At 56.2% G+C, this 51,132-nt stretch carries 41 protein-coding genes and 1 riboswitch; of the genes, 12 read left to right on the forward strand and 29 right to left on the reverse strand.

Annotated features, from left to right (window positions below; all coding sequences use genetic code 11):
- Positions 1-453 precede the first annotated feature (453 nt).
- Positions 454-1,194, reverse strand: coding sequence for a nitroreductase family protein (locus AAH446_RS18625; RefSeq protein ID WP_342908171.1), 741 nt, complete (start codon positions 1,192-1,194; stop codon positions 454-456).
- Between the two features lie 389 nt (positions 1,195-1,583).
- On the opposite strand from AAH446_RS18625, the gene AAH446_RS18630 reads away from it, so the two are divergent.
- A complete protein-coding gene (locus AAH446_RS18630; protein ID WP_342908172.1) occupies positions 1,584-2,522 on the forward strand; it encodes a VirK/YbjX family protein in 939 nt (312 codons plus the stop codon).
- 106 nt (positions 2,523-2,628) lie between these two features.
- Here the strand turns inward: AAH446_RS18630 and AAH446_RS18635 are convergent, their stop codons facing one another.
- The gene (locus AAH446_RS18635; RefSeq protein WP_342908173.1) at positions 2,629-3,180 is read right to left on the reverse strand and encodes a single-stranded DNA-binding protein; all 552 of its coding nucleotides are present in this window, start codon (positions 3,178-3,180) and stop codon (positions 2,629-2,631) included.
- Positions 3,181-3,484: 304 nt separating this feature from the next.
- On the opposite strand from AAH446_RS18635, the gene uvrA reads away from it, so the two are divergent.
- Together uvrA and AAH446_RS18645 are read left to right on the forward strand one after the other, a co-directional pair.
- Complete coding sequence (gene uvrA / locus AAH446_RS18640; RefSeq protein WP_342908174.1) at positions 3,485-6,313, forward strand: excinuclease ABC subunit UvrA; 2,829 nt, start codon at positions 3,485-3,487, stop codon at positions 6,311-6,313.
- Positions 6,314-6,485: 172 nt separating this feature from the next.
- Positions 6,486-7,538 carry an NAD(P)-dependent alcohol dehydrogenase gene (locus AAH446_RS18645; RefSeq protein ID WP_342908175.1) on the forward strand — a complete coding sequence of 351 codons (1,053 nt, stop codon included), beginning with the start codon at positions 6,486-6,488 and terminating at the stop codon, positions 7,536-7,538.
- A 77-nt stretch (positions 7,539-7,615) separates the two neighbouring features.
- On the opposite strand, the gene AAH446_RS18650 is transcribed toward AAH446_RS18645, so the two are convergent.
- From AAH446_RS18650 to dnaB, 6 genes are all read right to left on the reverse strand, one after another.
- On the reverse strand, positions 7,616-7,948 hold the full coding sequence (locus tag AAH446_RS18650) for an MmcQ/YjbR family DNA-binding protein (RefSeq protein WP_342908176.1): 333 nt from the start codon (positions 7,946-7,948) through the stop codon (positions 7,616-7,618).
- Between the two features lie 96 nt (positions 7,949-8,044).
- Complete coding sequence (locus tag AAH446_RS18655) at positions 8,045-8,461, reverse strand: secondary thiamine-phosphate synthase enzyme YjbQ (RefSeq protein WP_342908177.1); 417 nt, start codon at positions 8,459-8,461, stop codon at positions 8,045-8,047.
- Between the two features lie 129 nt (positions 8,462-8,590).
- The gene (locus AAH446_RS18660; protein ID WP_342908178.1) at positions 8,591-9,784 is read right to left on the reverse strand and encodes an amino acid aminotransferase; all 1,194 of its coding nucleotides are present in this window, start codon (positions 9,782-9,784) and stop codon (positions 8,591-8,593) included.
- Positions 9,785-9,865: 81 nt separating this feature from the next.
- Positions 9,866-10,480: a YitT family protein gene (locus AAH446_RS18665; RefSeq protein WP_342908179.1), complete on the reverse strand. Its 615-nt coding sequence runs from the start codon at positions 10,478-10,480 to the stop codon at positions 9,866-9,868.
- A 239-nt stretch (positions 10,481-10,719) separates the two neighbouring features.
- Positions 10,720-11,187, reverse strand: a complete 468-nt coding sequence (locus tag AAH446_RS18670) for an Lrp/AsnC family transcriptional regulator (RefSeq protein ID WP_342908180.1) — start codon at positions 11,185-11,187, stop codon at positions 10,720-10,722.
- Between the two features lie 105 nt (positions 11,188-11,292).
- Entirely contained in the window at positions 11,293-12,708 is a 1,416-nt protein-coding gene (gene dnaB / locus AAH446_RS18675; RefSeq protein WP_342908181.1) for a replicative DNA helicase, read from the reverse strand.
- A gap of 99 nt (positions 12,709-12,807) precedes the next feature.
- Here dnaB and AAH446_RS18680 point away from each other — a divergent pair, with 99 nt between their 5' ends.
- Positions 12,808-13,788 carry a quinone oxidoreductase gene (locus AAH446_RS18680; RefSeq protein ID WP_342908182.1) on the forward strand — a complete coding sequence of 327 codons (981 nt, stop codon included), beginning with the start codon at positions 12,808-12,810 and terminating at the stop codon, positions 13,786-13,788.
- Positions 13,789-14,092: 304 nt separating this feature from the next.
- On the opposite strand, the gene pspG is transcribed toward AAH446_RS18680, so the two are convergent.
- From pspG to AAH446_RS18695, 3 genes are all read right to left on the reverse strand, one after another.
- A complete protein-coding gene (gene pspG, locus AAH446_RS18685; protein WP_342908183.1) occupies positions 14,093-14,323 on the reverse strand; it encodes an envelope stress response protein PspG in 231 nt (76 codons plus the stop codon).
- 283 nt (positions 14,324-14,606) lie between these two features.
- Positions 14,607-15,602: a tRNA dihydrouridine(20/20a) synthase DusA gene (dusA, locus tag AAH446_RS18690; protein WP_342908184.1), complete on the reverse strand. Its 996-nt coding sequence runs from the start codon at positions 15,600-15,602 to the stop codon at positions 14,607-14,609.
- Between the two features lie 123 nt (positions 15,603-15,725).
- Positions 15,726-16,967, reverse strand: a complete 1,242-nt coding sequence (locus AAH446_RS18695; protein ID WP_342908185.1) for a conjugal transfer protein TraF — start codon at positions 16,965-16,967, stop codon at positions 15,726-15,728.
- A gap of 470 nt (positions 16,968-17,437) precedes the next feature.
- Here AAH446_RS18695 and zur point away from each other — a divergent pair, with 470 nt between their 5' ends.
- Positions 17,438-17,980 carry a zinc uptake transcriptional repressor Zur gene (zur, locus tag AAH446_RS18700; protein WP_342908186.1) on the forward strand — a complete coding sequence of 181 codons (543 nt, stop codon included), beginning with the start codon at positions 17,438-17,440 and terminating at the stop codon, positions 17,978-17,980.
- A gap of 136 nt (positions 17,981-18,116) precedes the next feature.
- Here zur and AAH446_RS18705 read toward each other — a convergent pair whose 3' ends face one another.
- The 4 genes from AAH446_RS18705 to AAH446_RS18720 form a co-directional block, all read right to left on the reverse strand.
- Positions 18,117-18,326, reverse strand: a complete 210-nt coding sequence (locus AAH446_RS18705; RefSeq protein ID WP_342908187.1) for a CsbD family protein — start codon at positions 18,324-18,326, stop codon at positions 18,117-18,119.
- Positions 18,327-18,558: 232 nt separating this feature from the next.
- Positions 18,559-19,878, reverse strand: coding sequence for an MATE family efflux transporter DinF (dinF, locus tag AAH446_RS18710; RefSeq protein WP_342908188.1), 1,320 nt, complete (start codon positions 19,876-19,878; stop codon positions 18,559-18,561).
- Between the two features lie 102 nt (positions 19,879-19,980).
- Positions 19,981-20,589: a transcriptional repressor LexA gene (gene lexA / locus AAH446_RS18715; RefSeq protein ID WP_342908189.1), complete on the reverse strand. Its 609-nt coding sequence runs from the start codon at positions 20,587-20,589 to the stop codon at positions 19,981-19,983.
- Between the two features lie 107 nt (positions 20,590-20,696).
- Positions 20,697-21,065, reverse strand: a complete 369-nt coding sequence (locus tag AAH446_RS18720) for a diacylglycerol kinase (RefSeq protein ID WP_342908190.1) — start codon at positions 21,063-21,065, stop codon at positions 20,697-20,699.
- 128 nt (positions 21,066-21,193) lie between these two features.
- On the opposite strand from AAH446_RS18720, the gene plsB reads away from it, so the two are divergent.
- The gene (gene plsB / locus AAH446_RS18725) at positions 21,194-23,617 is read left to right on the forward strand and encodes a glycerol-3-phosphate 1-O-acyltransferase PlsB (protein WP_342908213.1); all 2,424 of its coding nucleotides are present in this window, start codon (positions 21,194-21,196) and stop codon (positions 23,615-23,617) included.
- Positions 23,618-23,680: 63 nt separating this feature from the next.
- On the opposite strand, the gene ubiA is transcribed toward plsB, so the two are convergent.
- The 7 genes from ubiA to yjbE form a co-directional block, all read right to left on the reverse strand.
- Positions 23,681-24,565, reverse strand: coding sequence for a 4-hydroxybenzoate octaprenyltransferase (gene ubiA / locus AAH446_RS18730; protein WP_342908191.1), 885 nt, complete (start codon positions 24,563-24,565; stop codon positions 23,681-23,683).
- A gap of 1 nt (position 24,566) precedes the next feature.
- Entirely contained in the window at positions 24,567-25,097 is a 531-nt protein-coding gene (gene ubiC / locus AAH446_RS18735; RefSeq protein ID WP_342908192.1) for a chorismate lyase, read from the reverse strand.
- 134 nt (positions 25,098-25,231) lie between these two features.
- On the reverse strand, positions 25,232-25,630 hold the full coding sequence (gene psiE / locus AAH446_RS18740) for a phosphate-starvation-inducible protein PsiE (RefSeq protein ID WP_342908193.1): 399 nt from the start codon (positions 25,628-25,630) through the stop codon (positions 25,232-25,234).
- A 166-nt stretch (positions 25,631-25,796) separates the two neighbouring features.
- Entirely contained in the window at positions 25,797-27,890 is a 2,094-nt protein-coding gene (locus AAH446_RS18745) for a YjbH domain-containing protein (protein WP_342908194.1), read from the reverse strand.
- Positions 27,890-28,645, reverse strand: a complete 756-nt coding sequence (locus AAH446_RS18750) for a capsule biosynthesis GfcC D2 domain-containing protein (RefSeq protein ID WP_342908195.1) — start codon at positions 28,643-28,645, stop codon at positions 27,890-27,892. The genes AAH446_RS18745 and AAH446_RS18750 overlap by 1 nt, the downstream gene beginning before the upstream one ends.
- Positions 28,642-29,289 (reverse strand): YjbF family lipoprotein, encoded by a 648-nt coding sequence (locus AAH446_RS18755; protein WP_342908196.1) that lies wholly within the window; start codon positions 29,287-29,289, stop codon positions 28,642-28,644. The genes AAH446_RS18750 and AAH446_RS18755 overlap by 4 nt, the downstream gene beginning before the upstream one ends.
- A gap of 78 nt (positions 29,290-29,367) precedes the next feature.
- Positions 29,368-29,616, reverse strand: a complete 249-nt coding sequence (gene yjbE / locus AAH446_RS18760; RefSeq protein ID WP_342908197.1) for an exopolysaccharide production protein YjbE — start codon at positions 29,614-29,616, stop codon at positions 29,368-29,370.
- Between the two features lie 544 nt (positions 29,617-30,160).
- Here yjbE and AAH446_RS18765 point away from each other — a divergent pair.
- Positions 30,161-30,358 (forward strand): hypothetical protein, encoded by a 198-nt coding sequence (locus AAH446_RS18765; protein ID WP_342908198.1) that lies wholly within the window; start codon positions 30,161-30,163, stop codon positions 30,356-30,358.
- Here the strand turns inward: AAH446_RS18765 and pgi are convergent.
- A complete protein-coding gene (gene pgi / locus AAH446_RS18770; protein ID WP_342908199.1) occupies positions 30,337-31,986 on the reverse strand; it encodes a glucose-6-phosphate isomerase in 1,650 nt (549 codons plus the stop codon). The two genes, AAH446_RS18765 and pgi, sit on opposite strands and share 22 nt — an antisense overlap.
- Positions 31,987-32,205: 219 nt before the next feature.
- On the opposite strand from pgi, the gene AAH446_RS18775 reads away from it, so the two are divergent.
- From AAH446_RS18775 to panS, 4 genes are all read left to right on the forward strand, one after another.
- The gene (locus AAH446_RS18775) at positions 32,206-34,011 is read left to right on the forward strand and encodes a cation:proton antiporter (protein ID WP_342908200.1); all 1,806 of its coding nucleotides are present in this window, start codon (positions 32,206-32,208) and stop codon (positions 34,009-34,011) included.
- A gap of 53 nt (positions 34,012-34,064) precedes the next feature.
- Positions 34,065-34,245, forward strand: a riboswitch (Lysine riboswitch).
- 226 nt (positions 34,246-34,471) lie between these two features.
- Positions 34,472-35,827 (forward strand): lysine-sensitive aspartokinase 3, encoded by a 1,356-nt coding sequence (gene lysC / locus AAH446_RS18780; RefSeq protein WP_342908201.1) that lies wholly within the window; start codon positions 34,472-34,474, stop codon positions 35,825-35,827.
- A gap of 224 nt (positions 35,828-36,051) precedes the next feature.
- Entirely contained in the window at positions 36,052-36,744 is a 693-nt protein-coding gene (gene aqpZ / locus AAH446_RS18785) for an aquaporin Z (RefSeq protein WP_342908202.1), read from the forward strand.
- A 265-nt stretch (positions 36,745-37,009) separates the two neighbouring features.
- On the forward strand, positions 37,010-37,927 hold the full coding sequence (gene panS / locus AAH446_RS18790) for a ketopantoate/pantoate/pantothenate transporter PanS (protein WP_342908203.1): 918 nt from the start codon (positions 37,010-37,012) through the stop codon (positions 37,925-37,927).
- Between the two features lie 60 nt (positions 37,928-37,987).
- On the opposite strand, the gene AAH446_RS18795 is transcribed toward panS, so the two are convergent.
- Complete coding sequence (locus AAH446_RS18795; protein ID WP_342908204.1) at positions 37,988-39,613, reverse strand: Na/Pi cotransporter family protein; 1,626 nt, start codon at positions 39,611-39,613, stop codon at positions 37,988-37,990.
- A 216-nt stretch (positions 39,614-39,829) separates the two neighbouring features.
- Positions 39,830-43,513 (reverse strand): methionine synthase, encoded by a 3,684-nt coding sequence (gene metH, locus AAH446_RS18800; protein WP_342908205.1) that lies wholly within the window; start codon positions 43,511-43,513, stop codon positions 39,830-39,832.
- Positions 43,514-43,708: 195 nt separating this feature from the next.
- Here metH and iclR point away from each other — a divergent pair, with 195 nt between their 5' ends.
- Positions 43,709-44,542: a glyoxylate bypass operon transcriptional repressor IclR gene (iclR, locus tag AAH446_RS18805; RefSeq protein WP_342908206.1), complete on the forward strand. Its 834-nt coding sequence runs from the start codon at positions 43,709-43,711 to the stop codon at positions 44,540-44,542.
- Positions 44,543-44,608: 66 nt separating this feature from the next.
- On the opposite strand, the gene aceK is transcribed toward iclR, so the two are convergent.
- From aceK to metA, 4 genes are all read right to left on the reverse strand, one after another.
- Positions 44,609-46,402 carry a bifunctional isocitrate dehydrogenase kinase/phosphatase gene (gene aceK, locus AAH446_RS18810; protein ID WP_342908207.1) on the reverse strand — a complete coding sequence of 598 codons (1,794 nt, stop codon included), beginning with the start codon at positions 46,400-46,402 and terminating at the stop codon, positions 44,609-44,611.
- 18 nt (positions 46,403-46,420) lie between these two features.
- Positions 46,421-47,725: an isocitrate lyase gene (aceA, locus tag AAH446_RS18815; RefSeq protein ID WP_342908208.1), complete on the reverse strand. Its 1,305-nt coding sequence runs from the start codon at positions 47,723-47,725 to the stop codon at positions 46,421-46,423.
- Positions 47,726-47,755: 30 nt separating this feature from the next.
- Positions 47,756-49,354: a malate synthase A gene (gene aceB / locus AAH446_RS18820; protein ID WP_342908209.1), complete on the reverse strand. Its 1,599-nt coding sequence runs from the start codon at positions 49,352-49,354 to the stop codon at positions 47,756-47,758.
- Positions 49,355-49,756: 402 nt separating this feature from the next.
- A complete protein-coding gene (metA, locus tag AAH446_RS18825; RefSeq protein WP_342908210.1) occupies positions 49,757-50,686 on the reverse strand; it encodes a homoserine O-acetyltransferase MetA in 930 nt (309 codons plus the stop codon).
- Positions 50,687-51,132: the final 446 nt, after the last annotated feature.

Consider the following 51,132-nt stretch of genomic DNA (forward strand, 5'->3'; position numbering starts at 1 on the left):
AAAATCAGGATTACATCACAAATTTGACATATAAAAAGCGACCTTTACGGCCAGCGCCGCGCGGGTAACAGAACAATAAAAAGGCGGAAATCCGTCTCTGAATAGCGACGGGATAGGGACATTTATCCTGGCAAGTTCAGGTTTACTACGGATTGCCAAGACCACATCAGTCATGAGAAAGGGGAGAGTAACGCTGCTGAGAAACGTGGGGCAGGGTTGACAGGCAAAAGTAAAGGGTCAGCCTGCCGGCACGTAACAACGCCATGCGGGCTAACCAGCAGATCGGGCCGACGCTGACTGGCTTTACAGTCCACCCCACCATAAGCAGCACAGGCCAATAGCCATCACCAGCGATGGTTGTTCACAACGGTGCGGCAGGGGGCGTCGGGCAGAACGTATAATAAGGAAGAACGCCATGCGTCTGTCTGAGCACAGCGTCTGCAAAACGGGTGTTTACTTGTCGAACTTGAATCCCTGCTTCAGTAAAGCCGGGCAGACAGCCGGATAATAGATGTTCTTGTAATAGGCGCCCATGCTTTCGCTCCAGTTAACGCCCTCACCCCGCCTGACCGATTGCCAGTGCTGCATCAGCCGATCGTTGTAATGCTGGATATGGGTTTCCAGCCCTTCCCGCTGATAGGCCTCTTCATGTCTGAAGGTCTGCATCGGCAGTCTTGGCTTACGTTCTGAAGGCTTATCGACGTAACCGATTACCACGCCCGCGACGGGGAACGTATGCTCAGGCAGATCCAGTAAATGCACGATCGCCCCGGGATCGCGCCTAATCCCACCGATTGGCACGATCCCGAGACCTTCCGAGCGGGCAGCGCTCATTATTGAGGCCAGCGCGATCCCAACATCGGTACTGCCGGAAATCAAACTTTCAACGCTGTTATGGGCAATCTGCTGTTCGCCGTTAAGCGCCATACCCTGCTGCGTTTTGTACATATCTAACACAAGCGTCAGAAATACGGGTGCCTGCGCGATCCAGGGCTGGCCACCCGCCAGCTCAGCGATTTTTTTGCGCGCCTCAGCCTCTCTGGAGACGATAACCGAAACCTGCTGAGAGTTTACCGAGGTCGGCGCCCGGTATGCCGTCTCGATAATACGATCCAGTACGTCATCCGGAATCGCTTTAGTGAGGAAGCTTCTTTCGCTGTAGTGTTCAACCAGGTTTTTAATAACGGGATTCATTATTTATCTCATTTTATTTAAAAGGACACGATATCTGACGGCAAAAAAAGGTTGTTAACCGTCTGTGCCTGACGCTGTGCATTTTCATTTTATTTTACATATAAAACAATAAGATAACCTACACCCTCAGTTTAACTACTCAGGTTAAGACATTATTGCTGCGCCAGGGGCGATGCTTCTGTGGCCACGCGGGATCGTAGAATAATGGGCGGGAAGGGGCTATCTGACCGGGTAAGGATGGAGGTATTCCTTAAGAAATTTAACTTAAGTCATCGAAGTGTTAAACACTTTATCAACAAGATTTAAAATAACCATAGCGGTCCTCCATGTTGAAGAAATGTTGAATTTACAGATGCTTCAATATTGCTCTTTACCTGGGAATGCTGCACATGGCTGATATTACGATCGAAACGCGTCAGGCGACTGGCCCCTCTTTTTTTCTGTCACTGGTAACCGGCAGGTTGAAACCCGGCAAGCTCTGGCTTGACCCTGAGTATCGGGTAAAATATCTGTTCCGCTCAATGGCATACCCTCTCACGACCTGCAAAATGGTGAATGCGCTCGCCACCGAGCCGGTGCTGCGCGAAATTCTGCCTCTCCAGCCTTCTCTGCCGAGCAAAATTCACCGCCCTTATCTCTATGGCGGCATGCCGGTCTCCGCACGGGCTCAGGCTATCCTTGACCACTACGACTTCGCGAAAAATCTTCCTGCTGCGGGCCTGCGTCGGGCGATGCTTACGCAACAGGGCGCTACGCTGGCTGAGTTTAAAGGGAAGAATGAGGAAGCGTTCAGCATCACGCTCGCCTGTAGCGGCCGCTGCGAAAGAGAGGGCGAAGTTAATCTCGCCGTGACCTGTAACGGCGTCCAGCTGGCGACGCTTACCTTTGCCGTAATACAGGAGAAAGGCGAGAAAATCGTGATGATAGGCGGAATTCAGGGCGCTCATCGCGATACGCCGCATGAGACGATCCGTGATGCCACCAAGGCCTGTTACGGTCTCTTTCCTAAGCGTTTGCTGATGGAAACGCTCTCCCTGTTCTGCCAGGCGACGGGCGTAGTACAGATACGTGCGGTCAGCGATACCGGCCATATTTTCCGCAGCCTGCGCTATCGCCTGAAGAAAAAGAGCCTGTTTCACGCCAGCTATGATCAATTCTGGGAAACGCTGAATGCCCGGCCGCTGTCGTCAAAGCTGTATGCGCTACCCGTTGCCTTCCCGCGCAAGCCGCTGGAAGAGATCGCCAGTAAAAAACGCTCGGAAGCCCGCAGGCGCTACGAATTGCTGGATAATATGGCCGCGTATTTTACCCAGCACTACGCCGGATAACCCGGCTTTTCCCGGCTCAGAAGACTGCCATACCTTCACCCGGACACAGAATAAAAAAAGCCCCGAATAATCGGGGCCTTCGCGTCAGGACGTTACTGAAAATGGCTCAGAACGGGATATCGTCATCGAAATCCATCGGTGGTTCGTTATTCGCCGGCGCGTTGTTCTGCTGCTGCGGCTGCTGCGGACGGGACTGCGACTGCTGGCCACCGCTGAACTGGTTGCCGCCCTGTGGCTGCTGTGGCTGGCCCCAGCCATTATTGTTATTGCTCTGGCCGCCGCCTGCCGGTGCGCCTGCGCCGCCGCCCTGACGGCCACCCAGCATCTGCATGGTGCCGCCAACGTTCACGACCACTTCAGTGGTGTATTTTTCCACACCGGCCTGATCGGTCCATTTACGCGTTTGCAGCGCACCTTCGATGTACACCTGGGAGCCTTTACGCAGGTATTCACCCGCCACTTCCGCCAGCTTGCCAAACAGCACCACGCGGTGCCATTCCGTTTTCTCTTTGGTTTCGCCGGTCTGCTTGTCACGCCAGCTTTCGGACGTGGCCAGGGTAATGTTGGCAACGGCGCCGCCATTCGGCATGTAGCGGACTTCCGGATCCTGACCCAGATTCCCTACCAGAATTACTTTGTTAACGCCTCTGCTGGCCATGTACGTCTCTCCGATAAATGTTCTGCTTTAAGTCTAAGCCGAAAATTCTAACATGGCATAACGCCAGATCCTATCTTTCGGATACGGATCGAAAAGGGTTTATCTCCCTTACATCGTTACATGGCGCTGCCTGCGTGGGATCGGGAATTTTATCGTCTCGCGGCGAACGTCAACGGGATCCCGCCGCTCGCCCTGTGACTGAACACTGTATATCCAATCAGGTTATTTTGTGCCATACTAACAGGCTTATTTCTGGCCATGCCGGACCGGCATGGTGAGGTCTGTGTTAATCCGGGAAGTGTGAATGGATAAGATCGAAGTACGGGGTGCACGCACCCATAATTTGAAAAATATCAACCTGATCATCCCGCGCGACAAACTGATCGTTGTCACCGGCCTGTCAGGTTCCGGTAAGTCCTCGCTGGCGTTTGATACGCTCTATGCCGAGGGGCAGCGCCGCTATGTAGAATCGCTTTCTGCCTATGCGCGTCAGTTTCTCTCCCTGATGGAGAAACCGGATGTCGACCATATTGAAGGGCTGTCGCCCGCCATTTCGATCGAGCAGAAATCAACCTCACATAACCCGCGATCCACCGTGGGCACCATCACTGAAATTCACGACTACCTTCGCCTGCTGTTTGCCCGCGTGGGCGAGCCGCGCTGCCCGGATCACGACGTGCCGCTGGCCGCGCAGACCGTCAGCCAGATGGTGGACAACGTGCTGGCGCAGCCTGAAGGCCGTCGTCTGATGCTGCTGGCCCCCATTGTTAAAGAGCGCAAAGGGGAGCACAGCAAAACGCTGGAGAACCTGGCCGCGCAGGGTTACATCCGCGCCCGTATTGATGGCGAAGTCTGCGATCTTTCCGATCCGCCAAAGCTGGAACTTCAGAAAAAGCACACCATTGAGGTAGTGATCGATCGCTTTAAGGTGCGTGAGGATCTTAAGCAGCGCCTGGCCGAATCTTTTGAAACGGCGCTGGAGCTCTCCGGCGGCGTTGCCGTAGTGGCGGATATGGATGATGAAAAGGCGGAAGAGCTGCTCTTCTCCGCTAACTTCGCCTGTCCGATTTGCGGCTACAGCATGAGCGAGCTGGAACCGCGTCTGTTTTCGTTTAACAACCCGGCCGGCGCCTGTCCAACCTGCGACGGGCTGGGCGTGCAGCAATACTTCGATCCCGAACGCGTGGTGCAGAATCCGGAGCTGTCGCTGGCGGGTGGCGCGATCCGCGGCTGGGACCGCCGCAACTTTTACTATTTCCAGATGCTGCGCTCGCTGGCTGAGCACCTGAACTTTGATATCGAGGCGCCGTTTGGCTCGCTGGACGAGAAGGCCCAGCAGGTGATCCTGTACGGCTCCGGCAAAGAGAACATTGAGTTCAAATATATCAACGATCGCGGCGACACCTCGGTGCGTCGTCATCCGTTTGAAGGCGTGCTGCATAATATGGAGCGCCGCTATAAAGAGACCGAATCTTCTGCGGTGCGCGAAGATCTGGCGAAGTTTATCAGCAACCGCTCCTGCGCCAGCTGTCACGGCACCCGACTGAAGCGCGAAGCGCGCCATGTCTATGTGGAGAACACCACGCTGCCGACGATTTCCGATATGAGCATCGGCCATGCGATGGAGTTTTTCCAGAACATGAAGCTGAGCGGGCAGCGCGCCCAGATCGCCGAGAAAGTGCTGAAAGAGATTGGCGATCGCCTGCGTTTTCTGGTTAACGTCGGCCTGAATTATCTTTCTATGTCGCGCTCTGCCGAGACGCTCTCCGGCGGCGAGGCGCAGCGTATCCGTCTGGCCAGCCAGATTGGTGCCGGGCTGGTTGGCGTGATGTATGTGCTTGATGAACCCTCCATTGGCCTCCACCAGCGTGATAACGAGCGCCTGCTGGAAACGCTGGTGCACCTGCGTAACCTGGGCAATACGGTCATCGTGGTGGAGCATGACGAAGATGCCATCCGCGCTGCCGATCACGTGATCGATATCGGCCCTGGCGCAGGCGTCCACGGCGGCCAGGTAGTGGCCGAAGGCACCGTTGATGACATCATGGCGGTGAAAGAGTCACTGACCGGCCAGTATCTTAGCGGTAAACGCGGGATCGCCATCCCCGAAGAGCGCGTCAAGGCCGATCCGGAGCGGGTACTGAAGCTCTCCGGCGCGAAGGGCAACAACCTGAAGGATGTCACGCTGACGCTGCCGGTTGGCCTGTTCAGCTGTATTACCGGCGTGTCCGGTTCAGGGAAATCGACGCTGATCAACGATACGCTGTTTCCGATTGCGCAGCGTCAGCTGAACGGCGCCACTATCGCCGAGGCTGCACCCTACCGCGAGATCAGCGGGATGGAACACTTCGATAAAGTGATCGATATCGACCAGAGCCCGATTGGCCGTACGCCGCGCTCCAATCCGGCCACCTATACCGGCATCTTTACGCCGGTGCGCGAGCTGTTTGCCGGCGTGCCGGAATCCCGCACGCGCGGCTACACGCCGGGTCGCTTCAGCTTTAACGTGCGCGGCGGCCGCTGTGAAGCCTGTCAGGGCGATGGCGTTATCAAGGTGGAAATGCACTTTCTGCCCGATATCTATGTCCCCTGCGATCAGTGCAAGGGCAAACGCTATAACCGCGAAACGCTGGAGATTAAGTACAAGGGCAAGAGCATCCATGAAGTACTGGAGATGACTATTGAAGAGGCCCGTGAGTTCTTCGATGCCGTTCCGGCGCTGGCGCGCAAGCTGCAAACGCTGATGGATGTGGGCCTTTCTTACATCCGTCTCGGCCAGTCGGCGACTACCCTCTCCGGCGGCGAGGCGCAGCGCGTTAAGCTGGCCCGTGAACTCTCCAAGCGCGGAACGGGCCAAACGCTCTATATCCTTGATGAGCCGACCACCGGTCTGCACTTCGCGGATATTGAACAGCTGTTACATGTGCTGCATAAACTGCGCGATCAGGGCAACACTATTGTGGTGATTGAGCATAACCTGGACGTGATTAAGACGGCGGACTGGATCGTCGATCTCGGTCCGGAAGGCGGCAGCGGCGGCGGTGAAATTCTGGTCTCCGGAACGCCGGAAACGGTAGCGAAGTGCAAAGCTTCGCATACGGCCCGCTTTCTTAAGCCATTACTGAAGAAGTAACCTGCACCGGGGCGAAGCCATTCGTCCCGGTTATTACCCACTTCCCGCTGTTCTTGCAGGATCAGGCAAGATTTAAACAGATTCTGGCCTACATAGTTGCCGCCGTCCCCCTTATTCTTAACGCTCCGTTTTTCTCGTGAGATTTACTTTCCTTTCAATAGCTGGAGATACCATGAATATTACGCACGCCTATGCCGCTCAGGATGCCAACGCAAAACTGGCGCCTTTTGAGTATCAGCCGCGCGAACTGCGTGACCACGATGTCCAGATTGAAGTTATGTACTGCGGCGTTTGCCATTCCGACCTTCACCAGGCCCGCAACGAGTGGAAAAACACCATTTTCCCGGTCGTACCCGGCCATGAAATCGTCGGCCGCGTCACTGCTGTCGGCGGTCATACGCAGAAATATAAAGTCGGTGATTTAGTCGGTGTGGGCTGTATGGTCGACTCCTGCCGTACCTGTGACAGCTGTAAGGAAGACCTGGAGCAGTATTGTGAAAACGGGTTTACCGGTACCTATAACGGTGAAGATCGCCTGACCGGCGACATCACCTACGGCGGCTATGCCACCCAAGTCGTGGTTAATGAAGATTTCGTCCTCCGTATTCCGGAGAATCTTGACCCGGCGGGTGCCGCGCCGCTGCTCTGCGCCGGTATCACCACCTATTCACCCCTGCACCACTGGAACGTCGGTCCCGGCAAAAAAGTGGGCATCGTAGGCCTGGGTGGCCTGGGGCATATGGGCGTTAAAATTGCTCATGCGATGGGCGCGCATGTGGTGCTGTTCACCACCTCGCCTTCCAAAGTGGAAGACGGCAAGCGTCTCGGCGCTGACGAAGTGGTGATTTCAAAAGATCCGGAGCAGATGGCCGCTCACGCTAACAGCTTCGATTTTATCCTCAATACCGTGGCGGCACAGCACGACCTGAATCCTTTTCTTACCCTGCTGCGCCGTGACGGCAACATGACGCTGGTCGGCGTACCGGAACATGACCATCCGTCACCGCAGGTGCTTAACCTGATCTTTAAACGCCGCTCGCTGGCAGGCTCCCTGATCGGCGGCATTAAAGAAACCCAGGATATGCTCGATTTCTGCGGCAAGCACAACATCACGTCCGATATTGAAATGATCAAAATGGATGAGATTAACGACGCTTACGAGCGCATGCTGAAGAGCGACGTGAAATACCGCTTTGTGATTGATATTGATACGCTGCGCGGCTAAGCGTTAGCGGCAATGAACAGACAGCGAAGGCGGAAGCGATTCTGCCTTTGCTGCCTTCCACTGCTCTCAGGCCTGAGTCAGTGTGCCGTTTTGGTATTCAGCGCCTGCTGCCAGGAGGCATCGACCAGATAGTAGATCTGGGAATCCTTTAGCGAACCATCAAGCAGCAGCGTGCTCCAGTGTGATTTATTGAGATGTTCGCTCGGCACCACGTCTTTATGCTCTTCGCGCAGGAGATCGGCCAGCGCCGGCGTGGTTTTTAAGGCGACGGCGGGCCGTCCATCCACGTAGTGCAACAGCGCAAACAGTACATCATCGATTTTGACCTGGGTGCCCTTCCAGTCGCTGTGCACGCTCTGTTCAGCGCCCGGTTTATTCATACAGTAAGAAAGAAGATCCGATACGTTCATTATTTACACCTTGTAGCCTGTAACAATGAGTGATTATAGGCGATATTCGCAGGCTCCTGCGGCGACCAGCCTGACGTAGCGGAAAATCCTGGCGGGTTACTCTCCCTGAAGCGTGGCGACAATCCGCCTGGCGCCGCCCTGTATGCGGTGTTCTCCCAGCCAGATCCCCTGCCATGTACCCAGCATCAGCTGCCCACGGTTTACCGGTAGCAGCAGCGATACCCCCAGTAGAGACGATTTAACGTGGGCCGGCATATCGTCCGCGCCTTCATAATCATGCTCCCAGGCGGCCTCCTCAGGCACCGTGCGCAGAAAATGTTTTTCCATATCGCTGCGCACCGTCGGATCGCAATTTTCGTTCAGCGTCAGTGAGGCGGATGTGTGTTGCAGCAGCAGGTGAAGCTGACCAACCTGGACATCGCTTAAGCGTCTCAGCTCCTCCAGAATCTCGTCGGTGACAAGATGAAATCCGCGCGGCTTCGCGCTTAATGTGATTGTCTGCTGATACCACATAGGCTGCTCCTTGATGAAATCGGTTATTGGCGGCGTTCTTGCTGAGCCTTTAAGTGTGCAGTATGGCGCGAAAAGGTAAACACTGGAGGGAAAAAAGATCTGGCCGGTGCGTTATCCGGCCAGTGATGCTCAGATTACCGCTGCGAAGGCGGTTGCCACTTGCTGAACATTATTGCTGTTCAGCCCGGCAACGCACATGCGGCCGCTGGCGATCAGGTAGATGCCAAATTCATTGCGCAGGCGATCGACCTGCGCTTCACTCAGTCCGGTATAGCTGAACATGCCGCGCTGCTTAAGCAGATAGTCAAAGTTCTTACCCGGTACGGCTGTGGTCAGTACCTCCACCAGCGCCTGGCGCATCTCCTGGATACGCAGACGCATCGCTTCCACTTCCGCCAGCCAGCTCGCTTTCAGATCGGCATCGTTCAGCACGCAGGAGACCAGCTGCGCACCGAAGCTCGGCGGGCTGGAGTAGTTGCGGCGTACGGTTGCCTTAAGCTGACCCAGCACGCGGGCGGCTTCATCAGCGTCGTCACACACCACGGAAAGACCGCCGATACGCTCGCCATAGAGAGAGAAGATCTTAGAGAATGAGTTGCTCACCAGGGCTGGCAGTCCCGCCGTCGTAATGGCGCGGATAGCGTAAGCATCCTCCTCCATACCGGCACCAAAGCCCTGATAGGCGATGTCGAGGAATGGAATAAGGCTACGCGCCTTCAGGACTTCAGTGACCGCGTCCCACTGCGCGTTGGTCAGATCGGCCCCGGTTGGGTTATGGCAGCAGGGATGCAACAGCACGATGCTTTGCGCCGGCAGCGTTTTCAGGCTGGCAATCAGCTCATCAAATTTTACGCCATTGGTTTTTTCATCATACCAGGGATAGGTATGCACGTTAAAACCCGCGCCCGAGAAGATAGCGACATGGTTGTCCCAGGTAGGATCGCTGACCCAGACCTCAGACTGTGGAAAATAGGTTTTCAGAAAGTCTGCGCCCACTTTCAGCGCGCCTGAGCCGCCCAGCGTCTGGATAGTGGCAATGCGTCCGGCTTTCAGCGCAGGGTGATCCTGGCCAAACAGCAGCGGCGCAATGGCGTTACGGTAAGGCGGCAGGCCCTCCATCGGCAGATACAGCGAAGCGCCGTGCGGCTGATTATTGAGGCGCGCCTCTGCTTCGGCCACCGCCTTCAGCTGAGGGATCGTACCCTGTGCGTCGTAATATAACCCGATGCTCAGATTCACCTTTTGCGGTCGCGTGTCCTGTTTGTACGTCTCCATCAGGGAGAGAATTGGATCGCCGGCGTAGGCATCAACGTTTTGAAACACGGTGCAGATCTCCATAAATTGAGTTAAGGCAGGCGGGCGTTGTCGTGATAACAGCGCTTTTCGTTACGGCTGACTAACGGTTCAGACTTCATACCGGCCGGGCCGGTGGTTCATGGCGATGATCAGATTAAGAATCAGCGCGCCGGCAACAGACGCCACCAACATTGGCAGCGGCACCACGAACAGTGAGGCAAGCACCACGCAGGTATCCACGCCCATTTGCAGCTTCCCGGCACGAATACCGTACCGATCCTGTAGCCATAACGCCAGAATATTCACGCCTCCCAAACTCGCCTTATGGCGAAACAGGACAATAAACCCGATGCCCATGATCACATTGCCAAACAGGGTGGCGTAAAAAGGATCGAGAGCGGAGAAATGAATAAAAAGCGTGTGCATCTGGGAAAAGAGCGATACCAGCCCCACCGCAGCAAAGGTTTTCAGGGTAAAAGCCCACCCCATGCGTTTTACGGCCAGCCAGTAGAAAGGAATATTGATCGCGAAGAAAGCGATACCGAACGAGGTATGACTCAGATAGCTGATAAGAAAGGCGATGCCAGCGGTGCTGCCGGTTAAAGCGCCCGCCGTTTTCAGCAGGGTAACGCCAAAGGAGACCAGCAGCGTACCAAACAGGAGGGCGAGCAGATCCTCAAGCAGCGTATGGGGGGTTCTGACGGGATGAATGACGTTGTCCATGCGGCGGAAATCTCTGAGAAATAATCCCTTATCCAGCAAGAACTGCACCAATCTGCACGTTTAAGCAGGCAGTCAGGGGTTCAGAAATCTAACCTGTTGAATAATTTACGCTTTTAAACCGCCTCCTGCGCGTATTGCGTGCAGCTACCGGCCAGCACATGCACAAAACACGCTTATCAGACCTGCTGGATGCACAGCGCGTCGCGCCACGCACCACCATGATGCAGCAGCGCACAATTTTAGTGCACCGGCGCCATGATGCCGTTCTCTTTCAGGCGATCCAGCACAACAGAGGTTTTAACGTGGGAGACGCTTTTATGCCCGGCCACCAGTTGACTAATCAGGGCGCTCAGGCTGGAGAGATCGGACACGGCCACCTTCAGGAGATAGTCGGCATCGCCTGTAGTTTTATAGGCGTCAACGATACCGGATTCTTCTGCCACCATGCGGTGGAAGCTCTCAACATAATCCGGGGTATGGCTGATCAGGCGGACTTCAATCAGTCCTATCATGCCGAGCCCGACAGCATTGGCGGAAAGCCGGGCGTGGTAGCCCAGAATGAGTCCGGCCTGCTCCAGGCTGATGCGCCGCCGCGAGCACTGGGAGGCGGAAAGCCCAACGAGGTCGCTCAGCTCCTGATTGGTGAGGCGGCCATTTGTTTCGAGTAAAGTCAGTATCTTAAGGTCGTAGTCATCAATCTGAGTCATTATCGTTCCGGGTGGCTAATCATTAGGCTACCCGGACAGATAACCGCATTATTCGCCTTCTTGTCCAATACTATTTGGCGATGACAAAAAGAGAACCGGCGGGAATTATTCGTCGTCGTACTGCGGGCCGGCGTAATTATCAAAGCGGGACCACTGGCCGTTGAAGGTCAGCCGCACCGTCCCGATCGGACCATTACGCTGCTTGCCAAGAATAATTTCAGCAATGCCTTTCATGTCGCTGTTCTCGTGATAGACCTCGTCACGGTAGATAAACATGATCAGGTCGGCATCCTGCTCGATGGAGCCGGACTCACGCAGATCCGAGTTAACGGGCCGCTTGTCGGCACGCTGCTCCAGGGAGCGGTTCAGCTGCGACAGCGCCACGACCGGCACCTGAAGCTCCTTCGCCAGCGCCTTCAGCGAGCGGGAGATTTCGGCAATTTCCAGCGTACGGTTGTCCGACAGCGCCGGTACGCGCATCAGCTGGAGGTAGTCGATCATAATCATGCTCAGGCCGCCATGCTCACGGAAGACCCGTCGTGCGCGGGAGCGAACTTCCGTCGGCGTCAGGCCGGAGGAATCATCAATAAACATGTTTTTCTTCTCCAGCAGAATGCCCATCGTGCTGGAGATACGCGCCCAGTCCTCATCATCAAGCTGGCCGGTACGAATCCGTGTCTGATCGACGCGGGAAAGCGAAGCGAGCATACGCATCATGATCTGCTCGCCGGGCATCTCCAGGCTGAAGATCAATACCGGTTTATCCTGGGTCATGGCGGCGTTTTCGCAGAGGTTCATCGCGAAGGTGGTTTTACCCATCGACGGACGTGCCGCCACGATAATCAGATCTGAGCGCTGCAGGCCGGCGGTCTTCTTATTCAGATCCTGATAGCCGGTGTCCACGCCCGTGACGCCGTCGTGCGGCGTCTGATAAAGCGATTCAATACGGGAGATGGTCGCCTCAAGGATCTGATCAACGCTTTTCGGCCCCTCATCCTTGTTCGCACGGTTTTCCGCGATCTGAAATACGCGGGATTCCGCCAGATCGAGCAGATCCTCGCTGCTTCTTCCCTGAGGATCGTAACCGGCATCGGCAATCTCGTTCGCCACGGCGATCATTTCGCGCACGACCGCCCTTTCGCGGACGATATCGGCATAGGCGCTGATGTTGGCGGCGCTCGGCGTGTTTTTCGACAGTTCCGCCAGATAGGCGAAGCCGCCTACCATGCTCAGCTCGCCTTTGGTTTCCAGCGACTCGGAGAGGGTGATCAGATCGATAGGCTTGCTCTGCTCCAGCAGACGCTGCATTTCACCGAAAATCATCCGGTGCGGCCGGCTGAAGAAGTCCTTGGCGACCACGCGCTCGGAAACGTTATCCCAGCGTTCATTGTCCAGCATCAACCCGCCCAACACGGACTGCTCCGCTTCCAGAGAATGCGGGGGCAACTTCAGCCCTTCCATTTGCCGATCGCGCGGCTCACGGTTATCAGCGGATTTGTTGGTGGGTTTATTTCCTGCCATAGTGATGCAATACCAAAAAACGGAGTGGGGGACGCGCAAGTATACCCGTTTGACACCCTGTCGTCCTCTCTCAATGACGCTGAATCAACAGGAGTGACCATGGCAAAACGTATACAAATCAGCCAGCATGGCGGGCCGGAAGTAATGGAGTTGGTGGAGGTCAGCCTGCCCGACCCGGCAGCGGGTGAGGTCGTGGTGGAGAATAAAGCCATCGGGATTAACTATATCGACACCTATATCCGCAGCGGTCTCTATCCTGCCTCGCTGCCTTCCGGTCTGGGCACGGAAGCGGCGGGCGTGGTGAAAAGCGTGGGGGATGGCGTGACGGCAGTGAAGCCCGGCGATCGCGTGGTTTATGCCCAGTCGGCGCTGGGCGCGTACAGTGAGTACCAGGCAGTGTCTGCCGATAAGCTGGCCCTGCTGCCGGAATGCATTTCGTTTGAGCAGGCGGCCGCCTCATTTCTGAAAGGCCTGACCGTGCACTATCTGCTGCGTCAGACTTATGTTGTCCAGCCCGATGAGGTTTTTGTTTTCCAGGCGGCCGCCGGCGGCGTGGGGCTGATCGCCTGCCAGTGGGCGAAGGCGCTGGGCGCACATCTGATAGGGACCGTAGGCTCCGCAGAGAAGGCTGACCGGGCGAAAAGCGCCGGAGCCTGGGCCACCATCAACTACCGTGAAGAAGATGTGGCGAGCCGCGTTGCTGAGCTGACCGACGGTAAAAAAGTGCGCGTCGTCTATGACTCCGTGGGCAAGGATACCTGGGAGTCCTCGCTCGATTGCCTTCAGCGACGTGGGCTGATGGTCAGCTTCGGCAATGCTTCAGGCCCGGTCACCGGCGTCGATCTGGCGATCCTGAATCAGAAAGGCTCTCTTTATGTTACCCGCCCTTCGCTCAATGGTTATATCACTTCCCGCGACGCACTGACCCATGCCAGCAATGAGCTGTTCTCGCTGATCGCCAGCGGAGCGATTAAGGTTGACGTGCCGGACCAGCAGAAGTTCGCGCTGAAGGATGCGCAGCAGGCGCATAAGGCGCTGGAAAGCCGTGCCACTCAGGGCTCCAGCTTGCTGATCCCCTGAGCATAAAGACAGGCCAGGTGCGCTGCTGAGGCTTCTGCCCGGTCGGGAGCTGTGCCCTGTAGCTGGATTGCAGAGGCAAACGCCAGATATAAGAAGGGCTTCCCGCGGGAAGCCCTCTTCTTTCTTTTTTATCGTTCGCGCTGAATGTAGGGTCCAGAGCGATGAATTTGTGTCAATTCAGTGAAGGCATCCTGCCAGAATTCATAAGTAAAAAATATGTTTAATTGCCGCACCGCTGGCGCAATGTGCCATGATGTGATCCAGCCCGCATTCTGCTGGCAGAATAAATAGCCAACGTCTTGTTTTAACGGAATAAGCGGCGCCGGGTCCGCGAATGGGGCTTTTTACAGGCCCGGTAGATCCAGACGGCTACCAGCGCCAGCGCCAGCCATGGCAACATTTTTATAACAAAAGCCAGCATGCCGCCAAGCAGCATTATCAGGGTCGCCACTACCAGCGCGGCTATTACGCCCAGCAGGGAAATACCGGTGAGCATCAGCATCAGAAAGAAGCCAAGGACGAATAAGATTTCCATCAGGGTCGCTCCATAAAATAGTTTCTCAACAGGTATTACAAGAAACGTGCCAGCATGTCTTTTTAACTAACCCTTTGAATTGATGGCAACAGTATCACCATTCCGCCCAAAAGCCTGGTGAAATTGCTTATAAATTAGTTAAAAATTAACGAAATGGATGACGTATTCTCGTAGAGAGGCGGTTCTTATGCGGGTAAGACGTGGAGAAGTGCCGCAGAATTGCGGCAGCTTATTCGGAAAGCAGGAACGATCGGCCCCTTTTTATCAGGGCCGAAGGCTGGATTCAGGCCGTCGCCGGGATCTTGTCGGCGACCAGCGCCAGCGCCTGCTCCACCGTGTCAATATTTGCCCCTGGCTTGTGCGCATTTTCGCTCAGATGGCGGCGCCACTGACGTGCGCCAGGGATACCCTGGAACAGACCAAGCATATGGCGGGTGATATGGCCCAGATAGGTGCCCGTGGCCAGCTCCCGCTCAATATAGGGATACATTGAACGCACTACCGCGACCGGATCAACCTGAGGCGCATCGCTGCCAAAAAGTTCACGATCCACCTGCGCCAGCAGGCCCGGGTTCTGATAGGCCTCACGCCCCATCATCACGCCGTCCAGATGCTGCAAGTGCACCTTCGCCTCTGCCAGCGTTTTCACCCCGCCGTTGATCGCCAGGGTCAGATGCGGGAAATCGCGCTTGAGCTGATAGACGCGCTCATAGTCCAGCGGCGGGATTTCACGGTTTTCCTTCGGGCTCAGGCCAGAAAGCCAGGCTTTGCGGGCATGGATGATAAACATCTCGCAGCCGCCCTGCTCAGAAACCTGACGGATAAAATCACAGAGAAATTCGTAGCTGTCCTGATCATCAATACCGATACGGGTTTTCACCGTAACCGGGATCGAAACCTTATCCCGCATCGCCTTAATCCCGTCAGCTACCAGCGCCGCTTCCCCCATCAGACAGGCACCAAACCGTCCGTTCTGGACGCGATCGGAGGGGCAGCCTACGTTGAGGTTAACTTCGTTATAGCCACGCGCCTCCGCCTGGGCGGCGCATTGCGCCAGCGCTGCGGGGTCGCTGCCGCCAAGCTGAAGGGCAACCGGCTGCTCCTCCTGGCTCCAGGCCAGATAGTCGCCTTTACCGTGAATAATGGCACCGGTGGTCACCATTTCGGTATAGAGCAAGGCCTGGCGTGTGAGCTGGCGGTGAAAGTAGCGGCAGTGCCGATCGGTCCAGTCGAGCATCGGGGCGATGGAAAAGCGGTGTGCAGGTAAACTCTGGGTCATAAAGCGCGCAAACTCGGATAATTAACAAATGATGATATTGTGCGCAATGATACCATGCCCTGCCGTAGCAGGCCTACTACCGGGTTGAGATATCGGGCGCGCGGGCTGCGCACCCGACAGGGTTCAGAAGGTAAAGCTCAGCTGAGCCGCGGCACCCCAGGTATTGTCATCCCCTTTCATACCGGCCAGATCCAGGTGAACCTTATTAAACGGCGACAGGCCAAAACCTGCGGTGATTACGTCGGTATCATTGGATTTCATATCCGCACGGTAACCCGCGCGCAGCTGGAGCCAGCTCAGCAGCCGGTATTCCGCGCCCACGCCCGCATACTGGCTTTCACCCTGCGTTTTAAATCGTTTAGTCGGCGTAATATCCACATCCAGCGCGGTGGTCAGGCGATCGGTATGGAACGACACTCCCGGCGTGACGATGGGTGCGATCTGGTAGGTATCCTTGTAGCCGTTGACCTCTTTTGTCTCAATATCGCGGGAAATCAGGTTCTGTGCACTCAGGCCCAGCGTCCAGTTTTCACCAATATCGGTCGCCACACCGGCATCCATGTTGAAGCCCGTATCGGTATTTTTATACCGTCCTTCGGTGAAGTCTGACTTGTCGTAGTTATAAACCGAAGCGCTGTAGTTATACAGGTAGGTCTTCTGGAGTTTAGGCGTCACGCCGAACGAGACCGGATGGCCCGCGATGATAAACTCGTGAGCAACGGCGATGCCGTAATCATACACAATCGCACCACGCCCGAGCGCGGCGGAGGTCAGGTTATCCTGGTCGCCCGGCTGAGGAACTCTCAAACCATCAGCCACGCTTTGCAGGTAGTCAATGTCACCCTGGCTTACCGCGGTAGTGACGTGCGCCGTCCCATAGGCTTTGGTGACAAAAGCAAAAGGCAGAACGCTATTGGGAATGGTGACGGCTACCGCCGCTCCGGCTGTACCATAAGCTTCGCCATTTTTAATGCCGCGCAGCTGATCGGCGAGATCGCCTGCGGCGGCCCGTGCCCGTGGAATATCGGCGAAGGTAATGCCGTTACGGGCAATATCCTGGTAACGATCGACGCTGTCGGTCAGATCGTCCACCTTATCAATCAGTTTGTTCTTATCAGAGAGCTGCGCACCCGCCGCTGGGAGAATAATGCTGACATCATCTTCAGGCTGCGCTTTGGTCATCAGCGCCGGGTTAGCCAGCACCGCACTACCATAGGAGGAAGAGGCGACGCCGGTTCCCCCCATCGCATCATTACGCGCATCGTAATAATTGCCTGCCGCAAGGGCGCTTAAAGGAGCCAGAAACAGGACGGGAAAAACCGCTGTCCGGGAAAACCTGTTCAACTTGATGATTTTAGAAGCCATATTACTTTAACCCACCCAGAAAAGGAGAAGCGCTCGACGTAAGCGTGCGAAGTCCAACTACGAGCATAATGAACATAAAGGCAGCAATTCATTGCCCTGAAGTCAGTCATAAAGCGCGGGCTTATCAGCGCATTGGCGAGTTATTTATCTGTTATCAGGCTAATCGATAAGCCTGATAACTCAGTATTTTGCGGGAAATATCCTGCAATGCCCTGTTTCAAGGTAGTCAGAAACGTCCCAGGCTGCAAATCACATTAGAACCCTTTCACCTGAAATGCGTGGACCTGTCAGAATCAGAGCCTTTGGTGAGTTTTTTTTAAGTTTAAGGCCTGAGTCAAATACCACTCATTACCAGAGCATTTTTGTTACATCAGGAGCGCGTTTTGTATGACGAGGGACGGCGGCAGGAGATTCGGCGTTTTGGCACGGGCGTGATAATATAACAACTGAAACCAGCCTGAGGGGGAATTATGACCATTCACAGTCCTGAAAAAATTCTGTCGCAGGCGGAAAGCCTCTGCCAGCAGCGCAACGTCAGGCTGACGCCTCAGCGAATGGAAGTGCTGCGCCTGATGAGTCAGCATCATGGCGCTATCAGCGCCTATGACCTGCTCGATCTGCTGCGGGCCAGCGAGCCGCAGGCCAAACCGCCTACCGTCTATCGCGCGCTGGACTTCCTGCTTGAGCAGGGATTTGTGCATCGCGTTGAATCAACCAACAGCTACGTGGTTTGCCATCATTTCGAGGAACCGTCGCACTCCTCGGCCATGCTGATTTGCGATCGCTGTGGCTCCGTCGCCGAGCAACATGCGGATGGCGTGGAAAGCATCTTAAAAACGCTGGCCCTGCCCTCTGGCTTTGTGCTGGCGCACAGCATTATTGAAGCTCATGGGTTATGCCGCGGCTGCGTTGAGGTGGAAGCCTGTACTCATCAGGAAGCGTGCCAGCACGATCATACGGTAACGACAGCTAAAAAGCGTGGTCGTCAGGATCAAGCGAAGCTGAAGCCTTAGTAAGATAGCGCTCTGTTGAGTGAATAGGGTGCTGTCGAATGGGGGTACGTCATGGGAAAAGAATTAAGCGGCACGGTCCGTGTGCCTGGGTAGGAGCATCATCCTGAAAGTCTTATCGTGCTGAGTGTGTGGCGTATCAGAAACGATGGTTATTGGTGGTTTCCCAGTCGCTGACTTCTTTCTCAGCCTGGTCTTTAGCATACCCGTAGCGTTCCTGAATTTTACCTACGAGCTGATCGCGTTTGCCTTCCACAACGGTCATATCGTCGTCGGTCAGCTTGCCCCACTGCTCTTTCATTTTACCTTTAAACTGCTTCCAGTTACCGCCGGCTTCGTCGTTATTCATCTTTTCTCTCCTCAACCTCTGGGGTAAACAGCATTAGTCTTTTCGTCCCGACAATGGGTTAACAGCAAAATAAAAAGCTGCTTAATTGCCTGACGTAAGGATAATTGTAGTAGAAGATGAAGATTTTGCACGTTACGACAAATCCGAGCTCAACCCGGCGCTAAAGAAAGTCGCTATTGCACTGACCTGAACGGTCAGTGCGGAGGCTTGCGCAGTAAGAGAGTTTGGGACGTTAAGCGAACCACGTGCCATGACGCCAGTGCCGTCGCCACACCCACCACAGCGTAATGCCGCGCAACAGCAGAAACACCGTTATTGCCAGCCACAGACCATGGTTACCCAGCACCGGCACCGTAAATAAGGTCAGGCCATAACCCAGCGCGGCGACGGCCATGCCATTACGCATTTCGGCTGCGCGCGTGGCGCCAATAAACATCCCGTCCAGCAAATAGCACCACACGCCGCAAACCGGCAGGACAATCTGCCAGAAAAGATAGCTATCCGCCCGCTGGCGAAGCTCAGGTAGTGAGGTCAGCAGCGCCACAATATCCGGGCCCGTCACCGCGTAGATCAGTGAAAATAACAGAGCCACCAGTCCCGCCTGCCGGCAGGCAGCATGCCAGACACGCAGTAATTTATGGCTGTCCCGGGCGCCATACGCCTCACCTGACGTCGCCTCAACGGCATAGGCGAAGCCATCAAGCGCATAGGCGGTGAAGGTCAGAAACATCAGCAGCACCGCATTGACCGCCACAATATCGCTCCCTAAGCGTGCGCCGGACAGCGTCAGTGAGACAAAGCAAAGCTGTAACAGCAGCGAGCGCAGCATAATGTCGCGGTTGAGCCTGAGCAGACGGCCAATATCACCCCGCCATGACTTTATCAGTAAAGCGAACTGTATCCCCCGCAGCTTCATTACCTTCTGCACCATCAGCAGCCCGATTGCCAGCGTACAATATTCAGCAATTACGGTTGCCGCAGCGGCGCCCTCCACGCCCCAGCCGAGCCCCACGACAAACCAGAGGTCGAGCACAATATTCACCACGTTGCCCACCACCAGCAGGATAACGGGCGCCCGGGCATACTGAACCCCAAGCAGCCAGCCGAGCAGGACAAGGTTTCCCAGCATGGCGGGCGCACTGAGCCAGCGAATATTCATAAACAGAGCGGCCTGATGCAGCACCGCCGGATCGCCGCCAACCAGGCCCAGCGCCAGCTGCGTAAGGGGTGACTGACAGAGGATAAAGCCGACACCGGCGACAGCGGCAATCATGAGCGGCTGCATTAACGCCTTCGCAAGCGCGGGTTTATCCCCCGCGCCAAACGCCTGCGCGGTCAGTCCCGTGGTGCTCATCCGCAGAAACAGCAGCAGCATAAAGAGAAAGCTGGTCACGGTGGTTCCGACGGCCACGCCGCCTAAATAGACCGGACTGTCCAGATGACCGATAACGGCGGTATCCACCAGGCCCAGCAGCGGCACGGTGATATTAGAGAGGATCATGGGCAGCGCGAGGCGCCAGAGGTGCTTATCGGAGGAGGTGAAGAATCGCATCAGCATAAACTCAGCGATGGCCGGAGAGAAATCCGCTGCGACCGGGGAAGCCGCAGCGGCAGGAGCGCAGCACGGGCTTGCCGTGCTTCAGGGCATCTGTGCTTAGAGCCAGTTACCGTTGCGGATCACGCCGACGGCCAGCCCTTCAATCGAAAGCGTATGCTCGCGCAGATCGATGACGATCGGCTTGAACTCGCTGTTTTCCGGCAGCAGATGAACCACGTTGCCCTGCTTCTTCAGGCGCTTAACGGTAACCTCATCATCAATACGGGCGACCACGACCTGACCGTTACGCACATCCTGGGTTTTATGCACCGCCAGCAGGTCGCCGTCCATAATGCCGATATCCTTCATCGACATGCCGCTGACGCGCAGCAGGAAGTCGGCGCCAGGCTTAAACAGGTCGGGATCGACCTGATAGTGGCCTTCAATATGCTGCTCGGCCAGCAGTGGCTCGCCGGCGGCCACGCGGCCAATCAGCGGCAGTCCGGTCTCTTCTTCCATCATCAGACGGATGCCGCGCGAGGCGCCCGAGACAATCTCAATCACGCCTTTACGCGCCAGCGCTTTAAGATGCTCTTCTGCGGCGTTCGGGGAGCGGAAACCCAGCTGCGTGGCGATTTCCGCCCGCGTCGGCGGCATGCCGGTCTGGTTAATATGGTCGCGAATCAGGTCGTAAACCTGCTGCTGCCTTGCCGTTAGTGCTTTCATCCCGCCCCCTGGTTGTTTATACAGTCGACTGTGAGTATATACAGGTATTTGCAGGATGAAAACCTAAAGATCAAGAATTAACCGCAGATGACGCAATTCTGGAAAGGCTATCGCAAAAGCGGCAGCAAAAGCATCAGCCAGACCGCGATGGCGAGCAGGATTGCCAGCAGCACCGCCGCCGATCCCATGTCTTTAGCCCGCCCCGCCAGCGGATGAATTTCGCTGCCGATCCGGTCAACCACCGCCTCAATGGCGCTGTTGAGGATCTCCACGATAATCACCAGCACCACAGAGCCAATCAGAAGAACACGCGTAACCGGGTCAACGTCCAGCCAGCAGGCCAGAATGATAGCGACGAGGACGGCGACCGCTTCCTGGCGGAAAGCCGCTTCATGCTGCCAGGCGGCCCGCAATCCCTGCCAGGAATACCCTGCCGCTTTGATGATCCGGGTCAAACCGGTGACGTTATTTGCCATAATGAGGGAACCCTTTGTGATGTTTAACGTCAATGTCTGGGTGGCGCACTTTTTGCAACATCACAGATCTCACTGGCGCTTTCTGGTATGCTTGCGGCGCTTTGCTAACAAGAGGCTTCATGTTGTCTATGTCAGGTTGGCGTAACTTATATTATAAATTATTGAATTTACCAGTTAAATTCTTTGTGAAAAGTAAAGCGATCCCCGCTGAGCCGGTCGCTGAACTGGGGCTGGATACATCGCGCCCTATTATGTATGTGCTCCCTTACGATTCAAAGGCCGATTTGCTGGCGCTGCGTGAACAGTGCCGCAAACAGGATCTGCCCGATCCTTTAGATCCGCTGGAGATTGACGGTGCCATGCTGCCGCGCCACGTTTTTATTCATGACGGGCCGCGCGTCTTCCCCTATTTCGTGCCAAATCTGGAGTCGGTGAAACTGTTTCACGAATACCTCGATCTGCACCGCAGCAATCCGCTGCTGGACGTGCAGATGGTGCCGGTCGCCGTGATGTTTGGTCGCGCGCCGGGTCGCGAAGTGCAGGGCGAAAGCCAGCCGCATCTCCGCATGCTGAATGGAATTCAGAAATTTTTCGCCGTGTTGTGGCTTGGGCGCGACAGCTTTGTGCGCTTCTCGCCGATGGTTTCGCTGCGTCGTATGGCGACCGAACACGGCACGGACAAATCGATCGCCCAGAAGCTGGCCCGCGTGGCCAGAATGCACTTCGCCCGCCAGCGATTGGCCGCGATTGGCCCGCGCCTGCCGGTTCGCCAGGATCTGTTTAACCGGCTATTGCAGTCGAAGGCCATCGCAAAAGCGGTGGAGGATGAGGCGCGCAGTAAAAAAATCTCCCATGAAAAGGCCCAGCAGAACGCCATTGAGCTGATGGAAGAGGTGGCGGCGGATTTCTCCTATGAGGCGATTCGTCTTACCGATCGCATCATGGGCTGGACGTGGAGCAAACTCTATCAGGGAATTAACGTCAACGGCGGCGAACGCGTGCGTCAGCTGGCGCAGGACGGCCATGAAATCGTCTATGTGCCCTGCCACCGCAGCCATATGGACTACCTGCTGCTCTCTTACGTGCTTTACCATCAGGGACTGGTGCCGCCCCATATCGCCGCCGGCATTAACCTGAATTTCTGGCCCGCCGGGCCGATTTTCCGCCGGTTAGGCGCGTTCTTTATCCGCCGCACTTTTAAGGGCAACAAGCTCTACTCCACCGTTTTCCGCGAATACCTTGGCGAACTCTTTACCCGCGGTTATTCCGTCGAATACTTCGTTGAGGGAGGCCGCTCGCGTACGGGCCGCCTGCTCGATCCGAAGACCGGCACGCTGTCGATGACGATTCAGGCGATGCTGCGCGGCGGTAACCGCCCTATCACGCTGGTGCCTATCTATATTGGCTATGAGCACGTGATGGAAGTGGGGACCTACGCCAAAGAGCTGCGCGGCGCGACCAAGGAGAAAGAAAGCTTCCTTCAGATGGTGAGAGGCCTGCGCAAGCTGCGCAACCTCGGTCAGGGCTATGTGAATTTTGGCGAACCGCTGCCGCTGGTGACTTATCTGAATAAGCGCGTGCCCGAATGGCGTGAGGCGATCGATCCGATTGAAGCGCACCGTCCTGCCTGGCTGACGCCGGCGGTAAATGATATCGCCCAGCAGGTTATGGTGCGTATCAATAATGCCGGCGCCGCTAACGCCATGAACCTGTGCGTGACCGCCCTGCTGGCTTCCCGGCAGCGTTCGCTGACGCGCGAACAGCTCACCGAACAGCTTGACTGCTATGTGCAGCTGCTACGCAACGTCCCCTACTCGCCGGATGCTACCGTGCCGGATATGACGCCGGAAGCGCTGCTGGATCATGCCCTCAGCATGAACAAATTTGAGATTGAGCAGGACAGCATTGGCGAAATTATCATTCTGCCGCGCGAGCAGGCGGTACTGATGACCTACTATCGCAATAACGTTCACCACATGCTGGTTATGCCTTCTCTGATTGCCGTGTTCCTGATGCAGCACCGTCAGCTGACGCGCGCCGAGCTGTTGCGCCAGCTCGGCGTCATCTATCCGATGCTGAAGCGTGAACTGTTCCTGCACTGGAATAAAGAGGATCTGCCGCAGGTACTGGATGCGCTGGTCACTGAAATGGCGCGCCAGGGCCTGCTGACGGTTGAAGAAGACCGGCTACGCCTCAGCCCTGCCCGCACCCGGACGCTACAGCTGCTTGCTGCCGGCGTGCGGGAGACGCTTCAGCGCTACGCCATCGCCTTCTCTATCCTCAGCGCTAACCCGTCGATTAACCGCGGCACGCTGGAAAAAGAGAGCCGTACGATGGCCCAGCGCCTCTCCGTGCTGCACGGTATCAATGCGCCAGAGTTCTTCGACAAGGCGGTCTTCTCTTCGCTGGTGCTGACGCTGCGCGACGAAGGGTATATCAGCGATACCGGCGATGCGCAGGTTGAGCAGACCCATAAGGTGTATCAGATGCTGGCCGATCTGATCACGCAGGATGTCAGGATGACTATCGAGAACGCCTCGCTTCCGGCATAAGCCCGCCATAAAAAAGGGTCGGTGACAGAAATGTCACCGACCCTTTTTTTTGCCCGGCGGCTGTCAGAACCCGTTAACGACGGGCGGCAAACTGAAGGCTATACCGATAAACAGCACCAGCCCCACATAGTTATTGTTCAGAAAGGCCCGGAAGCACAAATCCCGGTCACGCCCTGAGATCAGCTTTTGCTGATACACGAACAGCGCGCCGGCCAGCAGGACCGAGCAGTAAAACAGCCCGCCCAGCTGCAACCGCCAGCCGATCAGCGTCATCAGACCCAGGGTGGCGAGCTGGAGCAGGCCGATAATAAGCTTATCGCAGCGCCCGAACAGGATCGCGGTGGACTTCACCCCGATTTTTAAATCATCGTCACGATCGACCATCGCGTACTCGGTATCGAAGGCGACCGTCCAGCACATGTAGGCGAAAAACAGCAGCCAGCAGTTCAGCGGCAGGGTTCCGCTGACGGCCGCCCAGCCCATTGGGATCCCCCAGCCGAACGCCGCGCCCAGCACCACCTGAGGGAGATGGGTATAGCGTTTCATAAAGGGGTACATCCACGCCAGCGCCAGCCCGCCTAACGACAGCCAGATAGTCATGGCGTTCATCGTCAGCACCAGGCAAAACGAGATCAGCACCAGCAGGGCAAACAGCAGAACGGCTTCTTTTGTGGTGACCGCACCGCTGGGCAGCGGCCGGAACTGCGTTCGCTTAACGTGGCCGTCAATTTTGCGGTCGGCGAAATCGTTCACCACGCAGCCTGCGGCACGCATAAAGAAAACCCCAAGCGTAAAGACGATCAGCACGTTCAGCGGCGGAACGCACATTCCGGCGAGCCACAGTGACCAGAAGGTCGGCCACAGCAGCAGCAGCGTCCCTATCGGTTTATCAATCCGCATCAGACGGCTGTAGGCCCGGAATTTATTCACTGGCAAACTTTTCTCCACGCTACAGGCTCCCTTTCGCCGTCACGCCCTGGTGGTAGAGCGGTGCGGGCGGTAAAAACAGTTCAGTAAGTAAAAGTGGCTTGCCGGAGAGGCGCAGCCGCGAGCGTCGCCCCCACAAACCTTCCACCACGCCGGGTTCAATAAAGTCCCGTGTCAGCGTGGAAGAGGCAAACAAATAGCGCCCCAGTGGCCGCGTACCCAGATGCTGAAGCATCTCCTCCGGGCCGTTCAGGGTCGATTCGGGCACCAGCGTGCGGCCAGCCAGCCAGGGCTTTCCGTCGCCGCACAGCAGGATTTCCCGCAGCCAGTATCGCGGTTCCAGCGGCAGCAGTGCGATCTCCTCGCCGGCCTCCTCTGCGCTGATAAATCCCTCCCGCTGAACCACGACGGTGACTTTTTCACAGTGGCGCTCAAAACGCCGGGTCATGGAGTCTTCCTCCATCAGCCAGTCCAGCAGCGGGGCCGTCAGCAGCGGCGATGAGTCAGGCAACCAGTTGATGGCGCGCAGCTGCGAGAGCGCGTTCTCAGCCATACGGCGTCTCCGGGCAAAAATTTCGGTGCCATAGTGTAGCGCAGTCGCCGTCCGGGTACACCGCGTGTCGGGCGGGAATTATCAGAAAGGCGCCGGGAGATAAAAAATGGGTGCCGCTCTGGCACCCATCAGCGCTATTCGCGCTTCAGACGGTTACTGTTAGCCAGCCAGAGCGTGACGACCAGCAGCAGAATGGCAATGGCGTAAGCCAGGGTATCGAACGGATTTTTATGATCGACGATGATCAGGCGGATAATCGCCGTAATACCGATATAGACGAAGTAGCGCAGAGGGAAATGGTAACCCGACTGGAAATATTTCACGATCAGCGCAATAAACTCAAAGTAGAGAAAGTAGATCACGATCCCTTCAATCAGCAGATAGGAGGAGGTCTGTTCGCCCGTATTCAGCAGCACGTTAGCCAGATGGAATGTTTCTTTACCTAAAAATATAGCCAGTATGCCCGCTAAGATAATCAGGCCAACGTTCAGCACCATCTGCAGCATCCAGGCAATACGTGTCGCGGTAATCATACATACATCCTCTAAAGTCACGCTTTTTTCGTCAGGAAATGACGGTACGGATAATATGCTTTAGTGTGACGAAGTTCACAAGTTTTGCCGCTTGCTGATAGCGTAAAAAAGGGGAGTTACGCGATGCCGCAACTCCCCAGATACGTTTACCGGACAGGGTCAGAGGTTACCGGAAATGTTTGTCCCGATCGGAGGTCATGTTATAGAGCTGGTATTTACGGCCCAGCATCTGACCGCCATCGCGCGTCAGCGGCGTCCAGCTGACCTGCGCCCGTCCCCGCGTTGGTGACGCGGTGAACAGATCCATCGGAATGGAGATGTAAAACCCTTTGGTGAAGTCCCCTTCTCCATACTCCTCCGCCGAGACGTTGGTTTTGGTCGCGTAAGCGCCGACGATCACGCCGCTGTCAAACTGGCGGGAGATGTCCAGCGTGGCCCCTTTATCTTCGGCCAGATACTGTCCGACGCTCGCCTTAACCAGCACGCTGCGCATAAACCACGGATGCCAGTAGGCGGTGATGTTGCCGACGTTAGCGCTGTAGTTATCGAACTGCATCATATTGTCCCAGTCGCGTCGCTTAACGTAGTTAGCATCAACGCCAACGGCCCAGTCAGCATCCAGAGGCCGGTACAGCACCTCGCCACCCACGCCGCCATACATGGTTTCCAGATAGCCGCCATACATCTGTCCGTAAAAGCCGTTCCCCAGGGAGCGCATATAGTTGGCCTGGAGGTTATTCACGTAGACGTTATTTTCCACGTAATCGCGAATATGGGTGCGTACGCGCGGTAATGAAGAGTCATTCGGCGCACCGTTATAGCGGAACTTATCGTAGTTGTTGGCGATGTTGGCAAATACGCTGCCATCAACTAACAGATGATCTGTCAGCCAGTAGTTTGCATTACCCATCACGCCAACCTGATAGAGGTAGAAGCTCTCTGGCCCGCCAACGGACTGATTCAGCACCGGCGACAGGCTGTAATCCAGCGGATCGGCATCAATATGGAAACCCTGCTCGGTGCGTCCCGGATCGACCGGATCGATCCGCCGTTGATCCAGCATTCTCTCTTTACCGAGCGGATAGCCTTCCAGCTGCTGCTTCAGGCTCGCCACGGACGTCACGGTCGTTACCTGCGGCATATTGTTACGTGTTTCCGTCACGCTCAGCGTTTCAATGCCCGATGGAAGGTTATTCATCATAATCAGGTTGGCGCGATCGATGCCCTCCTGAGTATTGCGGTATTTGTTCTGCTGGCCCGTGGCGTACAGGGTACTGCCTTTAATTTGCAGGTTGGGCCCATTTAGTCCGGCGTTATATTTCAGCCCGGTGAGCTGGCTTGCTACCGCTGTGGGTTCAAAGAACTCTCCCTGCGGCTGCGGGTTGTACGCTGGTTTCGGAGCATCAACAGAGGCAACATGCAGATCGTTGAAATTCGTCCGCAGGGTAAAGCCCGCCATCAGCGTATTGCCGCGTTCGTAGCTGATATTCACATCCGCCCACTCCGTCAGGCGATAGATGGCACCGACGTTGACCTTACTTTTCTGCTCAAGCTGCCCGGCGAAATCATCCTGATAGTCGTTGCCCTCATACTCAATTTTCAGGCGAAGCGGCTGCCATGGCGTCTGATATTCGATGCCGCCAAAAATCGCTGCCGGCCCTTTAAACATATCCGTGCCGTTGACCGATCCGGCAGTGCCGTTGCCGTCAGCGCGGTTACAGTAGCGGCTGTCCGCGGCGCAGAAGGGGTTTTTCACCGTGCCGCTGTTGCCGAGATAGCCAAAGCCCAGCCCAAGGGTGAAGTCAAACGGTCCCCAGGCTTTGGTCGCCACCAGATATTCGCTGTCAAAGAGGCCGGTACCGCCGAGATCGCGGGCGCCGACCGCCACTTCAGGCAGCCAGAAACCTTCCTGCCAGAGACGCGCCTTCAGATCGAACGCCTTATCTTTATAGGTCTGCGTGCCGCTGAAACTATCCACTGCGCTGTAGCGACGCGTTTTCACGTCGGTGTAGCGAATGGTCGCCTCAAGCCAGGGAAAAAGCTGTACCGACGATGAAAAGAAGCGGTACTGGTCGTTATAGCGATAGTTCAGGCTGAATTCGCCATCCTTCGCCATACGGGCCGTGGGCACCTGTAGCAACCCCACGCCGCCGAGATCGGATTGTGAGGGGCTAACGGGGTTGGTCAGCATCGCCGCCTGCGTCTGACAGGCACAGGCGACGGAAACAGCCAGCAGGCTGAGTAGATAATGTTTTTTCATCAGTCAAGGATCCGGTGCGTCAGAACTGAAATGATTTGCTGGTTAAGATCCTGGTATTCGCCAGGCAGCGACCATGAGGAGAAGCCAACGTAAATAATGCTGCCCGCTTCCGGCTCCCGGTGACGCCGGTTCCAGTAAGCCACCGGCACGTCACTGACGTCACCAGCGGGGCCAATCAGCACCGCCGTGTTACGCTCCGCGCCTGAAAGCAGGTCGCTATGCGCCAGATAGTCCACCAGGCTGCGGCCCGGCTGCCAGGCCACTTTACCGCTCTCTGCCAGCAGGCCAGCCATCCTCACCGTGGTCGGCTTTTGCAGCGTATAAAGGCTGTAATCGCCTTCCAGACGCCGGTTCTCCGCCGGGCGAACGCGCACAGCATCGGGATCGAGATTCACAAACTGACGGCCCGTTACGGTTAATGAGGCAATCTGCTGATACACATTTTCAACGACGGCGGCCTTACTGCTGTCACCCTCTGCGCGTAGCGTCCTGCTCCAGCCTTTCAGCCGCGCCAGCAGTTGCTGCTGCTGCCGCACTGCCGCCGTCGTGGCATTTTTTTCTGCGATCGCCGTGCCCGGCCACCAGGTTTTCCCTTTGAGCGCCGGGCTGGTGACCAGCTGCGCCAGGTTTTCCGCATTGCTGATAACGGCAGTTTCGTTTCTGTCGGGATAAAAGATCGTCACCTGACTTTCCGCACACAGCTGCAGCGAGACAAAGAACGCCATCCCGGCGGGAATTAATGCTCTTTTTTTCATGATTTCGCCGGCTTCAGTAGGGTGATGTCAAAAGAGAGATTCTCTCCGCCGGGCGTCTGCTGCGACTGACGAACCAGCCCTGTGGCGGCGTCTGTCCAGAAGGTGTTGGTCCAGGATCTGCCGTCTCCGGCCAGTTCAACTTTTTCCTGCCAGACCTGACAGGCGACCTTACTGCCGGCAATATCCAGCATCCGATCCTCAAGACGCGTAAAGTGGGAGACCGCCGTTCCGGCACGGAACTGGCCATTCTCTGTCCAGCTCAGCGTCCGCGTCCAGCTGGCCCCGTCGGTCAGGCGCAGCGGATCGGCGAGGGGATCCTGCTGAAGGTTCGTCACCTCTTTCAGGTTGTCGCGCAGCCCCAGCGTTTTCACCACGCGTCCGTGTTGCGTTACGACCACCGAGCGATCCTGCGTGATCCATTTCTGCTGCCCTTCCTCATCGAAGCCCAGCACCACGAAAATCCGCTGCCCGCCGTTGAGGCGCAGATAGATGCTGGCATAGGGGAGCGCTTCAATCTGCGCACTGGAAATCTGAACGTCCTCTGGCCCAAGGAGGGCGAGGCTGACCGTATCGACCAGCCCTTTTTGCGTTTGCGTACAGGCCTGCAAAAGCAGGCACAGCAGCAGAAGTGGTATATAGCGCACCGGTGTGAGTCCCTGAGTAAAGTCTGACAACGTCGAAAATAACCACACAGGCGTGTGGTTATGATTAATTTTTTATACTTAACGCGTTGTGCTGGTCGTGGTGGTGGTCGTGGTTCCGGTATTGGACCCATTTCCACCGCTGCTTGCTGCCAGCGCTACGCCGACCACGGCACCAAGAGCGCCCACGCCAACTGCGGTCGTGGTGCCGGCGGAGAGCGTTCCCGCCGCGCTACCGGCAGCCGCACCGGTTTCTACTGGCGCGGCAAACGCGGCAGAAGTCACCGATAAACAGGCTACGGCAACAGCCGCACATAAGGTTTTTTTCATTACATTTCCCTTCATCAGATGAATGGATACCCGCCTGAAGGGTTTCAGGCGCGCCCAGTATAAGGCATGGCATTGCCTGAATTCATGAGCGCGCAGACCCGCTCAGCGCCTGTTTTCCAGCTGCGTGTCGCTGTTTTATTTCTGTGCATTTCAGCTATTTTTAACCAGATAATTCAGATTATTGATATTTATGTCTGTGAAAGCGGCGCTAATTAGTGCCATTAGCTAATAATAAGAGTTAGGGAAGAGATCCCGACAGAAAGGGGTAATCCGGAGAGAATAGTGGGAATAAAATGTTTTTTTTCAGCAAGTTAATCTGTATGTAACGCGATTTTCAGTAAAAATGAACGCCAATAATTTCAGATTTATCCGCCGAAAAATCGTCTTAAGTTTCAAACTTTTAAGATTTTCCTCAGTCTTATTATCCCGGTTTTACTAATTAATGGCGGGAATATCATGCCGTTTTTTACCTGAAACAACCCGATAAGCGCCATTAACGGGCGGCGGCAATGCTAAGCGCAATGTCAAACAGGACCATACCAGGATGAACTGGATCGCATTTCACTTCCCAACGGTTTACAGGCGAAAAAAAGGGCTGTGGCAATGGCCATCAGCCCTTCATTACGGTGGTGCGCACCGCAGCGTTACTGCCCTGAATCAGCGTTCAGACACCGATCCGCACTGGCGGCAGGCGCTGCCTACCAGCACGCACATGGTGAATCAGCCACGCCAGTTTTTATAACGGTTGATCAGGCCATTAGTGGAACTGTCATGCGAACTGACCGCCTCGCTGCCGGAAAGCTCCGGCAGGATGCGGTTCGCCAGCTGTTTACCCAGCTCAACGCCCCACTGATCGAACGTGAAGATGTTGAGGATCGCGCCCTGGGTAAAGATTTTATGCTCATAAAGCGCAATCAGCGCACCCAGGCTGTACGGGGTGATATCACGCAGCAGGATAGAGTTGGTCGGGCGGTTCCCTTCAAACACTTTAAAAGGAACGATATGCGCAACGGATTGCGCATCTTTACCCGCATCAGCAAACTCTTGCTCCACCACTTCGCGTGACTTACCAAACGCCAGCGCTTCGGTCTGGGCAAAGAAGTTTGACAGCAGTTTGGCGTGATGATCGCCCAGCTTGTTGTGGGTGAGCGCCGGTGCAATAAAGTCACAGGGTACAAGCTTGGTGCCCTGGTGGATCAGCTGATAAAACGCATGCTGGCCGTTCGTACCCGGCTCACCCCAGATGATCGGACCCGTTTCATAGGAGACCGGGTTACCGTCGCGATCGACATACTTGCCGTTGGACTCCATATTTCCCTGCTGGAAATAGGCCGCAAAGCGGTGCATGTACTGATCGTAAGGCAGGATAGCTTCGGTTTCGGCGCCGAAGAAATTGTTATACCAGATGCCAATCAGCGCCAGGGTAACCGGCAGGTTTTGCTCTACTGGCGTGGTGGCAAAGTGCCGATCCATCGCATGAGCGCCGCTCAGCAGTTTTTCAAAGTTGTCGAAGCCGACGGAGAGAATGATCGACAGGCCGATGGCTGACCAGAGGGAGTAGCGTCCGCCGACCCAGTCCCAGAATTCGAACATATTGTCGGTATCAATGCCGAATTCCCCGACCGCTTTGCCGTTAGTGGAGAGTGCGGCGAAGTGCTTCGCGATATGCTGCTTATCGCCTGCGGCTTTCAGGAACCAGTCACGCGCGCTGTGGGCGTTGGTCATGGTTTCCTGCGTGGTAAAGGTTTTAGAGGCTACCAGGAACAGCGTGGTTTCCGGATTAAGCGGCTTTACCGTTTCCGCAATATGGGTGCCGTCAACGTTCGACACAAAATGCATGTTCAGATGATTTTTGTAAGGGCGCAGCGCCTCGGTCACCATGAAAGGCCCCAGGTCGGAGCCGCCGATACCGATGTTGACCACATCGGTAATAGGCTTCCCGGTATAGCCTTTCCACTCACCGCTGATAATGCGTTCTGAGAAGGATTTCATCTTCTCAAGCACCGCATTCACTTCCGGCATCACATCTCTACCGTCCACCATTACCGGCTTGTTGCTGCGGTTGCGCAGCGCGGTATGTAATACGGCGCGATCTTCGGTGCGGTTAATTTTCTCACCGGAGAACATCGACTTAATGGCGCCCTCAAGGTCAGTCTCTTTCGCCAGCGCCTGGAGCTTGCTCAGGGTTTCTGCGGTGATGCGGTTTTTGGAGTAGTCCACCAGCATCAGGTCGTCGAAGGTGGCAGAGAAGTTTTCGAAACGCTGGCTGTCTTGTGCAAACAGGTCGGCGATCTGGACCTCTTTCATCTCTTCGTAGTGCTGTTCCAGCGCTTGCCAGGCAGCGGTTTGTGTCGGATTGATATTTTTCATAGCAACACACTCTTTTTATTTAAGAACCGTAAATCAGACCGGAGGCCATGTTACAGGAAGCGACCTTTATCGCTCTCACTTCCTGTAACAGGCTAAATCTATCATTGGGCAGGATTTTCCCACCTTTTTTATCCGGGGCTATTTATAATTCAGGCTGCGGGGATCCTCACCGCATAGCGTTTCAGTATGACTATTCTTGTTGTCGAAAGGAAAAATTTTATGGCGATGTCTGCCCCGCTGCTGTTGGTTATCATTGGGATTAGTTCACTGGCAGCCCAGTGGGTGGCCTGGTTGCTGCGTTTACCGGCGATTTTACCCCTGCTGGTTTTCGGCATTCTCCTGGGTCCTGTTGGCAACATTTTGCAGCCGGACGCGCTGTTTGGCAGCCTGCTCTTTCCACTCGTCTCACTCTCGGTCGCCATCATTCTGTTCGAGGGCGCCTTAACCCTGCGCTACGATGAGATCCGCGGATTGGGCAAGGTGGTACGTAACCTGGTGACCATCGGTATGCTGATCACCTTTCTGGTCATCAGCGTCAGCTGCTGGGCCCTGCTGGATTTCCCTCCCGAACTGGCCGCGCTGGTGGGTGCTGTCGCCGTGGTCACCGGCCCCACGGTGATTGCGCCTCTGATGCGCGTCGTCCGGCCTAACCGGGCGATCAACCAGGTGCTGCGCTGGGAAGGGATTATCATCGATCCCGTTGGCGCCATTTTCACGCTTCTGGTGTTTGAATTCATTGTGCTGAGTCAGAAGGCTGAATCGTTAACGCATCTCTTCTGGACGCTGGGAGTGACGGCGGCGGTAGGCCTGGCCGGTGGCGCGCTGTCTGGCTGGCTGCTGGGCATCGCCCTGAAACGCGTCTGGCTGCCGACCTATCTGCAAAACTTTGCCGTACTGGCGGTTATGCTCTCCGCGTTTGGCCTTTCCAATGCCGTTGCGGATGAATCCGGCCTGCTGACGGTGACCATTATGGGCATCTGGCTGGCGAATATGCGCGATGTGGATTTAACCGACATCATCGCGTTCAAGGAAGAACTTTCCGCGCTGCTCATCTCCGGGCTGTTTATCATTCTGGCTGCCCGTCTGGACCTGAATGCGCTGCTGGCGATGGGCTGGCCCTTACTGGGTCTGCTGCTGGTGGTGCAGTTTATTGCGCGCCCTCTGTGTATTGCCGCCTCCACGGCGGGTTCATCGCTGCACTGGCGTGAAAAGCTGATGCTGAGCTGGGTGTCGCCGCGCGGCATCGTTGCGGCGGCGGTCAGTTCACTGTTTGCCCTGACGCTGGAAAAAACCGGTTATCCGGGTGCCGATAAGCTGGTTACGGTAGTGTTTGCGGTGATTATCGGCACGGTAGTGCTACAGAGCCTGACCAGTTCAGCGCTGGCCCGGGCGCTGCGTGTCCAGCAGCAAGAGCCGCGCGGCGTACTGATTGTCGGCGCCAACAGCGTCGCCAGGGCGCTGGCGGGCGCGCTGAAAAAGCTGAATATTCCGGTGCAGGTGACCGACAGCAGCTGGGAATATTATCGCCAGGCCCGTATGGAAGGTATCGCGGCCTATTATGGCAACGCCTGGTCGGAACATGCGGAGAACTTTCTCGACCTTAGCGAAACAGCCCAGGTTCTGGCGCTCTCCCCTAACCGCCATCAAAATGCGCTGGCGGTCTATCATTTCAGCCATATTTTGGGCGAGGGGAAGGTGGCGGCAATCCGCTCCGGCGCGGCGCTGAAAAGCCGTCAGGACAGTGAAAGCCCGCGCTTCCGCCGCCATGAAGTTCTCTTCGGTCAGGAGCAGACCTATGGCCGGCTCAGCAGCCTGCTGGCCAAAGGCGCCACGGTGAAAACCACCCGGCTGAACGAGAATTTTGGCTGGCTCTCTTACCTGGAAAAAAACCAGGGCGTCATTCCGCTATTTGTTCAGGATGAACAGGGGATATTGAGCGTGGTGAAGGGCGACCGGCCTGTGCCGCTGCCCTGTACGCTGATTGCGCTGGTACAAAATGAAAACTCTTCAAACGGCAGAGATTGACAGCGACGGCAGAACCCGATATTTCTAGTCGGCTTGTTGCGCATCTTGATGCGCAAGCCAGAAGAGGCGCGTCGCCCAGGCAGTGTGTTGGAGGAACCGAATCCAGTGATAACACATCAGGGGGAGCGACGCCGAGGTGTCATCCCTTCGGTAGGGTGCGCATCGACCACAGGGGCTGAATCCTCTGGGTTGTCACCAGGCACGTTCGGCAGTCGGACGTGCCCTGCCCGGTTTAGCTGACGTCGCCGCAAGGCGCAGGCGACTCCCGATTGGCTGACCACGGTCAGTAAACCGGCTGAGTCAGCCCAGGCTGTAATGCTGACGACAGGGAAAACGGGTAGACAAGGTGGGGCGCTTCTGGGTGACTCGTAGTAAATCCCTTTTCTACGTCTACCCCGTTTCTGCTCTTCCCTTGTGCCAAGGCTGATGGAATTTAACCTGACACGAGGTATGTCAACACATGTCCCAATCTTCACTGATCGTGGCAAAATTTGGCGGCACCAGCGTTGCCGACTTTACCGCGATGAACCGCAGCGCCGACGTGGTGCTCTCCAGTCCCGACACCCGCCTGGTGGTGCTTTCGGCCTCCGCAGGCGTCACTAACCTGCTGGTTTCCCTGGCTGAAGGGCAGGAGCAGGCGCAGCGCGCTTATCTGCTGGATGAGATCCGGCGCATCCAGTACGCCATTGTTGAGCAGCTTGCTCAGCCAGACGTCATCCGTGACGAAATCGATCGCGTGCTGGAAAATATCACCATGCTCTCCGAGGCTGCCGCGCTGGCCAATTCCACCGCCATGACGGATGAGCTGGTCAGCCACGGTGAACTGATGTCCACCCTGCTGTTTGTCGAGATTCTGCGTCAGCGCGGTGTCGCCGCAGAGTGGTTTGACGTACGTAAGGTGATGCGCACCAATGACCGCTTCGGGCGCGCAGAACCGGATGTCCCCCAGCTGGCTGAACTGAGCCGGACTCAGCTTGCGCCGCGCCTCGACGGGGCGCTGATCGTCACCCAGGGATTTATCGGCAGCGAGGCGAAGGGTCGGACCACCACGCTGGGCCGTGGCGGCAGCGACTATACCGCTGCTCTGCTGGGCGAAGCGCTGCACGCCAGCCGGATCGATATCTGGACCGATGTCCCGGGCATTTACACTACCGATCCCCGCGTGGTCCCTGCGGCCAAACGCATCGACGAGATCACCTTTGAAGAAGCCGCTGAGATGGCGACCTTCGGCGCGAAGGTACTGCACCCGGCTACCCTGATGCCTGCCGTACGCAGCGATATTCCCGTCTTCGTGGGCTCAAGCAAGGATCCTGACGCCGGCGGCACCCGCGTCTGTAACGCCTCGCAGAATCCACCGCTGTTCCGTGCGCTGGCGCTGCGCCGCAGGCAGACGCTGCTGACCCTGCACAGCCTGAATATGCTGCACGCTCGCGGTTTTCTGGCTGAGGTGTTCAACATCCTCGCTCGCCATAATATCTCCGTAGATCTGATCACTACCTCTGAGGTAAGCGTAGCGCTGACGCTGGATACCACCGGCTCCACCTCTACCGGCGAGAGCCTGCTGACGCAGGGACTGCTGACCGAGCTATCCTCGCTGTGTCGTGTCGAAGTGGAAGAGAACCTGGCGCTGGTCGCCCTGATCGGCAATAAACTTTCTCAGGCTTGCGGCGTGGGGAAAGAGGTTTTCGGCGTACTCGAACCTTTTAATCTCCGGCTGATTTGCTATGGCGCCAGCAGTTATAATCTCTGTTTCCTGGTACCTGGCGATGATGCTGAACGCGTCGTACAGCGACTGCACCATAATCTCTTCGAGTGATTCACTAACCGGGCCTTGCCCGGTTTTTTTGGTCCGCCTTTAACGCACTGCCCGCCCCCACGACGCCCGCCGCCAGATAAGAATCTTCTTACGCCAGAGACCACAGACTCTTAAAGTCGCTTTTTTTCGCCTGGTTTTTGAGCGGAAATTGTCCTGTCAGCTTGTGAAACTATTTCGAAAACTGATAATCACGCGCTTTAACCACCGGGATAATAAAAGTGAGTATGAGAAAGTTAACGGCTGAATTTTTGGGAACCTTCGTACTGGTGTTGGGGGGGTGCGGTAGCGCAGTACTGGCCGCCGGCTTTCCGGGACTGGGTATCGGCTTTGCCGGCGTGGCGCTGGCGTTCGGCCTGACGGTACTGACCATGGCTTATGCGGTCGGTCATATTTCCGGCGGCCATTTTAATCCGGCGGTCACGCTGGGCCTGTGGGCCGGTGGGCGCTTCCCGGGACGCCAGATCCTGGGCTATATGGCGGCTCAGGTTATCGGCGGCCTGGCCGCGGCGGGCGTGCTTTACGTGATTGCCAGCGGCAATGCGGCGTTTGACGCGGCCGCAAGCGGCTTTGCCTCGAACGGCTACGGCGCACATTCGCCGGGCGGTTACTCTCTCCTCGCCGGCATGGTCACGGAAGGGGTACTGACGGCGCTGTTCCTGATTATTATTCACGGCGCGACCGATAAGCGTGCACCAGCCGGCTTTGCGCCCATCGCAATCGGCCTGGCGCTGACGCTTATTCACCTCATCGCCATTCCGGTGACGAACACGTCCGTTAACCCGGCACGCAGTACCGCCGTGGCGCTGTTCCAGGGCGGATGGGCAGTGGAGCAACTGTGGATGTTCTGGCTGATGCCGCTGATCGGCGGTGTGGCAGGCGGCCTGATTTATCGCTGCCTGCTTTCCGCTAAAGACTAAAACTCAGGCTGGCGCGCCCGCCGTGGCCGCCAGCAACGCCTTCCGCCGCGAGTTCTGTTTTCTTCCCAGCTACTGCTATGCCACATCCCGCCGCGAGTTCCGTTTTCTTCCCGGCTGCTGATATGCAACTTCTCCCACCGCGAACTCTGCTCCCTTCCCGGTTAATGCTATGATTCTCCAGTCACTTTTCCCCCGTTCCGGGATAAGCGACGTCTTATGGCAAAAACTGCACAAAAATAAACACAACATAAAAGGAAGTCCGGCTATGCTCGCCACCGTTACCCGACTGTTCCCGCTCTGGGCAGTCCTTCTCTCCGTCGCTGCTTATTACTCCCCCACGCTCTTTCTGGACATCGGCCCCTGGGTGCCCTGGCTGCTGATGCTGATTATGTTTGGCATGGGGGTGACGCTGAATATCAACGATTTTAAGCGCGTGCTGATCCGTCCCGCTCCGGTGCTCGCCGGGACGTTTCTGCATTATCTGGTGATGCCGCTGGCCGCCTGGGCGCTGGCAAAACTGTTTGCCATGCCGCCCGATCTCGCCGCCGGTATGATTCTGGTAGGCAGCGTTGCCAGCGGTACGGCTTCAAACGTGATGATCTATCTGGCAAAGGGCGATGTGGCGCTCTCCGTGACGATTTCATCCGTGTCGGCGCTGGTGGGCGTTTTTGCCACCCCGCTACTGACCAAATTGTATGTTGATACCCATATTCAGGTTGATGTGATGGGTATGCTCCTGAGTATTGTGAAGATCGTGGTTATTCCGATTGGCGCTGGCCTGATTGTTCACCACACCATGAATAGCCTGGTGAAGCGCGTTGAGCCTTATCTGCCCGCCTTCTCCATGATTTCTATTCTGCTGATCATCAGCGCGGTGGTCGCGGGCAGTCAGGGCTTTATCGGCTCGGTGGGGCTGATGGTGATCGTGGCGGTGATGCTGCATAACGCTATCGGTCTGCTGGGCGGCTACTGGGGCGGCAAGCTGTTTGGCTTTGATGAGTCAACCTGCCGCACGCTGGCGCTGGAAGTGGGGATGCAAAACTCCGGCCTCGCGGCGACCTTAGGCAAGCTCTACTTCTCGCCGCTGGCGGCGCTGCCGGGCGCGCTCTTCTCCGTGTGGCATAACCTCTCTGGTTCCCTGCTGGCCGGCTACTGGTCCGGCAGGCCCATCAAGAAAAAGTAAGTACCCGCTCCGCCCACACACCCACGGCAGTGGGCGGAGTTTTTCTCTGCTGGCCGTAATTCACTCCTCTTCCCTGATATCCTCAGGCTGCTCAAGTACGCTATAAGCCACCGCGCAAAATAGCGAACTGAGGCGTTTCATATCCCCCAGCAGACCAAGATGTAACGAGCTGGTTTCAATACTCTGCACGTTCTGGTGATGCAAACGCTCAACGTGCTTATGTGAATAGCGTCGGTTAGTGATACGGAAGCGGTGCTTAGCCCGACGCAGGCGCTTGGCGCTGGTGATGTCCCGGGACAGGAACACCGACAGGCTGAGGCGCAGATTAGCCGTCAGCTGCTCAAGCAGCGCGTCCAGCTCTCCCATGCCTTCTTCTGAAAATGCCCGGCCAGCGGTCAGTGATTTATCGGCCACCTCACCACTCATGCGCTCCAGGATGTCACCGGCCATCTCCAGATTGACCGCCATCTCAATGGTTTCAGCCCAGCGGCGGGAGTCCGCTTCAGGGAGATCTTCTTTGGGCATGCGCGCCAGGTAGAGCTTGATTGCGGTGTAGAGCGTATCGACATCATCATCCAGCTTACGAATTTCACGCTCCTGGCGCAGTTCGCCGTGCACAACCTTGCTGAAAGTGCTCAGCATCAGCTCAAGGACATCACCCATGCGGAGGGTTTCACGGGCGGCGTTGGCAAGGGCGAGGGCTGGCGTATCGAGCGCACTGCTGTCGAGGTGTCGGGGTTTGAGACGCGGATCGGTTTCTGGCTCATCCTGAATCAGCCGCTGGCATAACCCGGCCATCGGCCCGGTAAAGGGCACCATGATCAGGCAGCGGATCACGTTGTAGAACACGTGAAAGTAAATCACCAGCTCTTCATCGTTGACGGGCAGTGTATCCATCCAGGCTGCCAGCGGATTAATAAAGGGCAGCACCATCAGCGAGCCAATAAATTTAAACAGCAGGCTGCCGAGCGCCACCCGCTTGCCCGCCGCATTGGACGCGCTGTTATTGAGCATTGCCAGCAGGCCGCTTCCCAGATTGGCGCCAATGACCAGGCAAAGCGCAACCTTGAAGGAGATAACGCCGGTAGCCGTGAGCGTGGCCGTGATCAGGACAGCGGCCAGGCTGGAGTAGCTGATAATCGCAAAGACAGCGCCGATCAGCGCATCCAGCAGGACATCCCCTGTCAGGGAAGAGAACAGCACCTTCACCCCGGCGGCCTGTGTGACGGGCGTGGCGGCCGCCACAATCAGCTCTAACGCCAGCAGGATCAGCCCCAGTCCAATGCTGGCGCGTCCCAGCTGCCCCGCTCGCGACTGCTTGCGGCCCAGGAAAAAGATCACGCCAAATAAAATCAACAGCGGCGAAAGCCAGGAGAGATCGAACGTCAGGATACGCGCCATCAGCGCGGTGCCGACGTCGGCGCCCAGAATAATGACCAGCGCCGGCGTCAGACCCACCAGCTCCTGGGCAACAAACGAAGTGACCAGCAGCGTGGTGGCATTACTGCTTTGTACCAGGGCGGTAACGCCAATGCCGGCGGTAAAGGCCATCGGCTTTTTCGAGACGCTGTGACTGAGCACCCGACGTAAATCAGCGCCATACACGCGCATGATGCCGGTTCTGACGATATGCGTCCCCCAGACCAGCAGCGCCACGGCTGAAAGTAAATTTAGCAGCGTTAACAAAGCAATCGACCTCACAACTTCTCAAACTGAACGCATTCAGGGCCGGTTTTCAGCCCTACAGACAGCATTAAGTTTAGTCTGTTTATGGAAAAATCTTTTTAATCAGAAGGATATATTTAAGTAATTACGCGGATTTTGGTAAAGCGTGGCGGTATGAATGGGGCACTATGCCAGGGCAGGCCGGATAATAAAATGGCCGACCTGCCCGGTCATGGATCAATCTGCGTCGTAGCCCAGATTCGCGGCCAGCCAGCGCTCCACTTCGCTGACGGACATGCCCTTACGACGGGCGTAATCCTCAATCTGGTCACGCTGAAGCTGGGCCACCGCAAAATACTTACTTTCCGGATGGCTGAAGTACCAGCCGGAAACGGCTGCACCAGGCCACATGGCAAAAGATTCCGTCAGCTTCATCCCGGTATGGGCTTCCACATCCAGCAGCTTCCAGATAGTCTCTTTTTCCGTATGTTCCGGACAGGCGGGATAGCCCGGTGCCGGTCTTATCCCCTGATAGTTTTCGCGGATCAGCTCTTCATTACTGAGATTTTCCGTCGCGGCATAACCCCAGATCACTTTTCGCACCCGCTCATGCAGGTATTCAGCAAACGCTTCCGCCAGACGATCGGCGAGGGCCTTCACCATAATTTTATTATAATCATCATGTCTGGCATCGAAGGCCTCCGCCAGCGCATCCTCTTCCAGTCCGCCGGTAACGGCAAACGCGCCCAGATAGTCCACTTTCCCACTGCTTTTCGGCGCCACGAAATCGGCCAGGCAGTAGTTCGCAAACTCCTTTTTATCGGTCTGCTGACGTAAGTGATTACTTACTTGCAAAATCTGAGTACGGGTTTCGTCCTGGTAAATCTCGATATCATCGCCCACGCGGTTCGCCGGGAAAATGCCCACCACGCCGCGCGGATTCAGCGATTTATTCTGGCTCAGATCGTCCAGCATTGCATTGGCATCGGCCAGAACGCGCCGGGCTTCTTCGCCAACGACTTCATCTTCCAGAATACGCGGGTATTTACCGGCCAGCGACCAGGTCATAAAGAAAGGCGTCCAGTCGATGTAGTTACGCAGCGTTTCGATGTCAGCACTCACTTCGCTTATACCCAGCCTGTGTGCAGGCGGCGGCGTATAATTTCCCCAGTCAATACTGAGAGCATTGTCGCGGGCTGCCTGCAGGCTGACCGGCGGGGTACGCGGCTTTTTACGGGCATGCTGGATGCGTACCGTTTCATACTCTTTACGGGTCCGGGCCACAAAATCGTCATACTGAGTGGCCGACAGCAGCGATGAAACCACCCCAACGGTGCGCGACGCGTTCTGCACGTAAACCGTGGGGCCACTGTAGTTTTGCTCGATTTTGACCGCCGTGTGCGCTTTCGAGGTCGTTGCACCGCCAATCAGCAACGGCAGGGTGAATCCCTGACGCTCCATCTCTTTCGCCACGTTGACCATCTCATCCAGCGATGGCGTAATCAGCCCTGAAAGGCCGATCATATCGGCGTTCTGCTCTCTGGCGGTTTTCAGGATTTTTTCGCCCGGCACCATGACGCCCAGATCGATAATTTCGTAGTTGTTGCACTGAAGGACCACGCCAACGATATTTTTGCCGATGTCATGCACGTCGCCCTTAACCGTCGCCAGGACGATTTTGCCGTTGGTACTGCCCTTCTCTTTACTCGCCTCAATGTACGGCTCCAGCCAGGCGACCGCCTGTTTCATGACGCGGGCGGATTTTACCACCTGCGGCAGGAACATTTTGCCCTCACCAAAGAGATCGCCCACCACGTTCATGCCCGCCATCAGCGGGCCTTCGATCACCTCTATCGGGCGACTGACGTTCTGTCTCGCGGCTTCGGTATCCTCCTCAATAAATTCAGTAATGCCTTTGACCAGCGAATATTCCAGCCGTTTTTCAACCGTCCAGCTGCGCCACTCGGCCTGGGGACGGGTACTTTCATCCTGCGGTTTGCTGCCGCGAAACCTTTCGGCCAGCTCAAGCATCCGCTCGGTGCCATCCTCCCGGCGGTTCAGGATGACGTCTTCTACAGCCTCCTTCAGCTCCGGGTCCAGGTCGTCGTAGATCGCCAGCTGGCCGGCGTTAACAATGCCCATATCCATGCCGTTGCGGATTGCGTAATAGAGAAAGACGGCGTGGATCGCTTCGCGTACGGGGTCGTTGCCGCGAAATGAGAAGGAAACGTTTGAGACGCCGCCGGAAATCATCGCGTGCGGCAGCTCACGCTTGATGTCTTCACAGGCGCCGATAAAATCCATCGCATAGTTGTTATGTTCTTCAATCCCGGTTGCCACGGCAAAGATGTTGGGATCGAAGATAATGTCTTCCGGCGGGAAACCGACCTCTTCAGTCAGGATCTTATAAGCCCGGCGGCAGATTTCAATTTTGCGCTCGCGGGTATCGGCCTGGCCCGCTTCGTCAAAGGCCATCACGACCATCGCCGCCCCGTAGCGCCGCACCAGGCGCGCGTGGGCGATAAAAGCCTCCACGCCCTCTTTCATGGAGATGGAGTTCACGATCCCCTTCCCCTGGATGCACTGAAGCCCCTTCTCGATTACCTCCCACTTAGAAGAATCGATCATTATCGGTACGCGGGCGATGTCCGGCTCGCCCGCGATAAGGTTGAGAAAACGCACCATTGCCGCTTCGGCGTCGAGCATTCCCTCATCCATATTAATATCAATAATCTGCGCGCCGCTCTCTACCTGCTGGAGCGCAACTTCCAGCGCTTCATTATATTTTTCTTCTTTAATCAGCCGCTTAAACTTCGCTGAGCCGGTCACATTGGTGCGTTCGCCTACGTTTACAAACAGCGAATCGGCGCTGATGGTCAGCGGCTCCAGTCCCGAAAGGCGGCAGGCGACCGGCAGTTCCGGCAGCGCACGCGGCGGAACGCCCTCTACCGCTTTCGCCATAGCGGCGATGTGCGCTGGCGTGGTGCCACAACAGCCGCCAACAATGTTCAAAAAGCCCGACCTCGCCCATTCGCCGATCTGCTCAGCCATGATCTCCGCATCCAGATCGTATTCGCCGAAGGCGTTTGGCAGACCCGCATTAGGGTGCGCGGTGACATAACCTTCCGCAATGCGCGACAGCTCTGATACATATTGACGCAGCTCATCCGGACCCAGCGCGCAGTTCAGACCAAAAGAGAGCGGGCGGGCGTGGCGCAGAGAGTTATAAAAAGCTTCCGTGGTCTGTCCCGATAACGTCCGGCCAGAGGCATCGGTAATGGTGCCGGAGATCATCAGCGGCAGGGTGACGCCGAGCGCGTCAAATTCGATTTCGACGGCAAAGATTGCCGCCTTGGCATTAAGGGTATCGAAGACCGTTTCAATCATGATGATATCCGCTCCGCCCTCCACCAGCGCGCGGGTTGACTCGCGGTAGGCTTCCACCAGCTGATTAAAGGTCACGTTACGGAAGGCCGGATCGTTAACGTCCGGTGAAATAGAGCAGGTGCGGTTGGTCGGGCCAAGGACACCCGCTACGTAGCGCGGCCGGTCAGGCGTGCGCGCCGTCCACTCGTCGGCACAGGCGCGCGCCAGGCGGGCGGCCTCGTAGTTAATTTCCGCAGAGAGCGACGCCATGTGGTAATCCGCCATCGCGATGGTGGTGGAGTTGAAGGTATTGGTTTCGAGAATGTCGGCGCCCGCTTCCAGATAGCCGTTATGAATCGCCGTAATCACATCCGGGCGGGTCAGCACCAGCAGGTCGTTATTGCCTTGCAGGTCGCTCTGCCAGTCGGCAAAACGCTCTCCCCGAAAATCCGCTTCCTCCAGACGGTAGCTCTGGATCATTGTGCCCATGCCGCCATCCAGCACCATGATGCGTTTCGCCAGCTGCTGATGCAGCGCTTCTGTTTTGTTACCCACTCTAGCCTCTTCAACGTCACCCAGCGGCAAAATGCCAGCAAACCATACTGGCACAACTTCTGAGCAGGACAAAGTAAAGGACCTTGAGACATTTTCAGGCAGTGCTATCTACTGCTCCGACCAGATTATCCAGCATTGCATTCCTGAGTAATAAAACGAAAATGGTTTCCACATAGTGAAATTAAGGAGTCCGGAATGGCTAATTCTGACGTCGTGAAGCGCGGCAAAAAACCGCGTACGGCCGCCGCCCAGCCAGCCCAACCCGCCGGGCAGGTGCAGTCGCTGACGCGGGGGCTTAAGCTGCTGGAATTCATCGCCGATTCCCACGGCAGCGTCGCCCTGACGGAGCTTGCGCAACAGGCTGGCTTACCCAACTCCACCACGCACCGCCTGTTATCCACCATGCAGCAGCAGGGGTTCGTTCGTCAGGTCGGTGATTTGGGCCTCTGGACCATTGGCGCGCACGCCTTCGTGGTGGGCAGTAGCTTCCTGCAAAGCCGCAATCTGCTGGCGCTGGTGCATCCCATGCTGCGCAAGCTGATGGAGGATTCCGGCGAAACGGTTAACCTGGCGGTGCTGGACATCAGCGACCGTCAGGCGGTGATCATCGATCAGGTGCAGTGTACCCAGCTGATGCGTATGTCTGCGCCAATTGGCGGCAAACTGCCGATGCACGCCTCAGGCGCGGGCAAAGCGTTTCTGGCTAACCTGGATGATGCCCAGGTCAGTGAACTGCTGCATCGTCAGGGACTGCATCACTATACGCCGCGTACGCTGATGTCGCCGCACAGTCTGAAGGAGAACCTGGCGCACATACGCAAGATTGGCTTCGCCTTTGACGACGAAGAGCACGCGCTGGGGCTGCGCTGCGTGGCGGCCTGCATCTATGATGAGCACCACGAACCTTTTGCCGCTATCTCTATTTCCGGACCGGTGTCGCGCGTCACGGACGATCGCGTGACCGAGCTTGGGGCGCTGGTGATTAAGGCCGCGAAAGAGATCACCCGGCAGTATGGTGGGGTGAGGTAGCGGCTGAGGCCACGCATCATGCGTGGCTCCCGTCGGATAGGGTATTGGAAGGAGTGAATCGGTCGGTCAGGATGCGCTCCACAAAGAACGGGCTATCCCGCCAGGCCGTAAGGGCGCTGCGGCCATCTCCGCTGGGGCAGCGGTAAAGCGCTGGCAAAATCGCTGACGACGGCGATAGGCAAAGACATCCTCAATGTGCCCGTCACGGATACGCTGCTGAAGCCCCCGCCACCACGCCGCGTTGAACAGCTCGCCATGCATCTCTTCAAACAGCGCCGCTATCGCCGGCTCCACACAGAGATAATGGCGAAACTCCTCAGGAAACACATCTTCCGGCGCTACGCTGTACCAGGGCAGCGCGGCCAGTTCATCTTCCGGCGTACGGGCCTGAGGTATGTCGCGAAAGTTCACCTCGGTCATGTAGCAAATTTCGTCGTAATCATAAAACACCACTCTTCCATGGCGCGTCACGCCGAAATTCTTATAGAGCAGATCGCCGGGAAAGATGTTGGCGGCCGCCAGCTGTCTGACGGCATTGCCATACTCCTCAATAGCATCGCGTCGCTGCCGATCATCCGCCTGTTGCAGCCAGAGATTGAGCGGCGTCATCCGGCGCTCCAGATAAAGGTGGCTGATAATCACTTTATCTCCCTCTTCACGCAGCTTATCGGGGATTTCCCGCCGCATTTCCGCCAGCAGTTCGTCACCGATCCGCGAGCGTTCGAGCGCGAAATGCTCAAATTCCTGGGTATCTGCCATCCGGCCAACGCGATCGTGCTCTTTCACCAGCTGGTAGCATTCCCTGACCCGCTCCGGCGTCACCTCTTTTTGCGGGGCAAAACGATCTTTGATCACTTTGAAAACACGATCGTAGCCGGGAAGCATAAACACCAGCATGACTAAACCGCGCACGCCCGGCGCAACGGCAAACCGGTTTTTGGTCGTCGAAATCACCTGAAGGTATTCCCGGTAGCATTCCGTTTTGCCATGCTTCTGGCAGCCTATCGCCATATAAAGATCGGCGGTGGTTTTGCCGGGTAATATTTCCCGTAGCCATTCCACCAGCGCGGCAGGCAGCGGTGCGTAAACCATAAAATAGGCGCGGGCGAAGCCAAATACGATGCTGGCTTCACGCCGCCGCGTCAGGCAGGTATCAATAAACAGTCCGCCGCTTTCGCTGCGGTGTAGCGGCAGCAGAAAAGCATATACGCCAGAGGGCAACCGCAATTTCCCCACCAGCCAGGCAGCTTTATTGCGGTAAAACAGTTCATTGGCGATTTCAAGCTGCCCTTCCCGCAGATCCGTTTCGCTGAAGTTTTCCCGCAGATGCGCAATGGTGTAGCCAATATCCCTCGCAAGATCGTCCCAGGGCAACCGCAGAGGGAGGTCGCTTAACATCTTGCTCAGCAGCGCCTGCCAGCCGTTCAAGGCATCGAACGTTTTCGACAGCGGTCGGGGAATGGTACGAAAGCGGCGGTCTGGTTGTGAACTGGTAATAAACAGCCGCTCCGGGGAAAGCCGCTGATGACCGCACAGACGACAGTAAACGGAGTTAAAAAAACTTTCGGCAATTTCAAAACGCGGATAGTCCGTCAGCAGCTCGCCGTAGAGCGCCTTTACGCGCAGCAAAAAGTCCCCGTTGAAATCCGTAAGGTGAGTGATGCATTTCAGTTGCTCCACGACCAGCGCCACGTGCCGGTCGTAGAGGTGAATGCGTGCCTTCATCGCTTCCTGCACGGCCAGCCAATCGGCCTGCTCAAAGCGCTGTTGGGCCCCCGCCGTCACTTCCAGAAAGCGACCATACTGTGCGTCAAACCCCTGCAAAATGGTTTGCGCGATAAGCATTTCCAGCTGCGGCATGAGGCCCTCCGGTTTTATTCAGAACTGCTGCTCTTCGGTAGAACCGGTCAGCGCCGTCACCGACGATACGCCCCCCTGAATAATGGTGGTTACATTGTCAAAATACCCTGTTCCCACTTCCTGCTGATGCGAAGAGAAGGTGTAACCTTGTTCACGGGCTGCAAATTCGGGCTGCTGTACTTTGTCGACGTAATGACGCATCCCCTCGCCCTGAGCGTAAGCCCTGGCCAGATCGAACATGTTGAACCACATACTGTGGATACCGGCCAGCGTAATAAACTGGAAGCGATAGCCCATTTCCGCCAGTGACTGCTGGAAACTGGCGATGGCGGCGTCATCAAGGTTCTTTTTCCAGTTAAAAGAGGGGGAACAGTTATAGGCCAGCAGCTTGCCGGGGAAGCGGGCGTGAATGGCGTCGGCAAAGCGCCGGGCCAGCGCCAGATCGGGCGTTGAGGTTTCGCACCACAGCACGTCAGCATAGGGCGCATAGGCCAGCCCGCGTGCGATAGCCTGCTCTATACCGGCCCGGGTGCGAAAGAATCCCTCGGGCGTGCGCTCGCCGGTAATAAACTCACGGTCATATTCGTCGCAGTCTGAGGTAATCAGATCGGCGGCATCGGCATCCGTTCTTGCAATCAGTACCGTCGGCACATCCATTACGTCTGCCGCAAGCCGGGCAGCAACCAGCTTCTGAACCGCCTCCTGAGTAGGCACCAGGACCTTACCGCCCATATGGCCGCACTTCTTCGCCGAAGCGAGCTGATCTTCGAAGTGTACGCCGCCAGCGCCGGCCTGGATCATCGCCTTCATCAGCTCAAAGGCATTCAGCACCCCGCCAAAGCCCGCTTCCGCATCGGCCACAATGGGCAGATAGTAATCCGTGTAGCCTGGATCGCCGGGCGCAATCTGGCTGGCCCACTGGATTTGGTCGGCCCGCTGGAAAGTGTTGTTGATACGCTCAACGACTGATGGCACCGAATTAGCGGGATAAAGCGATTGGTCGGGATACATGCTCCCGGCAAGGTTGGCATCCGCTGCGACCTGCCATCCGGAAAGATAGATAGCCTCAATCCCTGCTTTCGCCTGCTGTAGCGCCTGGCCACCGCTCAGCGCCCCCAGGCTATTGATATACCCTTTTCTGGCGTCACCGTTCAGCAGCCGCCACAGTTTTTCAGCGCCCTGGCAGGCCAGCGTGCAGACCGGATTCACCGAGCCGCGGAGCCGGACGACCTCTTCTGCGCTGTAAGGACGGGTAATCCCTTCCCAGCGTGCGCTGCGCCACTGTTGTTCCGTCTTCTCAATCTGTTGGATACGCGTTGTCATAGAAGGCCTCATGGGATTAGGGGTCAGTGGTTAACGCAGCAGCTGGTAGCCGGGCAGCGTCAGGAATTCAACCAGCTCAGGTTCGGTCGTGATGCGCGCCATCAGATCGGCGGCTTCGCTGAAGCCTCCCTGGCAAAAGCGCGAATCGCCCAGCTCCTGCTGGATAACCTGCATCTCCTCTGCCAGCATCTGGCGGAACAGCGCTTCAGTAACCACCTCGCCGTTTTGCAGGGTTTTTCCGTGGCGGATCCACTGCCAGATTGAGGTTCGCGAAATTTCCGCCGTGGCGGCATCCTCCATCAGGCCATACAAAGGCACGCAGCCATTACCTGAGATCCATGCTTCGATGTACTGCACTGCCACGCGGATATTGGCCCGCATGCCCTCTTCTGTTCTTTCTCCTTCACAGGGTGCAAGCAGCTGGGCGGCCGTTACTGGCTCATCCTCTTCCCGCAGCACGTCCAGCTGGTTTTGCCTTTCGCCCAGAGCCTGACTGAACAGGGTCATTACCGTATCTGCCAGCCCCGGATGGGCGATCCAGGTTCCATCGTGACCGTTCTGCACTTCCCGTTCTTTATCCGCCCTGACGCGGTTAAGGACCCATTCGTTACGTTCACTCTCTTTACTGGGGATAAAAGCGGCCATCCCTCCCATCGCCAAAGCGCCCCGGCGATGGCAGGTTGCGATCAGCAGCCGGGAATAAGCATCCAGAAAGCCTTTATCCATCGTCACCGACTGACGATCGGGCAGCACCCTGTCAGGGTGATTTTTCAGCGTTTTGATATAACTGAAGATATAATCCCAGCGGCCACAGTTCAGCCCGACGATGTGATCGCGCAGGTGATAGAGGATCTCATCCATCTGAAAGACGGCTGGCAGCGTTTCGATCAGCAGCGTTGCCTTGATCGTTCCCCGGGGAAGATCGAATCGATCCTCGGTATAGCTGAAGATCTCACTCCACCAGGCAGCTTCCTGCCAGCTTTGGGTTTTCGGCAAATAGAAGTAGGGGCCGCTGCCCTTCGCCAGTAGCGCGTCCACGTTGTGAAAAAAGTAGAGTGCGAAGTCAAACAGGCTGCCGGGGATCGCTTCATTACGCCAGGTGACATGTTTTTCCGGCAGATGAAGACCACGGACCCGGCAGATTAATACAGCCGGATCGGGCTTCAGCTGATAGATCTTTCCCGCCTCATTACGGTAATCAATGGTGCCCTTTACCGCATCACGCAGATTTATCTGCCCTTCAAGCACTTTCTCCCAGCTGGGCGCCAGTGAATCTTCAAAATCTGCCATAAAAACATCAACATTCGCATTAAGCGCATTGATTACCATTTTCCGTTCGACCGGGCCGGTGATCTCCACACGTCGCCGCTGTAGATCGGCAGGAATGCCGCGAATCTTCCACGTTGAGTTTTTTATGGAACCTGTTTCCAAAATAAAGTCAGGTAGCTCACCGGCGTCAAATTTTGCCTGATTACGCTGCCGCTCTCTGAGCAGTACATTACGTTTTGGCGTAAACCGCATCACCAATTCCGTGAGAAAATCTACCGCAGGATCCGTCAGTATCTGTGCACCTGCTTCACCAAATGGGCGCTGGAACGCCAGTTCTTCGCTGATAATCTGTTGTGTCATTGCTTCACTCCTGTCATCAGAACCTTCTGGAGACATCGCCTTCAGGGACGCTTTTGCTGCCGGATAGCGCTTACCCCGCCCGATCAAAATATAACCAGGTGATATGCAAAATCAAAAACTATTTCCATTTTATTTTATATTTCTGGTTACCCTATGATTTGAAAGGAATTAAATTTAACAACCCAAAGAAAGGTCTTTTCAGTTTTCTTTTTCAGATGAGTTTCTGCGTGAGAAGTGTGTTGGCACAGGGCCGGGATGGCAACAGGACAGGATAACGGCATAAGGAAACAGAGCAGATGTGTTTTGCGTGGCGGCAGCAGAGGGGAATATGAAAAAAGTACAGTGTGATAATTCAGGACCATATTTATGATGAAAAATGGCCCCTTTTCTCAGCTCACTGGTTTATTCGAGCGTAGGATTCATATTACGCAGATCGAATGGGGTAATCTGGTAAACATAGTAATTTAACCAGTTAGTAAACAGTAAGTTACCGTGGCTACGCCAGCTTGCCCTTGGCGGCAGCTCCGGATTATTCTGCGGGAAATAATTACAGGGAATTTCCGGGTTAAGTCCGGCTTCGTAATCGCGGTGATACTCTGCAGACAGCGTCAAAGCGTCATACTCAGGATGCCCCGTGACAAAAGCGAGTCGCTTGTCCTTGCTGGCAAACAGATAAGCCCCGGTTTGTTCCGATTCAGCAAAAATTTCCAGATCGGTGTAATCACGTAGCAGATGGGTTGGAAAATCGGCATAACGGGAATGCGGTGCCAGGAACGTATCATCAAAGCCACGGGTCAGCAGCGCATGCGGATGCAGTATATGGTGGTCGTAAACGCCGGACAGTTTCACGTCGCGCGTTTGCTTAGGTATGCCATACAGAATATTCAGCGCAGCCTGCACGGCCCAGCAGACAAACAGCGTTGAGGTGACGTGCTCTTTGGCCCAGTGCAGTACGCGCTGTATCTGCGGCCAGTAAGCCACGTCGTTAAAATCGACCAGCCCCAGCGGCGCGCCCGTCACAATTAACCCATCGAAGTTTTGATGCTGAATATCTTCAAAATTACAGTAAAAGTTATTCAGATGCTCCATCGGCGTATTGCGCGATTCGCGACCGTCGATACGCAGCAGCTGCACATCTATCTGTAAGGGGGAATTGGAAAGCAGACGCAAAAACTGGTTTTCCGTCTCAATCTTTTTCGGCATCAGATTCAATACCAGCACCTTCAAAGGACGGATCTCCTGAGTACTGGCGCGCGAAGAGGTCATCACAAAGACGTTCTCGTTGCGCAGAAAACTCACGGCTGGTAACTCATCGGGTACCCTGATCGGCATAACCTGCTTCCTCAACTCACCATTTACACGTTTAGACATCCAGACAGCCAAAGATAACCAGGAACGGCGCTAATGTCGAGTCTGTATGTTCAAGCTGAGAAAGTTTCATGCGGGATTGATGTTTGAGTATAAGCACGGTGATTAAGAGAGAATATGATTATTAGCTGCCGCCGTTACCTCAGAATAAAAGAGTCAGTTAGTGCTGACGGGGGCAGCCTGAAGGAAGTTATCGATGCTTCTGCCGGCGAACCGGACAGAGAAAGCGGGCAGGTGCTTCTCAAAGTATCGATGTTGCCCGGAGATGTTGGCGGATTTACGTTAATCAAGCGTGTAAATGAGGCGATTAGCCATTACTGATGGACAGGATGAAAACGTATCTGGCCGGCTGCGTTTCAGGTGCCGCATAACGCAAAAAACCCTGACCGTGAGGTCAGGGTTATCGCAAT

It is taken from the genome of Erwinia psychrophila, assembly GCF_039023475.1.
Taxonomy (GTDB): domain Bacteria; phylum Pseudomonadota; class Gammaproteobacteria; order Enterobacterales; family Enterobacteriaceae; genus Erwinia.

Coding starts and splice junctions, on each gene's coding strand:
- AAH446_RS18720 (WP_342908190.1), bottom strand. CDS start 21,065: ATGGCAAATAACGTCACCGGTTTGACCCGGATCATCAAAGCGGCAGGG.
- ubiC (WP_342908192.1), bottom strand. CDS start 25,097: ATGGCTGAGAACGCGCTCTCGCAGCTGCGCGCCATCAACTGGTTGCCT.
- uvrA (WP_342908174.1), top strand. CDS start 3,485: ATGGATAAGATCGAAGTACGGGGTGCACGCACCCATAATTTGAAAAAT.
- AAH446_RS18695 (WP_342908185.1), bottom strand. CDS start 16,967: ATGGCTTCTAAAATCATCAAGTTGAACAGGTTTTCCCGGACAGCGGTT.
- AAH446_RS18705 (WP_342908187.1), bottom strand. CDS start 18,326: ATGAATAACGACGAAGCCGGCGGTAACTGGAAGCAGTTTAAAGGTAAA.
- aceB (WP_342908209.1), bottom strand. CDS start 49,354: ATGACACAACAGATTATCAGCGAAGAACTGGCGTTCCAGCGCCCATTT.
- AAH446_RS18680 (WP_342908182.1), top strand. CDS start 12,808: ATGGCAAAACGTATACAAATCAGCCAGCATGGCGGGCCGGAAGTAATG.
- iclR (WP_342908206.1), top strand. CDS start 43,709: ATGGCTAATTCTGACGTCGTGAAGCGCGGCAAAAAACCGCGTACGGCC.
- lexA (WP_342908189.1), bottom strand. CDS start 20,589: ATGAAAGCACTAACGGCAAGGCAGCAGCAGGTTTACGACCTGATTCGC.
- AAH446_RS18765 (WP_342908198.1), top strand. CDS start 30,161: ATGAACTGGATCGCATTTCACTTCCCAACGGTTTACAGGCGAAAAAAA.
- psiE (WP_342908193.1), bottom strand. CDS start 25,630: ATGATTACCGCGACACGTATTGCCTGGATGCTGCAGATGGTGCTGAAC.
- AAH446_RS18635 (WP_342908173.1), bottom strand. CDS start 3,180: ATGGCCAGCAGAGGCGTTAACAAAGTAATTCTGGTAGGGAATCTGGGT.
- pgi (WP_342908199.1), bottom strand. CDS start 31,986: ATGAAAAATATCAATCCGACACAAACCGCTGCCTGGCAAGCGCTGGAA.
- AAH446_RS18655 (WP_342908177.1), bottom strand. CDS start 8,461: ATGTGGTATCAGCAGACAATCACATTAAGCGCGAAGCCGCGCGGATTT.
- lysC (WP_342908201.1), top strand. CDS start 34,472: ATGTCCCAATCTTCACTGATCGTGGCAAAATTTGGCGGCACCAGCGTT.
- AAH446_RS18745 (WP_342908194.1), bottom strand. CDS start 27,890: ATGAAAAAACATTATCTACTCAGCCTGCTGGCTGTTTCCGTCGCCTGT.
- dinF (WP_342908188.1), bottom strand. CDS start 19,878: ATGCGATTCTTCACCTCCTCCGATAAGCACCTCTGGCGCCTCGCGCTG.
- AAH446_RS18650 (WP_342908176.1), bottom strand. CDS start 7,948: ATGAACGTATCGGATCTTCTTTCTTACTGTATGAATAAACCGGGCGCT.
- zur (WP_342908186.1), top strand. CDS start 17,438: ATGACCATTCACAGTCCTGAAAAAATTCTGTCGCAGGCGGAAAGCCTC.
- AAH446_RS18630 (WP_342908172.1), top strand. CDS start 1,584: ATGGCTGATATTACGATCGAAACGCGTCAGGCGACTGGCCCCTCTTTT.
- aceA (WP_342908208.1), bottom strand. CDS start 47,725: ATGACAACGCGTATCCAACAGATTGAGAAGACGGAACAACAGTGGCGC.
- AAH446_RS18665 (WP_342908179.1), bottom strand. CDS start 10,480: ATGGACAACGTCATTCATCCCGTCAGAACCCCCCATACGCTGCTTGAG.
- metA (WP_342908210.1), bottom strand. CDS start 50,686: ATGCCGATCAGGGTACCCGATGAGTTACCAGCCGTGAGTTTTCTGCGC.
- AAH446_RS18645 (WP_342908175.1), top strand. CDS start 6,486: ATGAATATTACGCACGCCTATGCCGCTCAGGATGCCAACGCAAAACTG.
- aqpZ (WP_342908202.1), top strand. CDS start 36,052: ATGAGAAAGTTAACGGCTGAATTTTTGGGAACCTTCGTACTGGTGTTG.
- plsB (WP_342908213.1), top strand. CDS start 21,194: ATGTCAGGTTGGCGTAACTTATATTATAAATTATTGAATTTACCAGTT.
- pspG (WP_342908183.1), bottom strand. CDS start 14,323: ATGGAAATCTTATTCGTCCTTGGCTTCTTTCTGATGCTGATGCTCACC.
- dusA (WP_342908184.1), bottom strand. CDS start 15,602: ATGACCCAGAGTTTACCTGCACACCGCTTTTCCATCGCCCCGATGCTC.
- AAH446_RS18625 (WP_342908171.1), bottom strand. CDS start 1,194: ATGAATCCCGTTATTAAAAACCTGGTTGAACACTACAGCGAAAGAAGC.
- yjbE (WP_342908197.1), bottom strand. CDS start 29,616: ATGAAAAAAACCTTATGTGCGGCTGTTGCCGTAGCCTGTTTATCGGTG.
- AAH446_RS18750 (WP_342908195.1), bottom strand. CDS start 28,645: ATGAAAAAAAGAGCATTAATTCCCGCCGGGATGGCGTTCTTTGTCTCG.
- panS (WP_342908203.1), top strand. CDS start 37,010: ATGCTCGCCACCGTTACCCGACTGTTCCCGCTCTGGGCAGTCCTTCTC.
- aceK (WP_342908207.1), bottom strand. CDS start 46,402: ATGCCGCAGCTGGAAATGCTTATCGCGCAAACCATTTTGCAGGGGTTT.
- AAH446_RS18670 (WP_342908180.1), bottom strand. CDS start 11,187: ATGACTCAGATTGATGACTACGACCTTAAGATACTGACTTTACTCGAA.
- AAH446_RS18775 (WP_342908200.1), top strand. CDS start 32,206: ATGGCGATGTCTGCCCCGCTGCTGTTGGTTATCATTGGGATTAGTTCA.
- dnaB (WP_342908181.1), bottom strand. CDS start 12,708: ATGGCAGGAAATAAACCCACCAACAAATCCGCTGATAACCGTGAGCCG.